Genomic DNA, 42,537 nt, shown 5'->3' with positions numbered 1-42,537 from the left:
CCTGGCTGAGGGGCTCGTGGATCTCGACGAACTCGCCGTGCGGCAGGCGCTAGATGATGCCGGTCTCCCGCCCACCGCACCGCGGTGCGGTGGGCGCGGCCATGCCCCTTCACCTTCCCTGCTCGGCGCGTCCCTCACGGGAACCGCCGTACGCCTCCCTGCGCAGCGCGTGCAGCCGGTCGCTCGGCCGCAGTCCCGGGGCACTGCGCCCGTACGGGTCGTACCCCGGCGAGTCGCCCGTCCACGGAAGGCGCGCCGACAGCGTCAGCACGGCCACGGGCCGCCACGGCTGCCCCCGCGCGGCGACGCACAGGTCGAAGACCACGTCCCCACGCCCCAGCTGTCCCCGCACGGCCCCGAGGCCCCCGCGCACCGAGCGGTGCGGCCCGCGTGGCACGGCCGCCAGCCAGCAGGTCCGCCGCCCGACCCGGTACGCCGTCAGCGTGCCGTACGGGCCGCGCAACGGATGCCGGCGCGGAAGCGGCACATGGCGCAGCAACCGCCCCGCGCCGCTGGTGGTGAGCAGCAGGTCCCAGGGCCGTCCGGGCCCCGAGGCGTCCTCCACCCGCAGGGCGAGACCGAAGCCGTCCGGGAGCCGCTCGGGCAGCCCGAGAGCCCGCGACCAGCGGGCCGTGACGCGGTACGTTCCCGGCTCGTCCAGCAGCGCGACGCCCCAGGCGCGGTGGGCCGAGCCGGTCACGGTCAGTACCCCGGAACAGTTCAGGCCGTCCGGGTGCAGCGCCGGCGCCCGGCGCCGCCGGGCCACGTACCGGCACACCGTCCGGACCAGCCCGGTGTCCATGAGCTTTCGCCGCATGCGTACGCCCTCTCAACGGCTGGAGGAGTCTTCCGGGGCAGGGGCCCGACATCGGCGTGGCGCCCCGGCCGGACGGCGGCGTGGCGCTGCTCGACCTTCTCGCCCAGCGTCAACACGCGACCGCCCGCCGCCCCGGCCGGCAGCCCCTGCCACAGTGCGCGCTCCCTCATGGAGCGCCGGGTACCCGGCAAGGCCCCGCGTATCCACCGCCGGCGCCCCGGCACTCGATCGGCGTACGCCGAACCCGCGCCAGGGCCCCTACGCGTACCTGCGGTCAGGCGGCGGACGCGAGCACGGCCACGTCGTACCGCTCCACCACCGCCGCGGGGGAAGCCTCCGCCTCGGCGTGGGCGGCGGCTTCCAGGCGTGCCAGGCCCTCCTGGAACTCCGCGGCGGTGAGCTGGGTGAACTTCGACTGCGGCCGGGCGACCATGCGGGCGTGGTACTCCCCGAGGGTCGCGGTGACCGGCCGGGCGAACGACGTGACGGTTCGGACCGTGAAACCGGCCCCGGCGAAGTCCTCCAGCACCTCGGCCTCCGAGGGGAACCGCCGCTCGTCCAGCTCGCGCAGGCGCGGCCAGTAGTCGTACACCAGGGCGTCCAGCCGCTCCCGGAACGTCGTCCGGATGACCACCGCCCCCTCGGGGCGCAGCACGCGGGCCAGTTCGCGGGCCGCCCGGCGCCGGTCGGGCACATGGTGGACGACCCGGGACAGCAGGGCGAGGTCGAACAGACCGGAGCCGGTGGGTACGGCTTCTGCGGTGCCCGCCAGGTAGTGGACCCCCGGGTGCGAGTTGAAGCGGCGCGCCTGCCGCAGCATGGCCTCGGAGGCGTCGACCCCGACCACGCGCGACGGCCGCAGCCACCGGGCCATCGCCGAGCAGAACATGCCGGTCCCCGCGCCGACCTCGACCACCGAGGGGGCGGGACGGCCCGCGAAGGAGCCGATCAGTTCCGTCCAGTCGCGGAGGGACTCCTCGGGCATCTCGTTGCCGGACTGGTAGGCGCCCGCCAGCCGCTCGTCGTCGTACACCCGGCCCCGGTTCACACGGCGTCCCGGAAGGCGTCGGCCAGTACGGCGGCCGCCTTGGCGACCAGCGGGTTGTCGGAGGGGGCATCCTTCTCCGGCTTGGTCGTCATGACGACCAGGACGACCGGCGGACGGCCGGGGGGCCAGGCGATGCCGGCGTCGTTGTTGGTGCCGTAGTCGCCGCCACCGGTCTTGTCGGCGAGCGTCCAGTCGGCGGGGAGCCCCTTGCGGAAGCGTTCGACGCTGGTGGTGTTGGCGAGCAGCCAGTCGGTGAGCAGGCGGCGGTCACCGGGGGCGAGGGCGTTGCCCAGGACGAGACGGGAGTACGTGCGCGCGATGGCGCGGGGCGTGGTGGTGTCCGTCTCCCGCCCCGGCTCCGCGGTGTTCAGCTCGGGCTCCCAGCGGTCGAGACGCGTGACGTCGTCGCCGAGGGAGCGGCAGAACCGGGTGATGGCGGTGGGGCCGCCCAGCTCCCGCAGGAGGAGGTTGGCGGCGGCGTTGTCGCTGTGGGTGATGGAGGCGGCGCACAGCTCGGCGATCGTCATCCCGTTGGCGAGGTTCCGGGGGTCCTTGGTGACCGGCGCGTGGACGGCGCGCACGACGTCCTCCACGGTGTAGTGGATGCGGCGGGCCAGGAACTCGCCGTGGCGGTCCAGGTCCCGCAGGACCGCCGCCGCGCCCACGGTCTTGAAGAGGGAGCACATCGGGAAGAGCTCGTCCGCCCGGTACGCGACCGTGCGACCCGTGGCGGTGTCGTACGCGTACGCGCCGAGCCTCGCGTCGTGCTCCCGCTCCAGGGCGCGCAACCGCCGGTCGGCTCCCCGGGGCGCCGCCGCGTGCGCGGCGGTGGGCAGGGATACGGCGGCCAGGGCGGCGACGGCCCCGGCGGCTCCGGCGGTCAGGACGGTCCGGCGGGTCGCACGGGCTTCGACGGGTCGCACAGTCGTGTGCCTTTCGTTCGTACGGTGGGACATCTGACAGGACGTCACTACCGCACCAACGGTTGCACGTCAGTGGTTGCGCGCCAGGGGTTGCGCCTCAGTGGTTGCGCGTCAGTTCCGCGCGCCGAAGACCTGCGTCCACCACGGTCCGCCGGAGCCGGAGTGGATGCCCATGCCGATCTCCTTGAAGGCGCAGTTCAGGATGTTGGCGCGGTGGCCGGGGCTGTTCATCCACGAGTCGACCACGCTCGCCGGGCTCTGCTGCCCCCGCGCTATGTTCTCGCCGTAGGTGCTCCACGCGTAGCCCGCCGCGGAGACCCGCTCCCCGGGGCCCGACCCGTCGGGGGAGGTGTGGTCGAAGTAGTCGCGGGCTGCCATGTCCTCCGAGTGGCGCTGGGCCGCCGTCGCGAGCCTGTCGTTCATGGTCACCGGCGCGCAGCCGCTCTTCGCGCGCTCCCGGTTCACCAACTCCGTGACCTGCTGCGCGAAACCGCCACTCGGCGGGCGGTTCGACGGCGAGGACGCGGCCGGCTTCCTGGACGGGGTGGCCCGGGGCGGCGTGGTGCTCGGCCGCGCGGACTCGCGGGGCGCGGTGGGGGAGGAGGACGCGCTCTTCGAGGGGGTCGGCGACGCCGTCGGCGTCGCGCTCGGAGACGGCGTGGCCTTCGGCGAGTTCGGGGCCTTCGCGGCGGTGGGCACGGCCGGTGCGGAGCCCTCCGGCGCCGCCGCCGTCCGTACGGTGCCGCCCTCCTCGGCGTCGCGGGCGCCCGGCCACAGCTGGACGACCCCCAGCGTCCCGCCGACCACGGCGACGCCCAGCACCACCGCGAGCGCGCGGCGCCTGCGCCGGGAACGCTGCCTGAGGTCCCGCCGGGAGACCCGGCCGCCCCGCCCGCGCCCGCTTCCCCGCCCCCGGTGCTGCTCCCGCGGCCCGCCGTACGCCACCGGCGCCATGGCACCGGCCGGCGTCACATCCGGTACGGCCGCGGCCGCGAGCGGCACCAGGCCGAGGCCCACGAGCAGTCCCTCGGCGGGGACCAGCCCCGACGAGTGGCCGGAGCAGGCCACGCACGCGCGGGCGTGCCGGGCCACCCGCTTGCGCCACAGCGCGGACGGCACGCCGTCCCAGGCGCGGACGAGGGCGTCGAGTTCCGGGCAGCGCGGCGCGGCCGACAGGGCGCGCACCACCAGCCGGGCCGTCTCCAGCTGTGCCTTCATGCGCTGGACGCGTACGGCGGTGTGCTCGGGTGACAGCTCCATCGCGGCAGCGACCTCGGAGCGGGTGAGTTCGCCCGCCGCCTCCAGCCACCACAGCGACAGCAACTCGCGGTCGTCGGTCTCCAGCCAGCGGGTGGCCTCGGCGACTTCGCGGCGCTGCCCCGACAGCCCGAGGCGCACGATCGTGAGGTCGACGAAGTCGGCGCCCGGGTCGGCGACGTCGTACGCGTCGTGCAGCGCGCCGGTGACCGGGGCGGAGTGGTGGTCGCGCCAGCGCCGGCGTATCTGGTTCATGGCGATCGCGACGAGCCACGACCGGAAGTTCGCGGGGTCGCGCAGCCCGCCCAGCCCCTCCAGGGCGCGGATCATGGTCTCCTGCACGACGTCGTCGACGTCGGCGTGGCCGTTCAGGGCCCGGCCGACGATGTTGTACACCAGGGGCATCCAGGCGGCGACGAGCGCGTCCTGAGCGCTCTGGTCCCCGTTGCGTGCGGCCTCGATCAAGGGCGCCATGCTCTGCTGGGTCACGATCCGTGTCCACTCTTTTCCGACGGCGGTGCGCGTTGTGTGCACCGCTTGGGAGACCGCCGAGGGTTGGGCAAATAACAGGAAACGGCAGAGTAGTCGGAAGTTTTTTCGCTTAGTGTTCGAGGGTGAGTCTTCATGTCGTCATAGGTTTCGGGCCCGCTGGGGCCGCCACCGCCCGGCTGCTGGCCGAACAGGGCCATGAGGTACGGGTGGTGACCAGGTCCGGCCGCCCGGCGGAGCCCGGGATCGAGCACCTCGCGTGGGACGCGGCGGACGGCGGACGACTGACCGAAGCGGCGCGGGGCGCGGCCGCGATCCACAACTGCGCCGGGCCGCCCTACCACCGCTGGGCGACCGAATGGCCGCCGCTCGCCGCCGCGGCCTGTGCGGCGGCCGAGGCCACCGGGGCCGTCCTCGTCATGCTGGGCAACCTCTACGGCTACGGCCCGGTGGACGGCCGCCCCCTGACGGAGGAGCTGCCGCTCGCGGCGACCGGCCCCAAGGGGCGGCTGCGCGCCGCGCTGTGGGAGGAGGCGCGGGCCCTGCACGAGCAGGGGCGCATCAGGGCGGTCGAGGTGCGGCCCTCGGACTTCTTCGGCCCCGGTGTCACCGACGGCGGCCACCTGGCCGCCCGCGTCATGCCGCGGCTGCTGCGCGGCAAGCCGGTCGCCGCCCTCGGCGACCCGGACGCCCCGCACAGCTGGAGCTACGTCCCCGATGTGGCCAGGGCCATGGTGGAGGTCGCGGGCGACGAGCGGGCCTGGGGGCGCGCCTGGCACGTCCCCACGCAGCCCGCCCTGTCCGTCCGGCAGATGGTCGACCGCCTCGCCGCCGAGGCGGGCACGGCACCGGTCGCGGTGCGCAGGCTGTCCCCGGCCCTGCTGGCGGTCGCGTCGGTCTTCTCCCCGCTGATCCGCGAAGTGAAGGAGATCCGCTACCAGTTCGACCGCCCGTTCGTGGCCGACGCGAGCGCGTACGAAGCCGCGTTCACGGTACGGGCCACCCCCCTCGACGAACAGGTCAAGGCGACGGTCGCCTGGTGGCGCGAGCGACTGGCCGCCACGGGATGACGGACGGAACCACGGGCGGCGCGGCGCACGACGACGGCCGAAGCGGAGGCCGCCCCCGCCGAAGCGGGCTGGTCACGCGGCCGTGACACCGATGCGCGGCTGCCCCGGCTGCTGCGGGCCGTAAAGGACCGCTTCGCCGCCGAAGGGCGCCCCGTCGAGCCGTTCCCGGCCGCCCGGGACGTCGTGCGCGCAGTCGGCGGCCTGCTCCTGGTCGTTCCCAGTACGCCGCCGGATGCCGTCGCGTTCGCCCCGCACGGGATCCACGGCGGTCGGCAGGACGCGGAGGGCCCGCCTCGGCGGCGACGGCCGCGATGAGTTGGGGTGGCGGGCGACCGCCGCCCGCGCACGAGTACGTCGCCTGACGGGACCCGGAGACGGCCCCCCCGCCCGAGTCAGCCGCGTGCGAGGTCCCTCTCGAAGCCGGACAGCAGCGCCTCCAGCGCGTACGCGAAGCGCGCCTCGCCCGCGTCCGCGCCCGCCTCCCGGGCCGCGCCGACCAGCAAGGGGTAGGCGTCCGCGTCCAAGGCGGCCAGACTGCCGGCCCCGTCGAGGCCGCCCGCCCGCGCGGCGGCGTGGCCGACGACGAAACTGGTCAGCGAATAGAGGATGTCCAGGGTCCTGGCCAGGGGGAAGCCGGCCTCGTGCAGCATCCTCACCACGGCCTCCAGCGTCCGCAGGTTGCGGGGCGTCATGGCGGGCCGGGACAGCAGCAGCGGCACGGCGTGCGGATGCGCGTCGAGCGCGGCCATCAGCGCCCGGGCGTAGGCCCGCAGGTCCTCCCGCCAGGTGGCGGCGCCGAACTCGGGGGGTACGGCCTCGGCGACGACCTGCTCGATCATCCCGTCCAGCAGAGCGCTCTTGTTCGGCACGTGGTGGTAGAGGGTCATCGCCTCCACGCCCAGCTCCGCCCCGAGCCGGCGCATCGACAGGGCCTTCATCCCCTCCCGGTCGACGAGCCGTACGGCCGCCTCCAGGACGGCCTGCCGCGTGAGCCCCGCGCGCTGCCCCCGGGCCCTGTTGGCCGCCATGGTGCTTCCCTCCTACGGGTTGACGATTCTTACGGCGTAAGTCTACCGTTCGCGACGAAGACTTACATCGTAAGAATGGCGGAGGAGAGAGGGCGATGACCACCACCGAGCCCGTCCAGGCGAGGAAACCGCCCCCCGAGGGGCAGGGTGTGGCGCGGCTGCTGCGCCCGTACGCGGGCGGATTCGCCGCCGTGATCGGCCTCCAGGTCGTCGGCGCGGTGGCCGGACTGGCGCCGCTGCTCGCGGTCGTCGAGCTGGGCCGCACCCTGCTCGCACCCGGCCCCGTCGACCACGGTCACGTCCGGTTCACCGTGGTCGCGGGCGCGGCCGGCCTCTTCGTCCGGCTGCTGTGCACCGGAGCGGCGGCGGGCATCGGGCATCTGCTCGACGGGCGGGTGCAGTTGGCGTTACGCCGGCAGCTGGCCGCGCGGCTCGGGCGGGTGCCGATCGGCTGGCTCGCCCGCCGCCGCAGCGGTGAGCTCGCCAAGCTGGTGGGCGAGGACGTCGGTGCCGTGCACCCCTTCATCGCCCACACGCCCGGGGAGCTGGTCACCGCCTTCGTCGTACCGCTGGTGTCGCTGGTCTACCTGTTCACCGTCGACTGGCGGTTGACCCTGATCACCCTGATCCCGGTGGTCACGGCGGTGGCACTGGTCCCGCTGATGATGACCCCGGCCCGGGTGAGGGAGCAGGCCGACTTCGACGCGGCGATGGCGCGGATCGCGGCCTCCGTCGTGGAGTTCGTCCAGGGCATCGCGGTCGTCAAGGCCTTCGGCGGGGGCGAGCGCGCCCACCGCGCATTCCGCGCCGCCGCCGACGACTTCGTCGCCGTCTTCCGCCGCTGGGTGCACGGAATCTCCCCGATCGCCGCGGGGATGCAGCTGGCGCTGTCGCCCCCGTTCGTCCTGCTGGTCGTGCTGACCGGCGGCGCGGTACTGATCGGCGGCGGGGGCATGGTCCCGGCCGATCTGCTGCCGTTCCTGCTGCTGGGACTCGGCCTGACCGCCCCGGTCGCTGCGCTCGGGCACGGCTTCGACGAGCTGCAGGCCGCCCGCCGCGCGGTCGGCCGGATCCGCGACGTCCTCGCGGTCCCGCCGCTGCCGGAGCCGGCGCACCCCGTGGCGCCGGACGGCCACCGGGTGGAGCTGCGCGGCGTCCACTTCGCGTACGAACCCGGCCGCGACGTCCTGCGCGGGGTCGACCTGGTGCTGGAGCCGGGGACGGTCACCGCGCTCGTCGGGCCGTCCGGGAGCGGCAAGTCCACCCTGGTCCAGCTGCTGCCGCGGTTCGTCGACCCGACGAGCGGCTCCGTCCGCCTGGGCGGCGTCGACCTGCGGGAGCTCGGCAGCCGGGAGCTGTACCGGAGGGTCTCCTTCGTGTTCCAGGACGTCCGCCTGCTGCGCGCCTCCGTCGCCGACAACATCGCGCTGGTGGTCCCCGACGCCGGACCGGAGGAGGTGAGGCGCGCCGCCCGGCTGGCGAACATCCACGACCGGATCCTCGAACTGCCCCGCGGATACGACACGGTGATCGGCGAGGACGCCCGGCTGTCGGGCGGCGAGGCCCAACGGGTCGCGCTCGCCCGCGCGCTGCTCGCCGACACCCCCGTCCTGGTGCTCGACGAGGCGACCTCCTTCGCCGACCCGCACACCGAGCAGGCCGTACGCCGCGCCCTGGAGTCCCTGCGCGGAGACCGTACGGTCCTGGTCATCGCCCACCGCCTGGAGACCGTCATCGGCGCCGACACCGTCGCCGTCCTGGAGGACGGGCTGATCGTCGAGCACGGCCGGCCGGCCGAACTGCTCGACGCGGGCGGGAGGTTCGCCGCGCTGTGGCGGTCCCGGCCCACGGCGGGCTCCTGGGGGGCGCACCCGACCGACGGCGCACCGCAGGGAGACGGACCACAAGGAGACGGACCACAAGGAGACGGACCACAAGGAGACGGACCACAAGGAGACGGACCGCGATGATCCGCACGCTGCTGCGCGTACTGGGCGACGAGTACGGCCGCCCGATGCGCCGTACCCTCGCCCTGATGACGACGACCGCGGTCGTCGAGGGCCTGTCCTACGCCCTGCTGGTGCCCGTGCTGCGGGCGCTGCTCGGGGGCACGCCCGCCGATGCCCGCCCCTGGCTGGGGGCGTTCGGGGCCGCGGTGGCCGCCTACGCGGTGCTGCGCTATCTCAGCGATCTGTCCGGGTTCCGCGTCGGCACCGCGCTGCTGCGCGGGGTGTACCACCGCCTCGGCGACCATCTGGCCCGGTTGCCGCTCGGCTGGTACGGCGCGGCCCGGGTCGGAGAGGTGTCCGTCCTGGCCGGCCAGGGTGTACTGCGGGCGATGAGCGTGATCGCGCACCTGCTGGCGCCGTTCGTCTCCGCCGCCGTGACGCCGCTGACGGTCGTCGCCGTGATCCTCGCCGTCGACTGGCGGCTGGGCCTGGCGGCGCTGGCCGCCGTCCCCCTCGTGGGGGGGATCCAGGCCCTGACCGGGCGTACGACGGCGGCCGAGGACAAGGAGCGCGCCGCACGCGACCGCGAGGCCACCGGCAGGGTCATCGAGTACCTCCAGGCCCAACCGGTGCTGCGGGCCGGGGGCCGGACCGCCGAACGCTTCCGGCTCCTGGACGACGCCCTGCGACAGGTCCAGCGCGCCTCCCGCCGCTCCACGCTCTCCGCGCTGCCCGGCGCGCTGGGGCTGACGCTCACCGTGCAGGCGGTGTTCACCGCCGTCCTGGTCCTCGGGGCGTACCTCGCGCTCGGCGGGGGCGTCAGGGCCGCGGAGCTGCTCGCGATCCTGGTACTGACCGCCCGCTGCGCCGATCCGCTGCTGTCGCTGGCGGACCTCGGCGGCAAGCTGCGGGCCGCACGCGGCGAACTGGACAGGCTCGACGCCGTGCTGCGCACCGAGCCGCTGCCGCAGGCCGCCCACCCGGTCCAACCGGTCGGCCACGGCCTGGAATTGCGGTCGGTCACCTTCCGGCGCGGCGGGCGCACGGTGTTCGACGGCCTGTCGCTGTCCGTCCCGGAAGGGCAGCGGCTGGCCGTGGTGGGTCCCTCGGGCGCGGGCAAGACGACCCTGCTGCACCTGCTCGCACGGTTCTACGACGTGGACGCGGGAGCGGTACGCGTCGGCGGGGCGGACGTACGCGAGATCGCCGCACCGGACCTGATGGCGCGGTTCGCCATCGTCTTCCAGGACGTCTACCTCTTCGACGGCACCATCGAGGACAACGTCCGCCTCGGCCGCCCCGACGCCACCGCGGCCGAGGTGCGGGCGGCGGCGACCGCCGCGCGACTCGACGAGGTGGTCGCACGCCTCCCCGACGGGTGGGCGACCCCCGTCGGGGAGGGCGGCGCGCGCCTGTCGGGCGGCGAGCGCCAGCGGGTCTCGATCGCCCGGGCGCTGCTGAAGGACGCGCCGATCGTGCTGCTGGACGAGGTCACCTCCGCCCTGGACCCGGTAAACGAGGCGGCCGTCCACGCCGGCATCGAGCGGTTGATGGCGGGGCGGACCGTGGTGATGGTGGCTCACCGGATGCGTACCGTGCGCCACGCCGACCGCATCGTCTTCCTCGACGCCGGCCGGATCGTCGAGGAGGGCACCCACGACGAACTGCTGCGCCAGGGTGGCCGCTACGCCGAGTTCTGGAACCTCTCGCCGGTTCCGGCGACCGGCGCGTGAGCCGCGGGGGCCCCGACGGGGTCCCGCGTACCGCCTCCTGCCGCCACATGTGATCCGCGTCCGCTGTTGTCACAGGCGCCGGGCCTGCGGTGCCCGGCGGCGCCTACTTCGCCGTGCTTCTGGGCCTGCTGGCCCTCACCCCCGGCCAACTGGCCCGCTCCCGTGCCCGTTCCGGCTGCGGCTGCGGCTCCGGCCGATCTCGCTGAGCCCCGTCCGGGGCCGCGAGCCCCTGGGCCGTCACCGCCGCCGCGGTGCTGAGACGACCTCCTCCGGTCGTGTGAGACGCTCTGCCGGAGGAGGCACTTCATGCTGGCGGATGTCATGCCCGAGCAACTGATCGCCACGTTCGGGATCACATGTGTCACTTACTTCCCGCGCTCGCGCGCCGGAAGGCTCCACGCCGCTACCGCGGATTTCCTGGCGAACGTCGGTCTGCCGTCCCTCGACGCGGACAACGCGTTCTCGTCGAGGGACGACCTCGACGATGCGGCGCGGCTGACCTGCACGCCCAGCCTGCGGGCCGCGCTGGAACATCCCCTCCACGCGGACGTCTCCTCGCTCGCGCAATCCCTGATCCTCCTGGAAGGGACGAAGAAGGAGTGCAAGGGGCTGCCCACAGACGAAGCCGGCTATCAGGCGCGTATGGATGCCGTCGACCGGCTCAAGAGGTGCATCGCCCACTACGACGAAACCCCTCTGGGTCCCGACAGCCCTTGGTCGGCTCTGCTCGACGAGATGGCTCTCGGCATGTGGGGGTGACCACACCACCGAGGGAAGAAAATGCGTCAAGTGATCCCCCTGGGAGTCTTCGGCCGGATCGCCGGCCAGTCGGCCTTCTCGCGGGTGGCGAAGGAGCTCGCGGAAGGCGGCGGAGCGATCCCGGAGGACGAGCGCGGGGCGATCGGCGCGTACCTGAGGAACGCTCCCGTGATCATCGCCCTCATGGGCTACACGGAGGACGTCCTGGAGGGGCGGTTCGCCGTCACCGGCGGCTCCGCCATCCTCAGCGACGGCACCTGGTTCTGGCGGCGCGACGCGGCGGAGTACGTCGAGACGTACGGCACAAGCCTCCCGGAGGACTTCCTCCGAGGCGGGCGCGCGACGCGGTGGAGCCCGGCCCGCCTGACGAGGGACGAGGTCCTGGACGTCGACGACTACTTCATGTGGCTGCGCTCGCGGCGCATGTGAGCGCGTGCCCGGGACCAACCCGTACCTGGAGCGGTTCGTGGTGCTCACCGGCGTTCCCTGGGACCGGCTCGTCGTCCCGGTCCCCGAGCGGGGTGGCAGTGGCTTCCTTGGCGAGAGGGGGGAGAGCGCGTGTCGATGGCGTCCGACACCCCGGTTGCCGATCAACGTGTCCCGAGATGTTGGTGAGGCCCGCGGCACTCCAGGCGGCGGCGGGGGTGTGTCGGCCCTGAGGGACATAATGCAGGCTGTGGACCTGAGACCGGAGTTGTCGCCCCCGCCCGTGAGTCGGCAGCGGCTGGACGAGGTGTGTTCGGAGATCGAGCGCATCGCTGACCTGCTGGCCTCCCGCCGGGAGGCGGCGGACGAGGCGATCGCGGCCTTCAACGCGATGACCGGGCACGATTACGAGGCTCTCGACTTCGCCGCATACCACGGCAGCAGGAGTCTGGAGGAGTTCGCGAGGGAGGCGGCGCGGCCGGCTCGCCCCGTGGTCGCGGACATCTCCCGGGACGAGCTCGTTGAGATTGTTCGCAGGCTTCTGATGGTCTCCCCGGAGAGCGACTTCTATCTGCGGCTCCTGGAGGCGAACGTGTCGCATCCCCGGGTAAGTGACCTCGTCTTCCACCCCTCGGACGCCCTTGAGGACGCGTCTGCGGAGCAGATCGTCGACGAGGCTCTGAAGTACCGACCGATCGCGCTCTGAGCTGCGGGGGAGGTCAACCGGCCGTGGCCTGCTGTTCGGCGTGGGCGCGGGCGCGGGTGTGGGCGATGGCGATGGCGAGGGCGGTAGGAGTCGGTTCAGGTCTCGATGATGGTGCCGCCGAAAATGAGGCGCTCGACGATGGCCGCGCTTTCGGGCTTTCACGGTATGCCTACCGGATGCCTGACGGCTCCCTGCCGGTCGCGAACAGGAGCGATGGTCGCCGATTCCGCCGCGCCTTCCCGGGGCCGCGAGGTGTCAGGCGTCGTAGGCGGGTGTGTACAGTCGGCTCGCCCCGGCGGCAGCCGGACGAGCGGGGCAGCCCCTTTTCCGACCGGGAGGTGAAGCCATGACGAGCGTGAGCAGCGGGCCGGAACTGTCAGAAGAGGCCACGGTGCCGTCGGCCTTGTCGGTGTCCGAACGTAAGCAGCGGATGCGGCGGCGCCTGGAGCGGCTGATCGGCATCGCCGCCACCGAGGGAAACGCTCTGGTGCCGCTGCGCAACGGGGATGAGATCTTCACGGCGATGCTGGACGGCATCCGCGGCGCCGAGCACACCGTGGACATGATGACGTTCGTGTACTGGCGCGGGGAGATAGCCCGTGAGTTCGCCCGGGCGCTGGCCGACCGGGCCCGCAACGGGGTACGGGTGCGACTGCTGCTGGACGGCTTCGGCAGCCGCCTCATCGAACAGGACCTGCTGGACCTGATGGAGGACGCCGGAGCCGAAGTGTCCTGGTTCCGCAAGCCCCTGTACCTCTCCCCGCTCAAACAGAACCACCGCTGCCACCGCAAGGTGCTGGTCGTCGACGAGCACACGGCGTTCACCGGCGGGGTGGGCATCGCCGAGGAGTGGTGCGGCGATGCCCGCAACGAGAACGAGTGGCGCGACACCCACGTCCAGGTACGCGGTCCCGCCGTGGACGGCATCGCCGCCGCCTTCGCCCAGAACTGGGCCGAATGTCACGACACCCTCTTCGACGACCGCGACCGCTTCACCAGCCACACGCCGCACGGCGACGCGGTGGTCCAGGTCGTGCGCGGTTCGGCGAGCTTGGGCTGGCAGGACATGCAGACCCTCATCCGGGTCATGCTCGAATCCGCCGAGCAGCGCTTCCGCCTGGCCACCGCCTACTTCGCACCCGATGCCTACTTCATCGACCTGCTGTGCGCAGCCGCCCGGCGCGGCGTCGAGGTGGAGATCCTGCTCCCCGGGCCTCACACCGACAAGCGGGTCTGCCGGCTGGCCGGCCAGCACCACTACGAGGACCTGCTCGACTGCGGAGTGAAGATCTACCAGTACCAGCCGACGATGATGCACGCCAAGATCATCACCGTCGACCAGGTCGCCGCGCTGGTGGGTTCCACCAACTTCAACCGCCGCTCCCTCGACCACGACGAAGAGGTCATGCTCGCCGTCCTCGACGAGGAGTTCACCGCCACCCTGGACCAGCACTTCGACGAGGACCTCCTGGCCAGCGAACGCATCGAGAAGGGCCGCTGGACACGCCGCTCCACCGTCCAACGGCTGCGCGAGGCCGCCGTCGCCCCCATCCGCCGGTTCCTGTAGGACGCGGACAGAGCCACCGGTGAGGGGTCCCGGCGCGGCCACAGCGGGACTGGGCGCACCGTACGTACATACGGACGCCGCGTCGGGGCAGACGACTCTCACCCGTCCGAAGGAGCCCCTCATGATCGTGGTCGCCGTCATCGCCGTTTGCGTGGTCCTGGCCGTGCTGGCCTTCTTCGTCCCGCGCATCTCCCGCCACCCCGAACGCGGCACTCAGCGTTCCCTCGGTGCCGGCGCTCGTGCCGGAGGGAAGGCGCCCGGCGTTTTGGGCCGGCTCCTGAGCAAGCCCTTCCACACCAGTTCGCGCGCCGTGGGCCGCAGCGGCTCAGCCGGCCGGCGGGCCCGCGGCCGCATGCCTTTCTGATCAGGTGCGGGTGCCTTGCGTGCCGCCGGTGCCCTAGGGGGTGTCTTGTCGATCAGGCCGGATCAGGGAGCGGGGTCTGGTGCCGTGGATCGCAAGGCGGAGGAGGGAGCCACTGCGGAGCATTGGCGACCGACGACAACGCGGCGTGGGGGCACCCCCAGGCGAAGCTCTGGGGGAGCGGTGCCAGGCGTCGCGAGCCCGGCAAGATCGACAAGACACCCCCTAGCCGCGCGGCAGACTCAGGAACTTCGCCGGAGCCGGCTCAAGGAACTTCGACATCGCGGCGGCGAGCCGCGCCTCCTCGGGCCCCCCGGGCTCGCCCGCCACGCTACGGAACGAGGCCCGCGGCGTCCGGATCCGCTGCCGAGACCAGTAGCCGCTCGAGGTCCCCCAGGGCCTCTCTTCCGGCGGTGGTTGGCATGTGGCAGGCGCCACCGTAACCCGCAACGGCACCAAGACGATCAAGGATTCCGCACAATGCCGAAAGGGATGCGGTCATGCGTCCCGATGGTTGCGGAACCACTGCGTCACTTCGTCGGCGTGGGTGTCCGGCGGGAAGACCGGGTAGAAGACGTGCTCGATGGTGGCACCGCGCAGTACGAGGGTCAGGCGCCGGTACAACGTCTGGCCGTTGGCCTCGAACGTCGGGAGCTTCAGTGCGTCCGCGAGCGTGAGTCGAGGGTCGGAGAGCATGGGGTAGGGCAGATGCAGGCGGTCCACGAGCGCCTGCTGGTAGTCGGCCCGGTCCGAGGACAGGGCAAGGACGCGATCGACGCCTTCGGTTCGCAGCGCATCCAGGTTGTCGCGGAAGTTGCACGCCTCCTGGCTGCATCCGCGGGCGCCCGGGATGTCGTTCCAGCCCTCCGGGATGTCGGCGGCCGGGTCTCCGGTCAGCGGGTAGAGGAACAGCACCCAGCGGCCCTCGGAGACCGCGTCCAGGCGTATGTCGCCGCCGTCCGTGCCGGTGAACGACAGAGCGGGGAGCGTAAGGCCCGGAAGGTGGGCGGCGGCGCCGTCGTCCACCGGGGCCGGCAGACCGGAGGGCAGGGGGTCGGCCTTGGGCAGCATCTTGTCGGGCTCCTTCGATGGCTTGGTGATGGTGGGGAAACCTCGCCGGGCCGCCGCGTCCCGGCGGCGGATCAGCTCTTCCCGGCTGTGGGCCAGCCGGGCGACGAGAAGGTCGAGCGCCTCGATCTTCTGCTGGTAGGCGGCCAGGGACTCCGCGCAGTGGTCGCCCTCCTCGTGGCCCGCGCGCAGGCAGGCGAGAAACGGCCTGGTCTCCATGGGAGTGAGGCCGAGCGCCCCAAGGCTGCGGATCTCCTCCGCCAGCCGGACGTCCTCCGCGGTGTAGTCGCGGTAGCCGTTGGCCGCACGGCCGGGGTGGAGCAGACCGCAGTCCTCGTAATAGCGCAGCGCCTTGATCGTCACGCCGGCGGCCGCGGCCGCCTCACCTGCACGCATGTGCACCTCCTCGTCGGAACAGAACGCTAAACCCGGCCCTTGGGGGACGGGTCAAGTGGCGAGGCGGACGAGCGGCAGGGGAGAGAACGGGGGGCAGTGGCCAGGCGCCGATACGCGAGGCCGAGGAGGAGCGCGCCGAGGCCCAGCCGTTCAACTACCCCCACCCGGAGCGGCGCTCGAACGTCCGCGCGACCCGGCGCACCACCCGGGAGGAGGCGGACGCCGACAGCGTCCCGGGCGTCCCCGGCGGCTACGGCACCAGCGGGGGCGGCCAGCCGAGCCGTACCAGCAGCGGCGCCGACGAGGCCGACCCCGACCAGCACTGACCCGACGAGCGGGGAGAGGAGCCGGGAGCAGGGTGCGCCAGCCGTCCAGTCGTCCCGATGGTGGGTAGCACGTACGGGGGTTCGGCGGCGCTGTCCGTCATCGGGTCAGACGCCCACGGGCCTTCCGGGCGGCGTGGCGCAGCAGCAGGCGGGGCGATCGGCGTACCAGCAAGCCCATCACCAGGCCGATGACGGCGCCCCCGGCGACATCGCTGGGGTAGTGCGCGCCGGAATGCACCCGCTCCACGGCCACGATGGCGGCCGGTACCGCGCAGACCGACGCCGCCCCGGGCCAGACGCCCGCAACCGCCACCGTGAAGCCCACGGCCGCCGCGGTGTGCCCGGAGGGGAAGGAGGAACTGTCCGGCCGATCCCGCACCTCATCGCGAGGCACGAGGTCCTCGGGCGGGCGGCGGCGTTCGTACAGCGGCTTGCACACGGCGTTGGAGACCAGCTCCGCCGCCCCCATGCCGATGATTCCCGCTGCCGCGGCCGTCCGGCCCCGGCCGCCACCGACGGCGGACATGACCGCTGCCGCGGCCCACCACAGCTTCGTATGCTCGGCCGCGGTTCGCGCTTTCGGCAGGACCCGGCGCGCCAAAGGCGACGTCCAGTGCGCCACACGGCGCGTGAGGCGCCGGTCCACTTCTTCCCACTCCGTCAGGTCGGCCATGATCGCCTGTTTCCCGCTCGGGGCGCGTGCACACCGGACGTGCACGGACATGTGACGGTGACCGCGCTGACGTGGAACGTTCCGCCGTCCCTTCCCGCTGTCCCTCGCCGCTGTCCGGGCCTCTCATACGGCCCTGCCTCGCCACCGCACACCCAGGGGGCGGCGGCGATGGCGCGCCGCGGTGTCGTGACCCGTTCGGTTTCCGCAACCGCCGGGCTTGTCCCCGTGCTCCTCACGACCGGAGGCGGGCACCGCGGCACACGAGCCGTGCTCCCTCGTACCACACACTCAAACGGGAGATCGCTCGTACGAGCGAGAGAGCGCTCAGGGCTCCTAAGCGACCGTGGGACGGTTTCCTCGGCCGTCCCACGGTGGTGAAAGGGGCGGGCTAGAAGGGCGGCTGCCAGTCACCCCAATGCGGCTCGTGGCCAGGCGGGGGCCAGGATCCCGGTTGACCCGCGCAGGGCCACAGGCGGCCCACCCATTCGCATTCGGGGATCGCGCCTTCCCAGTCGTCGGTGCACCGATCGGCCCAACTCCGGCCCACCATGATCGGCCGGGTCGCCACGCCACCGGCGCCCTGCTGCACCCGCACCACCAGGCCAAGCCCGTTTACTCCGGGGTTTCCCCGCGGACCATAGGAAACATCGGCCACCCCACACCTGTCAGCGTGCAAGAGGAACTCCTCCAGGTCGGCTGGAGTGCAAGCCGTCAACTCCCTCCCCCACAGCGTCACCTGCGGTCCGTGCACCGCGTCGACCGCAACGCAGAACAACCGGCCGTCGGTGAAGTAGGCGTACACGGCGGGCTCTTCACGACCCGTGCCGAACTCCACACCGAGGATCTCCTGCGATGAGGGGTCAGCCTGGAACCGACGCAGCTCGGTCATGCCCGGCAGCACCGCGGTGGCCTCGGACATGCCCATGCCGAAGCACAGTGGCCCGACGCTTTCCAGGGGCACGAGCTCCCAGCCCAACCGCGTCGGCCCTTTCACGGCACCCCGACGTTCTCCTGCCGTCATCTCTCCGCCCGTCTCCGTCCCACACCGAGCCGCGACGGACACCGGTGCTCACCGTCACCCGGCATTACACCCATCTCGAGATCCTTCACGGAAGGCCCGATGGGGCCCCTCTGCCGGTCACGGCATGAGCCCGGCTTGCGGTGGGAGGGCCGGGCCGACCGTGAGCGCCCGTGGGTCTGCCGCAGTACGGCAGACCCACGGGCGGTGCGGCCGGGTCTCAGCTGTGGGCCCACCGGTGGGAGTCGCCGCGGTGAACGGCAGGGCCGTATTCTCGAACGGGCGATGCAGGCTATGCAGATGCATCGCAGCCACCCGTCGGAGCCGGGCCCTGCCCCCTCCGGGTGCCAGGCACCCGGCGAACGATCAGGAGTTGACCAGTGATCAGTCTGGCCGCAGTGGGGGGAGTGGCCCTGGTCGAACTGGGCATGGCCCTGACTCCGGGACCGAACATGATCCACCTCGCCTCTCGCGCGATCACCCAAGGCCGCAGGGCGGGCCTTGTCAGCCTGAGTGGGACCGCCGTGGGATTCCTGTGCTACCTCCTGGCCGCGGCCGCGGGCCTGTCCGCGTTGTTCGCCGCAGTGCCGCTGGCGTTCACGGTGGTCAAGCTCGCCGGGGCCGCCTACCTGGCCTATATGGCCTGGGACATGCTCAAGCCCGGTGGCCGCTCGCCCTTCGCCCCGGCCGAGGACCTTCCTCCGGCCTCCGACGCCCGCCTGTTCTCGATGGGGCTCCTGACCAACCTGCTCAACCCCAAGATCGCTCTCCTGTACGCCGCTCTCCTGCCCCAGTTCATGGATCCGCAGGCGGGTCCGGCCTGGGCGCAACTGCTCCAGCTCGGCGGTGTGCAGATCGTCGTGGGGATCTCTGTGAACGCTCTGATCATGCTGGGCGCAGCACGGGTGTCGGGGTTCCTGGCCGCTCGGCCCCGCGTGATGACCGCCCAGCGGTTCGCGTCGGGCGGCTTGCTGGGATTCTTCGCGCTGCGCACCGCCCTGTCCCGTACGCCTGTCTCGGCCTGAGCTATGCCCGCGCTCCTGTACGACCGGTCCTGCTGGGATCGGCCGAACACGTTGCGGAGATCACCGACGCGGTCGTGAATGAGCTGGCTGTTCTCGTCCGGAGCGCCAGGGTGGAGGCTGAGCCGTTGTGGGGTCCAACTTCCCGGCCCCACAACGGATTTCACTCGGAAACGACCAGCAGGAAATGACGTCTCGCTCCCACTGCGCCTCTGCGAACCGCGAACGGTGGGGGCCACGGGTCCCTTCGCCAACGTGCCCGATGAGGGGACTGGCGGAGGATAGGAGGTTCGAACCCTTGATCCTGGCCAGGAGGTCTGATGGGCCATCTCTTGGCTACAGCCAGTCCTTCCGCTTGAAGATCACGTACAGGCTCGAACACACCACCGCCATCAGCAGGATCGCGAAAGGGTAGCCGTACACCCAGTGCAGCTCGGGCATGTGGTCGAAGTTCATGCCGTAGATGGTTCCCACGAGTGTGGGTGCAAAGAGGATGGCCGCCCATGACGAGATCTTTTTAATCTCCTCGTTCTGCTCGAAGCCCGCCTCCGCCAGTGCCCGCATCTCCGCGTTCTGCTGCTGCGTGACCAGTGTCGCGTTGACCGTGAGGATTTCGGTCAGGGCCTGGCGGAAGCCGTCCACGCGTTCGCTGGTGTGGGTGACGTGGTCGGCGACGTCGCGCAGGCGGCGCTGGAGTTCCTCGTCCGTGCCGTACTTGGCGAAGCCGGCCATCAGGGAGTTGAGCATGCCGACCAGGGGGCGGGTCGCGCGCTGGAACTCGACCATTTCGCGGGAGAGTTCGTAGATGCGGCGCGACACCTCGGGGTCGCCGCGGAAGACCTCGGTCTCGATTTCGTCGATGTCGTTCTGGACGCCCGCGACCACCGGGACGTACTCGTCGACGACCGCGTCGAGGATCGCGTACAGGACCGCCTCCGGGCCGAGGGCGAGGAGTTCGGGGGTCTCCTCCATGCGGCGGCGTACGGAGGAGAGGTCGGGGGCCGCGCCGTGGCGGACGGTGATCAGGAAGTCCGTGCCGATGAAGATGTGGAGCTCGCCGAAGTCGACCTCCTCCTGGGCGTCGAGGTAGCGCGCGGCGCGCAGGACGACGAACAGGGTGTCGCCGTACCGCTCCAGCTTCGGGCGCTGATGGGCTTCCATCGCGTCCTCGACGGCAAGTTCGTGGAGGTCGAACTCGGCGGCCAGTGACAGCAGTTCCGTCTCGGACGGGCGGTGCAGGCCGATCCAGGCCATGCCCTCCGGCTCCTCGCGCAGGCGGCGGAACGTCTCGGCGAGGGTGGTGAGGGAGGCGACCTTGCGGCCGTCGCGGTAGACGGAGGCCTGGACGATGCTGCCCTGCTTCCCGGGGGAGGCGGGCACGGGCGTGGTCGCTTCGGGCGCGGCCGGGGGAGGGCGGCGGCGCCAGTTGTTCTTCTTCGACGGCAGGGTCATCGGGATCTCACCTCCTTGCCTCGGGGCAGGATATATGCCCCGCTTTGTTCCGGCGCGGCGGCGTACTGTGCCCGTCATGACCACCACAACCAGCCCGAGACCAGGCCCGGGCCCCGTCCTCTCCGCCCGCGCCCTCAACCGCGCGACCCTCGCGCGGCAGCTCCTGCTCCGGCGTACCCCGATGTCCGCGAAGCACGCCGTCGAGCACCTCGTCGGACTCCAGGCCCAGAACACCAAGCCGCCCTACGTCGCGCTCGCCGCCCGCCTCGACGGCTTCCGGCCCGAGGAGCTCTCCGGGCTCCTGGAGTCCCGTGAGGCCGCCCGGATCGTCACCCTGCGTTCCACCATCCACCTGCACACCGCCGACGACGTGCTGCGTCTGCGCCCCCTGGTCCAGCCGGCGCGGGAACGGGAGGTGCAGCTGTTCCGCAAGGGCCTCGCCGGCGTCGACCTGGAGCGGCTGGCCGGCCTCGCGCGCACGCTCGTGGAGGAACGGCCCCGTACGCCGAAGGAGATCCGCGAGGCGCTGCTGGAGCGCTGGCCGGACGCCGACCCGCTCGCCCTGACCGTCGCCGCACGCTGCCTGCTGCCGCTCGTCCAGGTCACCCCGCGGGGCCTGTGGGGCCGCAGCGGCCAGGTCACCCTCACCACCGCCGAGGCGTGGCTCGGGCGCGCGACGGAGCCCTCCGCCACGGCCGACGCGACCGCGCTGCGCTACCTCGCGGCCTTCGGCCCCGCCTCCGTCAAGGACATGCAGACCTGGTCGGGGCTGACCCGGCTGCGCGAGGCGTTCGAGCGGCTGCGGCCCCGCCTGCTGACCTTCCGCGACGAGTCCGGGACCGAGCTCTTCGACCTGCCCGACGCGCCCCGCCCCGACCCGGACACCCCCGCCCCGCCGCGCCTCCTGCCCGAGTTCGACAACCTGCTGCTCTCGCACGCCGACCGCACCCGCGTCGTACCACGGGAGTACAAGGACCGCACCTGGAAGGGCAACCAGGCGTACCGCACCTTCCTCGTCGACGGCTTCCTCGCCGGGATCTGGCAGCTGGAGGAGGGCAAGGGCAGGGCGGCCACGGTCACCGTGCAGCCGTTCGGGACGCTGACGCGCGAGCAGCGCGCCGCCGTCGCGGAGGAGGCCGAGCGGACCCTCACCACGCTGTCGTACGCCGTGGACGTACGGTTCGGGGAGTTCGCTCCGTAGCCGATCGGGGGTAGTGAGACTCCGGCGACTTACTGCGGAGGAGGACACATGGTGAGGCGGGGCACTGCGACGGGCGCCACGGAGGAGTTCCGGGCCGCCCGGGACTTCCTGCTGCGGCACCGGGAGGACTACGAGACGGCGTACAAGGGGTTCGTCTGGCCGCGGCCGGAGCGGTTCAACTGGGCGCTGGACTGGTTCGACGTCATCGCCCGGGGCAACGACGCAACCGCGCTGCACATCGTCGAGGAGGACGGCACCGCGACGCGCCTGTCCTTCGCCGAGATGTCCGAGCGTTCCGACCGGGTCGCCAACTGGCTGCGCGGGCTCGGCGTACGGCCCGGGGACCGGGTCCTCGTCATGCTCGGCAACCAGGTCGAGCTGTGGGAGACCGCCCTCGCCGCGATGAAGCTGCGCGCCGTCGTCATCCCCGCGACACCCCTGCTCGGTCCGGCCGACCTGGCCGACCGCGTGGAGCGCGGGCGGGCGCGGCACGTCATCGTGCGCGCCGAGGACACCGCCAAGTTCCGGGACGTGCCGGGGAACTACACCCCCATCGCCGTCGGTGCGCGGGTCCCGCACTGGATCCCTTACGCGGACGCCTACGGGGCGTGCGTACCCTTCGTGCCGCACGGCGACACCTCGGCCGACGACCCCCTGGTGCTGTACTTCACGTCCGGTACGACGTCGCTGCCCAAACTCGTCGAGCACACCCATCTGTCGTACCCGGTAGGGCACTTGGCGACGATGTACTGGATCGGGCTCAAGCCGGGCGACGTGCACCTGAACATCTCCTCGCCCGGCTGGGCCAAGCACGCCTGGTCCAACCTCTTCGCGCCCTGGAACGCCGAGGCCACCGTCTTCATCCACAACTACACGCGCTTCGACGCCGCCCGCCTGATGGCGGAGATGGACCGCCACGGCGTCACCAGTTTCTGCGCGCCGCCCACCGTGTGGCGCATGCTCATCCAGGCCGACCTGTCCGCCCTGAACACGCCGCCCCGCGAGGTCGTCGCGGCCGGCGAGCCGCTCAACCCCGAGGTCATCGAGACCGTACGGCGCGAGTGGGGCGTGACGATCCGGGACGGCTTCGGGCAGACCGAGACCGCCGTGCAGGTCTCCAACAGCCCCGGCCAGCTGCTGAAGGCGGGCTCCATGGGCCGGCCGAGCCCCGGCTTCCGTGTCGAGCTGCTCGATCCGGCGACCGGGGAGCCGGGCGCGGCGGAGGGCGAGATCGCGCTGGACCTGTCGGCCCGGCCCGTGGGCCTGATGACCGGCTACCACGGCGACCCGGAGCGTACGGCCGAGGCCATGGCGGACGGCTTCTACCGCACCGGGGACATCGCCGCGCGCGACGAGGACGGCTACCTCACCTACATCGGCCGGGCCGATGACGTCTTCAAGGCGTCAAGATCAGGTGCAATATCTTTCCTAATGACCGTAGCGGCCTGACCTGCACAAACGCAAGATCGGGCCCCAGACGCGACGAAGCCCCCGCGCTCCGAGAGGGAGCCGGGGGCTTCGTCATGCCATCTCAGACCCTCACACCGGCTGGTATGCGACGCTCAGCCGCCACCACTCACCACCACCCGGAGTGATCCGCCGGCCGATGGCCTCCGAGGTGTAGGCGGGCATCTCGGGGAGGAACCACACTGCCAGCGTGCCGCCCGTCGCAAGGGTCAGGGCCGCCCAGCGGCGCACCCCCTCTTCGGCCGGGAGAGTCACATGATCGACCCCGTTCTCGGCGATGAACGAGACCGTCACCCGACCGTCCCGCTCGATCGTCCACCGAGCCTGTGACTCCTTCGCCAGCGCAATCTCGTCCCTCGGCGCGAAGCGGTGTCGACGGAGAAAATCGTCGACCTCCGGCCGCGCTTCCCGGCCCATGTGCACGAGTGCAAGCGCCGGCTGCAAACCACCGCCAGCTTCGGGCGCCCCAGTCGGAACAGCCGCCGCCGCCGGCACCCCGTTGAAGGACACCAGCGGCACCAGCCGCTGCGTGCGACGTCGATCGTTCATGGAGTCCCGCTCACTCGTCATAGGACGGTTCGATCTCGCCGTCGTCGCAGCAGATCGAGGTCTCGTCCTCAACCTCCTCGCCGCACGAGTTGCAGAAGAAGTAGACCGGCTCCCGCTCTTCCTCCGTCACCGCTGCTCCCGTGCCTCGATCGCCTCGTCCTCGGCCGTACGGAGCGACAGGACCAGTTGACCAGCCGGCGACGTCAGGTCCTCCGCCGCGCCGACCAGGCTGACCGCCACGCCGAACCTGTTCGCCCGAGCCACCAGCGCTTGAACGGGGTGAGACTGCCGACCGAACTCCGTGGTCTTGGTAGCGACGAGAACATCGAACTTTCGGAGAGAGATGTCGTTCATGACGTCGAGAAGTACGTCCATCTGCCCCATTCCCTCGTAGTGCGCCACGACCGTGTAGCCCCGCTCTGCGGCCCACGCCTCGCACTGCGCTCGACTGGCCAGCGCTGCGTCCGGGGTGTTCCCCTTGACGAAGATCGCGGCCCGCATCTGCTCACTCACTGGAATCCCCCTCAGCGTCCTTCTTGCGGACCCACTCGGCGTGGGCCTCGGCGACCCGCGCCTTCCACGACTGCCACGCCTCGTACGTCGGCAGCGTCTCCGGGATGCTCTCACCGATCAGCGTCCTGGCGAACTCACCCAGGACGATCTCCGGGACACCGCTGGTGTACCACCCGTAGTGCCGGCCGCCCCGGATGGTCGTCTGGGTCGGCGAACCGTCCTCCAGCACCTCCCGGATGAATCGGGGGTCCGGGGTGAAGCGCCAGTTGTGCTCCACCATGTACCGGATCGTGTCCATCTCGTCGTCGGTCAGCCGAAGACCCGGCTTGCGCTCGTTCATGCTCTCTCCTCTCAATGGCGGAGGAGCCTGTCAGAGTCCACTGGCAGGCTCCTCCGCTTGTTCGGGTTGATCAGCCCTCGGACTTCCTCAGATCCCGCAGTTCACGGCTGAGGTCGGCGCCGAGCTTCACGAACTCGGTCACGTCTTCCACTCGTGGTCGCCGGGCCTTCTTGCTCTTGCCGGATGGCTTGACCGGCGGTCGGTACACCTCGGCGTCCTGCGGGTTGCTGCCGGCGTACGACACGGTGTGCAGCACCTGCGTGAGGTACTTGCGCAGCCACGTCGCCAGCCGGGTGATGTCCCGCTCGCCCAGGTCGTCGCTGAAGTGGAAGCCGCTCACCGTCCGGGCGACTGCCTCAGAGACCGTCGTGGACTCGCCGTCGAGAGGCACCGTGCACCGCAGTGTCTGGAGCACCAGACCCTCCGGCGTCGAGATGTACCCGACGAACATCACGCCCAGGTCCTCGAACCGGTCGTCGCCCATCGAGCACAGGAGTTCCCCACGGCTCCAGCGCCCGAAGGTGTGGGCGACGAGGGGGATGCCGATCTGCTGCCGGTAGTACTGCGTGTCCTCGTCCGAGAAGTCTGGGGTGGTGAGGACGATCAGAGGGTTCCTGTAGCGGAGCCCTCTCACGGCAGCCTTCGGAAGCTCAGCCGGCGACTCCGACAGAGCGGCCAGGAGGTACTCGTCCATCGCGAGAACCACCTTGTCACTCCGCCACAGCTCATGAATCGCGGCGTCACGACCCATGGCCGCCATCTCGCGGCGGTCGGCCGGGTCCCACGGGATCAACCCCGTCGGCACCTCCTTGATGCCGGCCATCACGTACGGCACCAGCGCCCGCAAATTCGGGTACCGGCTCACACCTCCCTGGATGTGTGACTGCATGGCCTTGACCATCTCTCTGGCCAACTCCAGCGTCTTCCTGTCGGTGCGCTGTTCCATTCCCTCTCCTCTCAAACAGCAGAGGGCCCCGCCGGACCACCCGGCAGGACCCTCTCTCTGCTGCGTTGTGCTACTTGCCCGACTGCGCCTTCTCGAAGGCGTCGCGGACATCGGCCGGCACACGACCGCGGTTCTTCAGCTCGGGCCAGCCGTTCGACCTGGCCCACGCCCGGATCGTTGCCGAGTCGGCGCTGACCTCGGTGCGCTTCCCGGCAGCCGACTTACCGCGTCGGCCCGAGACCTTGCGCCCCGCCTCGACGTAGGGCTCCACGATGCTGCGGAGCTTGTTCGCGTTGGCGGTGGTGAGGTCGATTTCATACGACTTCCCGTCCAGCGCGAAGGTGACGGTCTCGTCCGCCTCCGTGCCGTCCAGGTCGTCGATCAGCAGAACCTGAACCTTCTGCGCCACTGTGTGCCTCTCCTCGCGTTTCCTTGCGAGGCAAACCACCTCGCACGGGGCTGCGTACTCCTGGCCCCTTCAGGCACTCCCCGACGGAGTGAGAGAGCGCGTGGTGACGCCGGGGAGGTCCTGAACGGATCAGGAGATGGCCGGGGCCTCCGGGAGGAGAGGTGTGGTGACCGGAGGCCCCTGGTGCCCTGGCCGGGAATCGAACCCGGCCTACGCCTCAGGGCTGCTCTGTCTTCAGAGCATCTTGGATGGTCGCAAGTTCCTTCTCCAGGTTCTTGCGGATCTCACCCATCTCTTGATCAAGCGCGTGGCGTCGGCGCAGGACTTCTGCCAGCTTCGCCGACAGCTCCTTCTCCTCCTCCGCCAGCCGGCTGTCCTGCGCCTTGAGCGCCTCCAGACGCTCCCGAGCGATGGTGGCCGCCGTGCGAGTCTCGTCGGACTTCTTGGTACGAGCCCTCCGGGCGACCTCTTCCTGGATCCGCCGGTACTCGTCGAATTCCGCAGTGACGACATACTTCGTGGTCACATCTCCCCGCTTCGTCATGACGATCTCGGGGAACGAGGCGTGTCGGTTCTTCCAACTGTTCACCGTCTGCACGCGCACGCCGGCACGCTTGGCCAGCTCGGAGAGGGAGGACAGCTCAGACTCCCGGCCCCGAAACTCGGGCCGGTGCCATTCGACCTGCTCTTCCACGGCGCTCCTCTCGCACACGACGGTAGACATAACCTACCTCCGTGCCGCGAGGGTGCTGACCAGCTCAGCGGCCCAGGAGTGCAGCACGTCGGCTGGCATCGAGGGGCGGTACTCGCGCACCAGCTCATCGATCCGGACCTCTCGCTGCATCCCGTCGGTCAGCTCGGCCTCCACGTCGGAGGACACCACGACGTCCGCTTGCAGCGACGTGACCCCGAGCGACACCGTCTGGCCGTCCTCGGCCAGCAACATCATGGCGTCCGCCAGCGGGCGCACGCCGTCCGCGCCGACCGCGACGATCCGGAGCTTGCTCAGTTCCTTCATGTTCTTCTCCTCTCACCAACTGACTGCCATCGTCAGGCCCCGGAAACCACTCCGGGACGACCTCCCTCCAGGAGGTTTCGGCTTTGTTGGTGGTGCGCCGGCTAGTCGACCGGCACCACGATGCCCTCCGCCTGCTCACCGAAGAGCGCGGCATTCACCAGGATCGGAGGGATCCACTTCGTCTTCTTGAATGCCCGACCCGGACCCCACAGGAAGGTGTGCGGGTGTCCCCGCCGCACGTGAGGGATCACGCTCTTCCCGGTTCGGACGCTCGCCTGGCGCAGTCGCTCCACCTTCTCGTGGAAGGAGCGGATCGCCGGACCGATGCGCCATCCGATCTTGATGACCTGTGCTGATCTCTCGGGCCGACCGCCCCCCTTCCGCTTGCGCGGAGGAGCCACCGTCGCCGTACGCTCGATGTCGGGCTTGTCGCAGCACAGGTACAGCAGGTGTGCGACCACGACCGTGGAAAGCCGACGGATGTAGTCGGCGAGGGCTTCGTCGCCCGGAGTTGCCTCCGATCCGACCACCGCCTCACGAACGACCGCTCCTCCATCGATCATCTTCCGCACCGTCGTATTGCCGGCCGCCGTAGGAGCGAACAGCTCGACGTGGGTCGGGTACGGACGGACGCCGCCTTTCTCGTCGTAGCAGTCGACGACCGCGACGATCAGGTACGGCGCACCTTCGTGCTCCGAGACCGCGGCAGAGCTGATGACCTGGTTGGGAGACGGGCGGGCGGCCACCAGGAAACCCCGGAGCGCCGCCTGCTCGCCCTGCTCGTTGGTCACCTCGATCGGCTCGCGGAAGACGAACATGGGGTTGGGGTGCGGGAGCTGCCGCAGCACTTCGCCGGGGAACTCCGCGTCCATGTCCATGTCCATCAGGCTGGCGGACAGATCGGGGTCGATGTCGTAGACGACCTTGGTCTGCCCCCAGAGCCGGGTTGCTCCGACGATGCACGCCGATGCGAGCATCGACGCGGCTTCGCCTTCGCTGGCCGGCCTCGGGAGGCTGTCGACATCCGCCTTCAGACCCATAACCATCCGGACCAGCGGCATCAGCCCGAGCCGTCGTAGATTCGACTCGTGGGCGTGAGCGATGCCGCTGACGAGCTTTGTGGCCACCGCGGATCCGGTCATCCAGTACGGCCGCTGTATGTCACTCGTGCTCATGCGCTCTCTCCTCTCAGTACTGACGGCTGCCGTCGTCAGGCCGTGGGCACCACCCCACGACGACGCCTCCCGGCGTTTCGGCTTGGTTGGAACGGTGGTCAGAGGTCGACACCGATGCAGTGCCAGGGACCTCCGTTGATCGAGCGGTACAGTTCGCGCGACTTGCACACCACGCCCTTGTGGAGCCAGGACCGGTGCACGACCTTGATCCGGATCCCCTTCACGCGAGCCGCCCGTACTGCTCGCGGACGTCACGCTCGTGTCCGGGGCAGAACTCCATGTCGTGCCCCTTCGGGTAGACGCAGTACTCCGACCATGGCAGCCCATAGGCGACCTGGTAGCCGCACTCGTCTTCCTTGACCTGGTCCTCGTCGCGGACGACCGGAGGCTTGAGGGGCTTTGCTTCGCCGGCGAGGAGGGCACGCCACGCCTTGTTCAGAGCGGTGGCGTCCTCCTCGGTGAGGTCGTAGAGCCCGTAGAACTCCAGCGCGTTGCCGGTCTCCAGGAAGTCGAGGTGGGACAGGGCGTACTCGTAGCCCTGGCCGTTGCCTTCCTCGGCGTAGACCTGACCGAGGACGCAGAAGTACCCGTGGTTGATGTCGAGCAGGTCGAGTTCGATGCGCTCCTGCCAGTCCTCCGGACCGACCTCACCCATCAGCTCGAAGCCGTTGGATGCCCGCTGCTCAGCGGACAGGGTCTCAACACCCATTGCTCTCTCCTCTCAAAGCTGACTCAGCGGCTGCCTTCGTCAGGCCCACGGCACCACCCGTGGACGACGCCTCCCGGCGTTTCGGCTGTTGGATCAGATCTCGTGCTTGAGCGGGGTGAGGGTGGACAGCAGCAGGGCCGCTGCGGACTTCACCGCGTCGCCCGTGTCCCAGAACTTCTGGAAGTACTCGTCGAGGATCTTGCGATCCACGGCTTCGGAGTCGGTCTCGTCGCCGTACTCGTCGCGGTGCTGGTCACGGAAGTCCATCCAGGCGCCGTCCACGGCCTCCCACTGGGTGACCGCGGCCAGGAGTGCCTTCAGGCGCTCTTCGGCCGTCTCGTTGAAGCCGAACAGCGGGCGGATGGTCACCAGCGGATGCTCGTCGATGTGGCCAGCCAGACGGGAGGACGGGTCCTCCTCCGGCTGCCACCGCTCGGTCAACTCGTACTCGACGTCACGAGCCACCTCGGACGCGAGGACGACCGGATTGGCATCGGCGTCCACGCACAAGTCGACGTAGCCGGCGAAGTGCACCCGTACAGTCCTCAGGTTGTCGCTCATGTGCTCTCTCCTCTCGAAGCTGACTTCAGCTTTGGCTGCCTTCGTCAGGCCCACGGCACCACCCGTGGACGACCTCCCTTCAGGAGGTTTCGGCTTGGTTGGATCAGGACTCGGTGAGCACCTTGGACGCGACCTTGGCCAGGTACCTCTCCTTGCTGGCGGCGAGGGCCTGCTGCTCCTTGACTTCGTTGGCCACTCCCGCCGTGAACGCATCCAGCAGGTAGCGGGTGAGTTCGGCGGAGCGCGGGATGTCCATCGCGTCAGGCAGGTACATCTCGCTGGTGGGCGGAAGGATCCCCAGGCGCGTGAACGCCTCGACCAGGGACCACTGCCAGCCCTCCGCCGTGGACGTCGGGCACAGGCCCAACTCCATGTCGCCTGCCATCACGAAGCACACCGAAAGGTCGTCGATCCGCATCGCCGCCTCGTCCCACTCGACGTCGAACACCTCCGAGATGCCGAAGTAGCTGTTCTCGGCGGGGTGCTTGTCGCGGCTGAAGCTGGTGTAGTGCTGTCGCCAGTCGTTCAGGACCACCTTGTGGGTGTAGAGGTCCCAGGGGTCCTCGAACTCGCCCACGAAGTGGACCCGTCGGCCGGCCAGACCCTGCAACTCCTCGACCGGAATCCGGCCGGGCTCGGGAACGTGAGACCACGCCCACGCGCCGCCGCCGAGGTCGTACAGACCGTCCTCGTCGGGATCGACGATCGTCGTGTACTGCGAGGGACTGTCGGTCGGACCCCACGCCCAGCCCACCATCAGCACGATGGCGACCCGTTCGCGGGACGCGTCCTCCCCGGCGAGCGCCGGGAAGTCCATGTCGACGACGTGCACGCTGTCCCAGCTCCTCCCGCACTCACGGGCCATCTGCTGGGTGTGCGCGGCTACCTCGCGAACCTGGTCCAGAGTGAACCGGGGCCGCAGGAAGCCGTTCCACTTGTCGTCCAGATCGGCCACCGCTTCGAAGAGCGGCGAGTCGTCGAGCCGGACGCGCACAGACTGCATAGACATAAACTCTCTCCTCTCAAAGCTGACTCAGCGGCTGCCGTCGTCAGGCCGCGGGCACCACCCCACGACGACCTCCCTTCAGGAGGTTTCGGCGATGTTGAACGAGGTCAGGAGACGATGCTCCCCAGACCCTTGATGAGCTTCTTGACGCGCTTCGCGGCGCGCGGGACGTCCTCCACGCCCCAGTCGCCCGCGAGGAGCTGCTCGCCCTCACGGTCGATGGACCAGGCCCAGGCAGGCCACGTGGTCACGTACAGGGTGTCCGTGTCGTTCAGCTTGACGATCGAGGCCCAGCAGTTGCCGCCCGTGTTGGTGGAGTCGGCGTTGATGCCGAGCAGACGTAGTTCGTTCGTCATGCGCTCGCACTCGTCCTGCTCGGACCACTCCTCGTCGAGCAGACCGGACTGGTGGTAGTTCTCCGTGGGGGAGGCCACCAGTTCCGGCAAGCCCTTGAATGCGGCGAGGACCTTGTAGTTCTCGTAGAGGTCGACGCGTGACGACTCCTCGCCCAGTCCCATGTCCACTCCCGGAAGCTCACGCTTGTAGCGCATGTGCTCGAAGAGGTCGCGGGGCGACCGCTGCCGGCCGCTGACAATGATCGGCTTGGCTTCGGCATCGCCGTTCTGCGTCACGACGATCGTCCAGAACGGGTTCAGACCCATGTGCTCTCTCCTCTCAAAGCTGACTCAGCGGCTGCCGTCGTCAGGCCGCAGGCACCACCCTGCGACGACCTCCCTTCAGGAGGTTTCGGCGTTGTTGGATCAGATGTACGTGGCGTAGTGGGCCAGGTCCTCGGCCATGGGGAACACGTCCATCTCGTAGTCCCCGACCAGGTGGTCATGGTCGGCCTGCTTCTTGTCCAGGACGCAGCCGTCCGCGTCCCGGTTGTCCTTGTCGGCCTCGTCGTACGCCTTGATCAGCTCGACGATCTCCTGGAGCTTCGCCCAGAACGTGGACTGGAGCCGGAGATCGAATCGGCCGTAGTCGAAGTCATCCCTGTAGACACCCTCGAATGAACGCTCGGCGTCCACGTAGCAGTCGACGTCCCACTCCCGGCGGATGTGGGTGGACAGAGCGATGGACCACGCCTGTTGCTGCGACTCGGCCCTCACCGCGTAGGAGACGGGGCCCCGGCCGTCATGGCGGCTGGAGCAGGCGATGGCGACCGTGAAGTCACGCTCCTCACGCTGCGTGTGATCCACGCACTGGTACAGCGGACGGCTGTCGAAGATGCTGGAGACAGGACGCTCACTCAGACGCTCGTCCCGCTCCTGGATCTTGCGAACGGCGGCCCACGCTGCCTGATTCGTCCGGAATCCCAGGAACTCGGACTGCTCGCCCTTGCCCTGGCCATCCGGCAGAGCCGCCCAGCCGCGGTTGGTCCTGGCAACGTACCCAGACCACTGCCCGCCCTCGGCGCGAACCCCATCGAGAATGTGCTCTCCGTTGCTCATTGCTCTCTCCTCTCAAAGCTGACTCAGCGGCTGCCGTCGTCAGGCCGCGGGCACCACCCCGCGACGACGCCTCCCGGCGTTTCGGCTTGTAATCAGTCGACCTTCCACGCAATGTCTGGGAACAACGAGCGGATCGTCTGGTCCGCGAAGACGCTCGCGGCCTCCCAAGACGCACTGGACGGGTCATTGGCCCAGATGTGCCACCCCTCGGAGCACGAAGCGTGCTTGCGAGCGAGGATCTGCAAAACGTCCTGGACAGTCAGGTTCTTGGGAAGTTCCTGATCGTTGTCGAGGGCGTGTGCGAACTCCTCAAACAGCGCCTGCGCAAGGCAGGCTCCGTCCACCTCAAAGGTGACGGACAGACGCGCGACAGTGCCGCGTCCGAGCGCATCCTCGACGACCTCATAGGTCGCCGGCTGCACCCTGTCCATGTCGTTGACGGACACGTTCTCTCCTCTCAAAGCTGACTCAGCGGCTGCCTTCGTCAGGCCCACGGCACCACCCGTAGACGACGCCTCCCGGCGTTTCGGCTTGTTGGATCACAGCTCGAAGTGGACCTTTTCGTCGCGGATGAACACGTACCCGACCGGCCAGCGACTGGACGCCCGGTGGAGTGCTCGACGCGCTCGCTTGGGGAGCCGCTTGTCGACTCTGAAGCTGCGCCCCGGAACCCCCCAGCGTCCCCGCTTGGACTGCCAGAACAACTGGCCCGCCGACTCAGCAGGAAGGAGCGCTAGGTGCTCCTTGTTCATCTCGACGAACTCACGGCACATCTGCATCCAGCGCTCGCGCGCCCTGTCGTCTGCGATGTCCGCGACGGTCACGTGCTCGACCGCCTCCCACTCGTCTCCGCCGACCCCGTTCTCATCCGGGTTCGACTCCCACCACAGCGCCTCGCCGAGTGCCCAGCGGGCGAACTCGTCGATGTAGGCGGACCAGGTGGACGCATCCTGGGACTGCTCATCCATGTGCTCTCTCCTCTCAGACTGAATCAAGCGGCTGCCTTCATCAGGCCCACGGCACCACCCGTGGACGACCTCCCTTCAGGAGGTTTCGGCATGTGGTTGATCGGATCAGGGGACGTGAATCTCCCCGAACAGGGACATCAGGCTGGCGATGTTCTGAGCGGCCTTCGCGGGGTCGCTCTTCGGCCACGTACCGCCGAACACAGGCTCCTGCTCGCTGTTCTGGATGTCCCAGTAGTAGCCGTTGTCGTAGCCGTCCGGAGCCGAGGACCACAGGAAGTAACCGGCGGCCATCTCGACCTGGGCGACCCAGCAGCCACCCCCGGTGTGGTACGCCTCGGCGGTGATGCCGTGCGCCTCCAGCTCCCGGATCAGCGCCTTGACGTCGTCCTCCCTGGGCTGGTCGGCGTCCACGACGTCCGGAGTGGAGTCGTGGTAGTTCGCCCAGCCGTGAGAGAACGTGAAGTGGTCCGTACGCCACTTCTCGCGGCTGGGAGCCGACGAGATGTAGTGCGGGAACGTCTCGAACAGCGTCGGGACGGACACTTCGGTCGGAGTCTTGGCGCTGTGGCGGCCGGACATCCAGATGGCTGCCATGTCCTTGGACAGGTACTCCTGCATCCCCTTGATCGCAGCGCGCCGGACTTCGTCCTCGTCGACCCCGTTGAGGCCGACGGTGACGTTCAGGACGCCAACGAAGGGAATCGCGAGTTCCTTGTCCTTCATGGACTCGTGCATGTGCTCTCTCCTCTCAAAGCTGACTCAGCGGCTGCCGTCGTCAGGCCGCGGGCACCACCCCGCGACGACGCCTCCCGGCGTTTCGGCAATAAGGCATGACGGATCCGCCGGCCGGTATGCATGGCAAGCCGGCGAGGTCGTCAGTACTCCCCGTTCTCGTAGCAGTCCCCGTGGAGCGGCATGCGCTCGTAGCACGGGTGACCGAAGTCCTCACCGCAGTTGGAGAAGACTCCGTGCTGCTCCTGAAGCTCCTCCGTGATGTACTCCGGAGCGGACTCCTTGAAAGGGTTCTGGTCGGACAGATCCGCAGGACAGGTCCACACCGTGTCCTCTTCGGTCAGCTTGACGAACTGGCCGCAAGCGGGGCAGGGAGCGTCGTAGAACGCGTCTTTCCGCTCGACGAGCTTTCCGCCGTCCCACACGTCGATGGCACCGATCCAGGTGACGCCGATTCGGGCGCCCAGGATCTTCTCCTCGATGAGGGCAGCGATATCTGCGTCGTCACACTCCACGGCACCGATGTGGCCGTTGTCAGCGGACCGGACCTGGAGGGTCACACCCATAGAGCTCTCTCCTCTCAAAGCTGACTCAGCGGCTGCCTTCGTCAGGCCGTGGGCACCACCCCACGACGACCTCCTCTCAGGAGGTTTCGGCATTGAAGATCAGGACTTGGGAACCTTGGTCAGGAACTCCCAGTCCACGGGGTCGTCCTTGTTCTCCTCCGGCACGTCCATCTCGACTCCGGTGGGACACAGCTCGGATCCCCAGTACGTGGGACCGATCGCCTTGATCACCCCTCGGAAGGACCGCTCCTCGCCGTTCGAACCGCGAGTCGCGCAAACCACCTCGTCGCCCACGGACAGCCTTTTGCCGCTGTACGTGAATGAGGGGACCTGACCGATGTACGACTCGTCTTCCGTGAAGTACATGGCCTCCTTCTCGGCGGCCCTGACCGCGATCGGACCCCACCGGCACTCCAGCCACGCTTGCATCGCAGCGATGGCCGCACCGATGAGCTTCGGGTCGTAGAAGTAGCCGCCCATGGCGTCGCGCTGGACGTAGGAGTCGACCAACCCAAGACCCTCGGCAAACTTCACCAGAGCCTCGCCCCGTTCATACAGGGACGGAGGGGTGGACTCGACAGCCTTACGCCAGTCGTCCCAGTGGGGGTTCGGGATGCCGACCACGTTCGGGTCGACCAGCCAGTAACCCTCACAGCCGATCACGACGCTGGAGCCGACCAGCACATGTCCATCCGGATCGGACGGGGCGACGTGAGTGTCGCACTCCGTGCAGACGGACGTCAGGTACGACTCGATGAGCGCGAGGGGCGCCTGACGAATCGCGCTCAGGTACGCCTCGACACTGCCGTCCATAACTCTCTCCTCTCAAAGCTGACTCAGCGGCTGCCGTCGTCAGGCCGCGGGCACCACCCCGCGACGACGCCTCCCGGCGTTTCGGCAATTGGGCACGGCGAGGCCGGCCGGCAAAGGGCATACCTCAGCCGGCGAGCCTGCGACCGCGGATCAGAGCAGGTCCAGAAGCGGGTTCTCCGAGATCTCGTAGAGGATCAACTCGCCCATGTCCCAGACGAAGGCGTACCCGTCCGGAGCGTGCTCCTGGAGGTACTCCGTCGCCTGGTCGGACAGTTCTCCCTGCCCGTGGATCGCGTCCCAGTGCTCCTCCTTCTCGGCGAACGAGAAGGAGGCGCCGGACTCCCGGTACGCGTCCATCGCTTCCCGGTAGTCCTCAGGCACGACGAACCCGTACTCCTCAGCCCGGAGGACGACACGGTAGGCGTTGTGCCAGCCCATGCGTCCGTCGAGCCAGGTTCCGGCCATGTCCGGAGTGATCTCCGGAGCCATGACGTCGCTCATGTGCTCTCTCCTCTCAGACCGACAATGGCTGCCATCGTCAGGCCCCGGACACCACTCCGGGACGACCTCCTTTCGGAGGTTTCGGCATGTTGGATCAGATGTTGATGGGCACGGCGTCGCGCTCCGGCTCCCAGTGCCCCATGGCCGACGAGATCAGATGGTCGACGTCCACCCCGGCGGAGTGCGCCAGGTGCAGCAGGTCGGTCATGAAGTCGGTCAGGACCTCGTACGCGAGGTCGCCCGTCTCCACGTCACGCATGTCGTCGTTCGCCAGGGCGGCACCGTTGTACCGCTGGCCGTACTCGCGGACCGCCGGGAAGACACGCTTCCCCTTCTCGGTCGACAGTGAATCCGTGTAGATACCGTCGGAGGCGATGTATCCGCTGCTCGTCATAGCTCTCTCCTCTCATGGACTGACTCAGCAATTGGCTGCCATCGTCAGGCCCCAGGAACCACCCTGGGACGACCTCCTTTCGGGAGGTTTCGGCGATTGGACTACTTCCCGTGCTCCTTGCGCAGGCGGCGGTACTCCCGCGCGGGCACCTTGATCTTGTCGGTGGCCAGCAGCGAGTCGGGGTCGAACCCGGCCTCGCGCAACGCCTGCCGACCGGCGTACCCCTCGTCCACGAAGCGGACGGGGATGCCGAGCGACGAGTGGACCAGCCAGCCACGGCGGGGGTTCCCGTTGATGTCGTTGTCCGCAGCGATGTAGACCGCGAACTGGGCCGCCTGCTGGACTTCCTGCGTGGCCATAGCTCTAGCTCTCTCCTCTCAAGGAACTGACTCAAGCGGCTGCCGTCATCAGGCCGTGGGCACCACCCCACGACGACGCCTCCCGGCGTTTCGGCACTTGGGTACGACGGATCCGTCGGCATGAGGGCACGCCTAGCCGGCGGCCCTCATGACCGAGACCGTTCAATCAGGTACGGACGAGCGCTCGCAGATCGGCGGGCAGGCTCTCGTACAGGGGCGCCGCCTCCTGATCGAACTTCTCACCCTGGACCTTGTGCTCCTCCGCCTCCTTGAGCAGGCGCGCGTACTTGCTCATCTCGCTGTCGCGCTTGCTCGCCTTGAGGAGGTAGACACTGAAGTCGTCCCACCCTTGGTGCTCCTTGGCGAACACGTCGAGGGCATCGGCCACGGCCTGACGCATCAGGTCGTAGGTCTTGGTCCTGTACTCCACCTGTGCACGTCGGTCGTTGCGGAACCCACCCCGATACGGGGACTCCTCCGAGTGCCACAGGTCCAGGTTCGTGCCGCTCGCGTAGTCGGCCTTGGACAGGTCACGGAAGTACACCGTCTGGTGCACCGCGTAGGCACGCCCCCGGATCGTCCAGTGATCAACGTGTCCGGGGTCTGCCTCGAACGTTGGGTCGGAGGCGATGCGCACCCGTGGACGCAGTTCGGTGACGTTGCCCCGCTCCCAGTCGTGGAAGCTGTCTTCCTTGGCCGAGGACACCGCGACCAACAATTTGCCGTATCGGGTGTCCACGGTGACGGGGTTGGTCTCCGGGTTCATTACTCTCTCCTCTCAAAACTGACTCAGCTTTGGCTGCCTTCGTCAGGCCGCGGACACCACTCCGCGACGACGCCTCCCGGCGTTTCGGCATGTTGGATCAGAACTGCCACGCGTCGACACGCAGGCCGGCGCAGCAGTTGGGGCAGACGGGGTTCGCGACCAGGTCGTCGAACGACACCTCTTCGGCGTCGTCGATCTCCTCGCCGCTACGGTCGATGCGCTTGACGTGCTGTCCGCCGGATTCGATGTCGAAGACGACGTCCTCGCACTCAGTGCAGTACGCCGTGGCCTTGTCATCGTCCAGCAGGTAAGCGGGCTCGTGGCAGGACACGTGGAACACGGTCGGACGTGAGAACGCCCGGTAGCCGTTTTCCTGGTGCCACAGGGCGACGTACGTCTCGTCCTCGTACCGGAAGAACTGGCCCTTGACTCCGTTGGGCATGAACGACTCATAGCCGTCCGTGTCGATGCCGGAGATGTAGGGGGACCCGAAGTACTTGTCCGTGAGGGACTGCGCCCAGAGTTCCAACGACTCCCCGTCCGCAGAGGACGGGTCGCCGTAGACCGGATACTCCTGACGGTTGTCCATGACCCACTGGACGAACTTCTGGTCCAGCTCTCGGTGGTAGTCCACGCGCTTGGCGTAGAACTTCACCCCGTCGAGAACGATCGTGTCGCTGCCCTTGTTGAAGCGCGCGTCGACATGCGGCTCCATAGCCGGCGGGTTCGTGAACAGTTTGTTCAGGGCCGCCTCCGTGGAGTCGTACAGAAAGTCGGACGCAACCATCTCAAGGGTCTGCGCAGACATAGCTCTCTCCTCTCGTGGCAGGACACCACTCCTGCGACCCCGACCCACTGGGTCGGACGCTCCCGGCCTAACGCCTATTTAGAGTCGCCGGGACGACTATTCGGACTTACTTACCGAGCCATGACAGGTCATAGAGGACCCGAAGGGTGGGTTGATTCACATTGCGGTATAGGCCGGGGAGGTCCAGGCGGACCCAGTACTTGTCCTCCAGAATCCGCAGAATCTCACGCAGCCGCTCTTCCTGGTCACGGGCGTAGTCGTCGTCCTTGATGTCCAGATAGGAGATCCACAGAACTTGGACTTCGCCCTCCTCCAGCCCGTTGACGGGTCGGATCTCATATCCAGACCGGTGTTCCTTGCGGACCACCTGTGGGATACCGGCGTGATACAGGTGCACCTTCACTGTGTGGCCGAATCCCAGCTTCCCGTCGGGAAACTCGTGGACTCTGGCCGCAATGATCGGCATATCGCTCTCTCCTCTCGACAGGGAACCACCCCTGCGACCCCGTACGGAATTCCGTACGGACGCACTCGGCCTAACGCCTGTTTAAAGTCGCCGAGTCGACTGTTAGGCGGCCATACGAAGGCCCGCCCAAAACTGCTTCCACGCACGCTGAATCACGTGGTGGATGTGCGCATCCTCCTCGTCCGTGAACCCGTAGAGGTGGGCGGACGGTTCGATACGCTCTCCCGAGTAGTGGTCACGGAGGTACGACCCCTCGTGGTGATAGAACCAGTCGGCACCCTCGTCGTAGGCGCAGTCGGCGTCACGAATGGCGTCGATTGCGAGCTTGACGGGGTTGTCCCACGGACCCGTTACGCTCTTCGGCGTGCAGTCCACCACCTCATAGGTCTGAAGCGGACCGGGACCGAAGGTGCCGTTCGGAAGGCGCGGCGCACCATAGTCGCCGTCGATGATCATGTCCGTCGTGAAGTACGTTCGGTAGACCACCACGAACTTGCACGGACGGCCGTCGGTGCGGGAGTGCGGAGCACGAAGACTGACGTTCCGCCGCTTGCAGTTAGGGCACTGCTTCCACGCACCGGACCGACGTGACATTCTGCGCTCGGACCAGTTCATCGGGCTGATGCTCATAACTCTCTCCTCTCAGAACTGAATCAAGCGGCTGCCTTCATCAGGCCTCGGACACCACTCCGAGACGACTCCCGACAGGGAGTTTCGGCATTCGAATTTGTGCATGACAGGGCCGCCGGCATACGGGTATAACTCAGCCGGCTAGCCCTGCCCGCCTAGCTAGATCGCCTTACCCATCATGATGTCGTTCCACTTCTTCCGGCGCGTTACAGAGGACTTCCAGATTTGTGAGGAACGAGTGACACCATTCGTGGTGCAGGTGATCCAGTACACCTGTCCGTCCGGGTTCGTCGCGGAATGCTGCCGATAGACGGAGCCCCCGAGAACGAACCGCTTGTCCTCTCCGGCGAGAAAAGCCGGGGACGACACCATGACGGTCGTGTATTCGTCTTGCATTGCTCTCTACCTCTCAAGATAGACAGGGCACCACCCCTGCCTCGCAGCACTGCTGCGACCCCGTGCAGAATTCTGCACGGACGCTCCCGGCCTAACGCCTGTTTATGGTCGCCGGGACGACCTCAGCCACAGTCCATGAACAGCACGCCGTAAGGCGTCTCGATGAACTCGGACATGCAGCCGTGGGTGACGTCGTCCAGCACATCGGACCACCGAAGCGTCCCGTCGGATTGCAGGTACTTCGTTACGTCCACGGACAGGTTCCCGATTCGGGCTGCATGGATGAGCGCATCCGTCCGGTCCTTTCCGATGCCCCTGAAACGGTCCTCGTTACCGAGCACCCATGAGGCGTCGTCATCCCAGTCGTACGGATCCTGCACCACGGCTTTCTTGCCTGCCCACATAAGTGCGTTGGACAGAACCACATCAGCCATTGCCCTCTACCTCTCATGGGTGACCAACGGACACCACATCCGTTGGCTCTCGGCTACAGCAGGGGATTCGGCTAATGAGACCTAGCACCCTGCTGCGCCGTAGTGCATGAGATTGTCCGTCGGTAAAACGGACCAAACTAAGAGAGGGTAGGGGCACCGCAGAATCTCGGTGCCCCCGATCGCGCACGGATAAATCCGGCGCGATATGAGAGAGAGTGACGCTACGGGTAACGGTGGCGGTACCTCTTACTGCTCTTGCCACCACACTTCTACGCACTGCCCGCACACGTGCTGTGAAAGCCACAGGCGAACAGATACGCGCATAAGACCCCGGACTATAATCCTTCGGCGACAGTAGGCAGACTTCACCCCTGTGGCATGCGCGCCCTATCGGCACGTTGACCGATAGTGGGGAATCCTCATTCCCCTTGCAGAAACGTCGTTACCGTTCCCGTGCGTCAAGCTAGCGAGCGACGAATAAGGACATGAGTGCGCACGTTTGGTTTCACGACACGTCCCCGAGCAACCCATCGCTTAATGGCACCTATGACTCATGCGTAAAGACGGTACATAGGTAGATGGACCCTAGACGTGGCGTGCCTATGGCACTGCCACTCACTCGCTTATCTCGCCTGCCCTTCCGGGCGGCTCGCTAGCGCTCCACTTTTGAGTTCTCAAACAACGGCCGCTTCCTTTGTACTCACCGCCCGTTTTGCGGGTGGCTTTCCTCCGTGCGGTTTTCTTCGGTGTCTGCTCTCGGGACCTCCGTTTCCGGCGGTCCGTCCTGCTGACAAAGAAGACTCTAGGGGGTGCGTAGCGGTAAGCACAAGTTCAATCTGCTTACCGATCCGCGCACGTGGTTCCCGTAGCACTCGACACCCCCTGTGACCTGCAATGGGTGACCGGCCGTGACGTAAAACTACTTTCCGTTACCAAGGATCGCCGGCGACTGCCTTGCGGCTTATGGGTAGCTATGTCCGTTTCTCGCGATGCTTGGCGGCGTGCGCACGTGATCCCTGGCAGCTCTCGGCGGCCCTGAAAATCGGGGGTGCGTAGTGGTCGGCATGCTCCCTAGGGCATGCACCACTTAGGGCATGCGTGCGGCTCTCAGCGGCTCTCTGTGCTCGCTACGGCTCTCGGGTGCCTACGGCTCTCGCCATGGCTGCACAACGGCTCTCAGCGGCTTTCGGTGCCGTTCGCGCGCTGCGGCTCTCGGTGCGGCTCTCAGAGGCTGTCGCAATGCCCTACGGCTCTCGGTGCCTTACGGCCGTTCCCGTGCCGTACAGCGGCTCTCAGCGGCTCTCGCGATGCCCTACGGCTCTCGCGTGCTCTCGGCAGGAAAAGCGGGGGGAGGGGGAGAGTGCTCGGTGTCTCTCCATACACACAGTGAGTAGGTGGCTACGTTGTGCCATGCTGCGCCGTGCGCACGCTCGGTAGCCAAGAAAGGTACTTTCGCTACTTTCTGATATGTCAACTCTGCGTGACTGCTGACATAGGTAAGCCTAAGTAGCTGACGGTCTATTGGTATAGTGTGTGCGTCGACCGGCTGCAAGGCTGCTACCTGCACATATGCACGATGAGTAACTCTCTGCGTATCTGATGGTCCGTTTGTCAGGCGGTGGCCCCATGAGTGTGCAACCCTCGGTTGACAGTAGCCGTGCACAGCGCGTAACTGTCGACTTTATGCAGGAAAAGATGTCGCACAGGGGTTGACTTTCGCGGTGCTGATGACCTTTTAGATGACCCGGCGAGGAATCCGCAGGTGGGGGCGTACCCAAATGGGAATTTGGGAGTAACCCATAAGGCGTGAAGACCGGCCTAGCCGACATGGGGTGCGAAACGGGCGTGTGCATGCGCATGGAGAGTTATGCGGTGCGAGGCATAATATGCATGCACGGGAATTCGGGCATAAAGGGCACCCCCACCCTTAAGTGGTCGAAGCCGGTTACTACCCCCTGATCACTCGTATAGCCACCAGGCCGACCAAATCTGACAGTAGCCGTGCGTCACTGGGGTGGGTTTCGCGATTTCGTAGACGGAGAGCTCCGAAAGCAGGCGAGACGAACACGCTGAGCAGCTTTCTAGCATGCGAGCCGGCATCGCTGTGGAGTCGGGCAGCACAGAGCGTCACTGTGGCGTCCGTCACAGTGCGAACGAGCGAAATTGGGGCGACGCGTCAACGGCGAAGGGCTGTTTGCTCCGTCATGACCTTGAGGAGGTTGGCCATGCTGGCGAGTTGCGTCGAGCTGTATCGAGCGGCCTCGGGGCTCTCGAACGGACCAAGGGACCAGAAGCCGGCGACCGGTCCATGTGCCTGAATGACCTGCTGTACAGCGGCGCTCGAAGGCGGGGCAGCATCGTCTGTCGTGACCAGGTCGGTGTGCAGGCCGGCGCCTGCGGTTGTCAGGGAGACCACCATCCAGTGCTTTGCCATACGGCGGAACGTAGCAGCGTTGATGAGAGAGAGGGCCCCGAGCGTCACGGACTCGGAGTTGATCCCGCACGCCAAGTCGACGTGCGGGTGACGGTTCGATCACGGTTGACCTGGGTGAGTAAGTCGGGTTGAGGCGCGGCCATCCGGGCTCGACGTACGTTCCGCGCATGAGCGATGAGTTGCAGAGGGAGCAGGACCGCGCGCTGGTCGAACTGGCCGCGGAGAAGCTGCTGAAGTCGTCGGCCGGCGCTGTTCAGGAGAAGGGGCGCGACCACTACGTCCAGTCGCAGACGCGGGGGAGCGGTACTCCCGTCGTGGTCGACGATGCTGAGCGGCCGAGCTGCGTGATCGAGGTGTTCGCGCCGCGCTATGAGTTCGTCCTGGAGCATCTGGCGTTGGTCGGCTCGCCGCGGGTCGGCCTGACGGTGGCTGCGTGGCTTACGACTGTGGCGCGACGCTGGGAGGAGGCTTCGAGCGATGAGCGGCGTTGGGCGGTCGAGGTTGCGGCGGAGTTGCTGAGGCTCAAGAAGCGGGATCTGGGCTTCGGCCGGCATCAGTGGGTGCCGATCCGGGCCGCCGCGGGCGAGGCTGCGTGAGGACCTGGCCGTCGAGCTGGGCGTGTGATGCGTCGGTCGGCTACGAGAGTGGTGTGGCTGCGGGTGCTTCCGTGCGCTGTGACCGCGCTGGCCAGCCGGTCGGGCATGTGGTCGTCGTTCGGTTCGAGCGGGATGTGGTCGGCAGCCCCTATTACGAGGTGGCCAACGTGCTCGCGACGGCGATGCGTGCGTTCAGTGCCGGCGCGCGGGCGCCGCTTATCTACGGCGACCTGGACGG

General features: G+C 68.6%; 51 protein-coding genes, 17 other RNA genes and 1 pseudogene (1 of these 69 running past the window's edge). 14 read left to right on the top strand and 55 right to left on the bottom strand.

Annotation, left to right across the window (positions count from 1 at the left end; genetic code table 11):
- Positions 1–109: 109 nt before the first annotated feature.
- From AB0A69_RS08360 to AB0A69_RS08345, 4 genes are all read right to left on the bottom strand, one after another.
- The gene (locus tag AB0A69_RS08360; RefSeq protein ID WP_361416752.1) at positions 110–817 is read right to left on the bottom strand and encodes a phosphodiesterase; all 708 of its coding nucleotides are present in this window, start codon (positions 815–817) and stop codon (positions 110–112) included.
- A 274-nt stretch (positions 818–1,091) separates the two neighbouring features.
- Positions 1,092–1,865, bottom strand: coding sequence for a class I SAM-dependent methyltransferase (locus AB0A69_RS08355; RefSeq protein ID WP_361416749.1), 774 nt, complete (start codon positions 1,863–1,865; stop codon positions 1,092–1,094).
- Positions 1,862–2,788, bottom strand: coding sequence for a class A beta-lactamase (bla, locus tag AB0A69_RS08350; protein WP_361416746.1), 927 nt, complete (start codon positions 2,786–2,788; stop codon positions 1,862–1,864). Before bla ends, AB0A69_RS08355 begins: the two co-directional genes overlap by 4 nt.
- A gap of 111 nt (positions 2,789–2,899) precedes the next feature.
- Complete coding sequence (locus tag AB0A69_RS08345; RefSeq protein WP_361416885.1) at positions 2,900–4,519, bottom strand: sigma-70 family RNA polymerase sigma factor; 1,620 nt, start codon at positions 4,517–4,519, stop codon at positions 2,900–2,902.
- 140 nt (positions 4,520–4,659) lie between these two features.
- Between AB0A69_RS08345 and AB0A69_RS08340 the strand changes: the two genes are divergently transcribed.
- Together AB0A69_RS08340 and AB0A69_RS08335 are read left to right on the top strand one after the other, a co-directional pair.
- Positions 4,660–5,604 carry an NAD-dependent epimerase/dehydratase family protein gene (locus AB0A69_RS08340; protein WP_361416743.1) on the top strand — a complete coding sequence of 315 codons (945 nt, stop codon included), beginning with the start codon at positions 4,660–4,662 and terminating at the stop codon, positions 5,602–5,604.
- A gap of 99 nt (positions 5,605–5,703) precedes the next feature.
- Positions 5,704–5,919 carry a hypothetical protein gene (locus AB0A69_RS08335; protein ID WP_361416882.1) on the top strand — a complete coding sequence of 72 codons (216 nt, stop codon included), beginning with the start codon at positions 5,704–5,706 and terminating at the stop codon, positions 5,917–5,919.
- 77 nt (positions 5,920–5,996) lie between these two features.
- On the opposite strand, the gene AB0A69_RS08330 is transcribed toward AB0A69_RS08335, so the two are convergent.
- Complete coding sequence (locus AB0A69_RS08330; protein WP_361416740.1) at positions 5,997–6,632, bottom strand: TetR/AcrR family transcriptional regulator C-terminal domain-containing protein; 636 nt, start codon at positions 6,630–6,632, stop codon at positions 5,997–5,999.
- A gap of 95 nt (positions 6,633–6,727) precedes the next feature.
- Between AB0A69_RS08330 and AB0A69_RS08325 the strand changes: the two genes are divergently transcribed.
- The 7 genes from AB0A69_RS08325 (at position 6,728) to AB0A69_RS08295 (ending at position 14,136) form a co-directional block, all read left to right on the top strand.
- Positions 6,728–8,602, top strand: a complete 1,875-nt coding sequence (locus tag AB0A69_RS08325; RefSeq protein ID WP_361416737.1) for an ABC transporter ATP-binding protein — start codon at positions 6,728–6,730, stop codon at positions 8,600–8,602.
- Positions 8,599–10,314, top strand: coding sequence for an ABC transporter ATP-binding protein (locus AB0A69_RS08320; RefSeq protein WP_361416734.1), 1,716 nt, complete (start codon positions 8,599–8,601; stop codon positions 10,312–10,314). The genes AB0A69_RS08325 and AB0A69_RS08320 overlap by 4 nt, the downstream gene beginning before the upstream one ends.
- 306 nt (positions 10,315–10,620) lie before the next feature.
- The gene (locus AB0A69_RS08315; protein WP_361416731.1) at positions 10,621–11,073 is read left to right on the top strand and encodes a hypothetical protein; all 453 of its coding nucleotides are present in this window, start codon (positions 10,621–10,623) and stop codon (positions 11,071–11,073) included.
- Positions 11,074–11,103: 30 nt separating this feature from the next.
- Positions 11,104–11,502, top strand: coding sequence for a hypothetical protein (locus AB0A69_RS08310; protein WP_361416728.1), 399 nt, complete (start codon positions 11,104–11,106; stop codon positions 11,500–11,502).
- Between the two features lie 4 nt (positions 11,503–11,506).
- Positions 11,507–12,205 carry a hypothetical protein gene (locus AB0A69_RS08305; protein ID WP_361416725.1) on the top strand — a complete coding sequence of 233 codons (699 nt, stop codon included), beginning with the start codon at positions 11,507–11,509 and terminating at the stop codon, positions 12,203–12,205.
- Between the two features lie 430 nt (positions 12,206–12,635).
- Entirely contained in the window at positions 12,636–13,772 is a 1,137-nt protein-coding gene (locus AB0A69_RS08300) for a phospholipase D-like domain-containing protein (RefSeq protein ID WP_361416879.1), read from the top strand.
- Between the two features lie 121 nt (positions 13,773–13,893).
- Positions 13,894–14,136, top strand: a complete 243-nt coding sequence (locus AB0A69_RS08295; protein WP_361416723.1) for a DUF6411 family protein — start codon at positions 13,894–13,896, stop codon at positions 14,134–14,136.
- 495 nt (positions 14,137–14,631) lie between these two features.
- On the opposite strand, the gene AB0A69_RS08290 is transcribed toward AB0A69_RS08295, so the two are convergent.
- The 3 genes from AB0A69_RS08290 to AB0A69_RS08280 form a co-directional block, all read right to left on the bottom strand.
- Positions 14,632–15,597 (bottom strand): MerR family transcriptional regulator, encoded by a 966-nt coding sequence (locus AB0A69_RS08290; protein WP_361416720.1) that lies wholly within the window; start codon positions 15,595–15,597, stop codon positions 14,632–14,634.
- 423 nt (positions 15,598–16,020) lie between these two features.
- Positions 16,021–16,596, bottom strand: coding sequence for a phosphatase PAP2 family protein (locus AB0A69_RS08285; RefSeq protein WP_361416717.1), 576 nt, complete (start codon positions 16,594–16,596; stop codon positions 16,021–16,023).
- Positions 16,597–16,984: 388 nt separating this feature from the next.
- A complete protein-coding gene (locus AB0A69_RS08280; RefSeq protein WP_361416715.1) occupies positions 16,985–17,521 on the bottom strand; it encodes a hypothetical protein in 537 nt (178 codons plus the stop codon).
- A 473-nt stretch (positions 17,522–17,994) separates the two neighbouring features.
- On the opposite strand from AB0A69_RS08280, the gene AB0A69_RS08275 reads away from it, so the two are divergent.
- Positions 17,995–18,639, top strand: a complete 645-nt coding sequence (locus AB0A69_RS08275; RefSeq protein ID WP_361416712.1) for a LysE family translocator — start codon at positions 17,995–17,997, stop codon at positions 18,637–18,639.
- Between the two features lie 333 nt (positions 18,640–18,972).
- Here the strand turns inward: AB0A69_RS08275 and AB0A69_RS08270 are convergent, their stop codons facing one another.
- The gene (locus tag AB0A69_RS08270; protein WP_361416709.1) at positions 18,973–20,088 is read right to left on the bottom strand and encodes a magnesium and cobalt transport protein CorA; all 1,116 of its coding nucleotides are present in this window, start codon (positions 20,086–20,088) and stop codon (positions 18,973–18,975) included.
- Positions 20,089–20,164: 76 nt separating this feature from the next.
- Here AB0A69_RS08270 and AB0A69_RS08265 point away from each other — a divergent pair, with 76 nt between their 5' ends.
- Together AB0A69_RS08265 and AB0A69_RS08260 are read left to right on the top strand one after the other, a co-directional pair.
- Entirely contained in the window at positions 20,165–21,289 is a 1,125-nt protein-coding gene (locus tag AB0A69_RS08265) for a winged helix DNA-binding domain-containing protein (RefSeq protein ID WP_361416706.1), read from the top strand.
- 48 nt (positions 21,290–21,337) lie between these two features.
- A pseudogene (locus AB0A69_RS08260) lies at positions 21,338–22,696 on the top strand (AMP-binding protein); the annotation flags it as partial.
- 132 nt (positions 22,697–22,828) lie between these two features.
- Here the strand turns inward: AB0A69_RS08260 and AB0A69_RS08255 are convergent.
- The 46 genes from AB0A69_RS08255 to AB0A69_RS08030 form a co-directional block, all read right to left on the bottom strand.
- A complete protein-coding gene (locus AB0A69_RS08255; RefSeq protein WP_361416703.1) occupies positions 22,829–23,305 on the bottom strand; it encodes a hypothetical protein in 477 nt (158 codons plus the stop codon).
- A gap of 126 nt (positions 23,306–23,431) precedes the next feature.
- Positions 23,432–23,818 carry a recombinase family protein gene (locus AB0A69_RS08250; protein ID WP_361416700.1) on the bottom strand — a complete coding sequence of 129 codons (387 nt, stop codon included), beginning with the start codon at positions 23,816–23,818 and terminating at the stop codon, positions 23,432–23,434.
- The gene (locus tag AB0A69_RS08245; protein ID WP_361416698.1) at positions 23,811–24,158 is read right to left on the bottom strand and encodes a hypothetical protein; all 348 of its coding nucleotides are present in this window, start codon (positions 24,156–24,158) and stop codon (positions 23,811–23,813) included. The genes AB0A69_RS08250 and AB0A69_RS08245 overlap by 8 nt, the downstream gene beginning before the upstream one ends.
- Positions 24,159–24,228: 70 nt before the next feature.
- Positions 24,229–25,104 carry a hypothetical protein gene (locus AB0A69_RS08240; protein ID WP_361416695.1) on the bottom strand — a complete coding sequence of 292 codons (876 nt, stop codon included), beginning with the start codon at positions 25,102–25,104 and terminating at the stop codon, positions 24,229–24,231.
- Between the two features lie 70 nt (positions 25,105–25,174).
- Complete coding sequence (locus AB0A69_RS08235) at positions 25,175–25,513, bottom strand: Lsr2 family protein (RefSeq protein WP_361416692.1); 339 nt, start codon at positions 25,511–25,513, stop codon at positions 25,175–25,177.
- Positions 25,514–25,730: 217 nt separating this feature from the next.
- A complete protein-coding gene (locus AB0A69_RS08230; protein WP_361416689.1) occupies positions 25,731–26,207 on the bottom strand; it encodes a hypothetical protein in 477 nt (158 codons plus the stop codon).
- 33 nt (positions 26,208–26,240) lie between these two features.
- Complete coding sequence (locus AB0A69_RS08225) at positions 26,241–26,531, bottom strand: hypothetical protein (RefSeq protein ID WP_361416686.1); 291 nt, start codon at positions 26,529–26,531, stop codon at positions 26,241–26,243.
- Positions 26,532–26,548: 17 nt separating this feature from the next.
- Positions 26,549–26,614, bottom strand: an RNA gene (locus AB0A69_RS08220) — hammerhead ribozyme type II.
- Between the two features lie 18 nt (positions 26,615–26,632).
- A complete protein-coding gene (locus tag AB0A69_RS08215; RefSeq protein ID WP_361416683.1) occupies positions 26,633–27,673 on the bottom strand; it encodes a hypothetical protein in 1,041 nt (346 codons plus the stop codon).
- Between the two features lie 53 nt (positions 27,674–27,726).
- Positions 27,727–27,789, bottom strand: an RNA gene (locus AB0A69_RS08210) — hammerhead ribozyme type II.
- Positions 27,790–27,804: 15 nt separating this feature from the next.
- On the bottom strand, positions 27,805–27,930 hold the full coding sequence (locus AB0A69_RS08205; RefSeq protein WP_361416680.1) for a hypothetical protein: 126 nt from the start codon (positions 27,928–27,930) through the stop codon (positions 27,805–27,807).
- The gene (locus AB0A69_RS08200; RefSeq protein WP_361416677.1) at positions 27,927–28,415 is read right to left on the bottom strand and encodes a hypothetical protein; all 489 of its coding nucleotides are present in this window, start codon (positions 28,413–28,415) and stop codon (positions 27,927–27,929) included. The genes AB0A69_RS08205 and AB0A69_RS08200 overlap by 4 nt, the downstream gene beginning before the upstream one ends.
- Positions 28,416–28,439: 24 nt before the next feature.
- An RNA gene (locus tag AB0A69_RS08195) (hammerhead ribozyme type II) lies at positions 28,440–28,502 on the bottom strand.
- Between the two features lie 6 nt (positions 28,503–28,508).
- Complete coding sequence (locus AB0A69_RS08190) at positions 28,509–28,976, bottom strand: hypothetical protein (RefSeq protein WP_361416674.1); 468 nt, start codon at positions 28,974–28,976, stop codon at positions 28,509–28,511.
- Between the two features lie 29 nt (positions 28,977–29,005).
- Positions 29,006–29,071, bottom strand: an RNA gene (locus tag AB0A69_RS08185) — hammerhead ribozyme type II.
- Between the two features lie 8 nt (positions 29,072–29,079).
- The gene (locus tag AB0A69_RS08180; RefSeq protein WP_361416671.1) at positions 29,080–29,985 is read right to left on the bottom strand and encodes a hypothetical protein; all 906 of its coding nucleotides are present in this window, start codon (positions 29,983–29,985) and stop codon (positions 29,080–29,082) included.
- Between the two features lie 25 nt (positions 29,986–30,010).
- An RNA gene (locus AB0A69_RS08175) (hammerhead ribozyme type II) lies at positions 30,011–30,076 on the bottom strand.
- A gap of 13 nt (positions 30,077–30,089) precedes the next feature.
- The gene (locus AB0A69_RS08170) at positions 30,090–30,644 is read right to left on the bottom strand and encodes a hypothetical protein (RefSeq protein ID WP_361416668.1); all 555 of its coding nucleotides are present in this window, start codon (positions 30,642–30,644) and stop codon (positions 30,090–30,092) included.
- A gap of 25 nt (positions 30,645–30,669) precedes the next feature.
- Positions 30,670–30,735: hammerhead ribozyme type II (locus AB0A69_RS08165), an RNA gene on the bottom strand.
- Between the two features lie 8 nt (positions 30,736–30,743).
- Complete coding sequence (locus AB0A69_RS08160; RefSeq protein WP_361416665.1) at positions 30,744–31,436, bottom strand: hypothetical protein; 693 nt, start codon at positions 31,434–31,436, stop codon at positions 30,744–30,746.
- A gap of 24 nt (positions 31,437–31,460) precedes the next feature.
- An RNA gene (locus tag AB0A69_RS08155) (hammerhead ribozyme type II) lies at positions 31,461–31,523 on the bottom strand.
- A 5-nt stretch (positions 31,524–31,528) separates the two neighbouring features.
- On the bottom strand, positions 31,529–31,882 hold the full coding sequence (locus AB0A69_RS08150; RefSeq protein ID WP_361416662.1) for a hypothetical protein: 354 nt from the start codon (positions 31,880–31,882) through the stop codon (positions 31,529–31,531).
- A 23-nt stretch (positions 31,883–31,905) separates the two neighbouring features.
- Positions 31,906–31,968, bottom strand: an RNA gene (locus AB0A69_RS08145) — hammerhead ribozyme type II.
- 7 nt (positions 31,969–31,975) lie between these two features.
- Positions 31,976–32,404, bottom strand: coding sequence for a hypothetical protein (locus AB0A69_RS08140; RefSeq protein ID WP_361416660.1), 429 nt, complete (start codon positions 32,402–32,404; stop codon positions 31,976–31,978).
- Between the two features lie 25 nt (positions 32,405–32,429).
- Positions 32,430–32,495: hammerhead ribozyme type II (locus AB0A69_RS08135), an RNA gene on the bottom strand.
- A 14-nt stretch (positions 32,496–32,509) separates the two neighbouring features.
- On the bottom strand, positions 32,510–33,139 hold the full coding sequence (locus AB0A69_RS08130; protein WP_361416657.1) for a hypothetical protein: 630 nt from the start codon (positions 33,137–33,139) through the stop codon (positions 32,510–32,512).
- Between the two features lie 25 nt (positions 33,140–33,164).
- Positions 33,165–33,227: hammerhead ribozyme type II (locus AB0A69_RS08125), an RNA gene on the bottom strand.
- A gap of 52 nt (positions 33,228–33,279) precedes the next feature.
- Positions 33,280–33,696, bottom strand: coding sequence for a hypothetical protein (locus AB0A69_RS08120; RefSeq protein ID WP_361416654.1), 417 nt, complete (start codon positions 33,694–33,696; stop codon positions 33,280–33,282).
- 32 nt (positions 33,697–33,728) lie between these two features.
- An RNA gene (locus AB0A69_RS08115) (hammerhead ribozyme type II) lies at positions 33,729–33,794 on the bottom strand.
- A 7-nt stretch (positions 33,795–33,801) separates the two neighbouring features.
- Positions 33,802–34,515 carry a hypothetical protein gene (locus tag AB0A69_RS08110; protein ID WP_361416651.1) on the bottom strand — a complete coding sequence of 238 codons (714 nt, stop codon included), beginning with the start codon at positions 34,513–34,515 and terminating at the stop codon, positions 33,802–33,804.
- A gap of 24 nt (positions 34,516–34,539) precedes the next feature.
- An RNA gene (locus AB0A69_RS08105) (hammerhead ribozyme type II) lies at positions 34,540–34,602 on the bottom strand.
- A gap of 63 nt (positions 34,603–34,665) precedes the next feature.
- Positions 34,666–35,016, bottom strand: coding sequence for a hypothetical protein (locus AB0A69_RS08100; protein ID WP_361416648.1), 351 nt, complete (start codon positions 35,014–35,016; stop codon positions 34,666–34,668).
- 22 nt (positions 35,017–35,038) lie between these two features.
- An RNA gene (locus AB0A69_RS08095) (hammerhead ribozyme type II) lies at positions 35,039–35,103 on the bottom strand.
- A 7-nt stretch (positions 35,104–35,110) separates the two neighbouring features.
- Positions 35,111–35,410: a hypothetical protein gene (locus tag AB0A69_RS08090; protein WP_361416645.1), complete on the bottom strand. Its 300-nt coding sequence runs from the start codon at positions 35,408–35,410 to the stop codon at positions 35,111–35,113.
- Positions 35,411–35,439: 29 nt separating this feature from the next.
- An RNA gene (locus tag AB0A69_RS08085) (hammerhead ribozyme type II) lies at positions 35,440–35,505 on the bottom strand.
- A gap of 6 nt (positions 35,506–35,511) precedes the next feature.
- Entirely contained in the window at positions 35,512–35,769 is a 258-nt protein-coding gene (locus AB0A69_RS08080) for a hypothetical protein (protein WP_361416642.1), read from the bottom strand.
- A gap of 33 nt (positions 35,770–35,802) precedes the next feature.
- Positions 35,803–35,865: hammerhead ribozyme type II (locus tag AB0A69_RS08075), an RNA gene on the bottom strand.
- A gap of 70 nt (positions 35,866–35,935) precedes the next feature.
- A complete protein-coding gene (locus tag AB0A69_RS08070) occupies positions 35,936–36,535 on the bottom strand; it encodes a hypothetical protein (protein ID WP_361416639.1) in 600 nt (199 codons plus the stop codon).
- A 27-nt stretch (positions 36,536–36,562) separates the two neighbouring features.
- Positions 36,563–36,625: hammerhead ribozyme type II (locus AB0A69_RS08065), an RNA gene on the bottom strand.
- Positions 36,626–36,632: 7 nt separating this feature from the next.
- Positions 36,633–37,343 (bottom strand): hypothetical protein, encoded by a 711-nt coding sequence (locus AB0A69_RS08060; protein ID WP_361416636.1) that lies wholly within the window; start codon positions 37,341–37,343, stop codon positions 36,633–36,635.
- Positions 37,344–37,449: 106 nt separating this feature from the next.
- Positions 37,450–37,809, bottom strand: coding sequence for a hypothetical protein (locus tag AB0A69_RS08055; protein WP_361416633.1), 360 nt, complete (start codon positions 37,807–37,809; stop codon positions 37,450–37,452).
- A 102-nt stretch (positions 37,810–37,911) separates the two neighbouring features.
- Entirely contained in the window at positions 37,912–38,439 is a 528-nt protein-coding gene (locus tag AB0A69_RS08050; RefSeq protein WP_361416630.1) for a hypothetical protein, read from the bottom strand.
- 25 nt (positions 38,440–38,464) lie between these two features.
- Positions 38,465–38,529: hammerhead ribozyme type II (locus AB0A69_RS08045), an RNA gene on the bottom strand.
- 69 nt (positions 38,530–38,598) lie between these two features.
- Positions 38,599–38,835, bottom strand: coding sequence for a hypothetical protein (locus AB0A69_RS08040; RefSeq protein WP_361416627.1), 237 nt, complete (start codon positions 38,833–38,835; stop codon positions 38,599–38,601).
- A gap of 122 nt (positions 38,836–38,957) precedes the next feature.
- Complete coding sequence (locus tag AB0A69_RS08035; RefSeq protein ID WP_361416624.1) at positions 38,958–39,269, bottom strand: hypothetical protein; 312 nt, start codon at positions 39,267–39,269, stop codon at positions 38,958–38,960.
- A gap of 2,176 nt (positions 39,270–41,445) precedes the next feature.
- Positions 41,446–41,703 (bottom strand): hypothetical protein, encoded by a 258-nt coding sequence (locus AB0A69_RS08030; RefSeq protein ID WP_361416621.1) that lies wholly within the window; start codon positions 41,701–41,703, stop codon positions 41,446–41,448.
- 167 nt (positions 41,704–41,870) lie between these two features.
- Here AB0A69_RS08030 and AB0A69_RS08025 point away from each other — a divergent pair, with 167 nt between their 5' ends.
- Positions 41,871–42,299, top strand: coding sequence for a hypothetical protein (locus AB0A69_RS08025; RefSeq protein WP_361416618.1), 429 nt, complete (start codon positions 41,871–41,873; stop codon positions 42,297–42,299).
- A gap of 53 nt (positions 42,300–42,352) precedes the next feature.
- A protein-coding gene (locus AB0A69_RS08020) for a hypothetical protein (protein ID WP_361416615.1) crosses the window boundary here: on the top strand, positions 42,353–42,537 show its start. 289 nt of this gene lie beyond the right edge of the window; the window shows 185 of its 474 coding nt (coding positions 1–185); the start codon lies at positions 42,353–42,355; its stop codon lies beyond the right edge, outside the window.

It is taken from the genome of Streptomyces sp. NPDC045431 (assembly GCF_040646655.1).
In the GTDB taxonomy this organism is placed as follows: Bacteria; Actinomycetota; Actinomycetes; order Streptomycetales; family Streptomycetaceae; genus Streptomyces.
The sequence above is the reverse complement of the archived record's forward strand: the minus strand, read 5'-3'. Positions and strand labels throughout refer to the sequence as shown.

Bases quoted from the DNA above. Each gene is read 5' to 3' on its own strand.
- AB0A69_RS08360 (WP_361416752.1), bottom strand. From the start codon at position 817: ATGCGGCGAAAGCTCATGGACACCGGGCTGGTCCGGACGGTGTGCCGG.
- AB0A69_RS08345 (WP_361416885.1), bottom strand. From the start codon at position 4,519: ATGGCGCCCTTGATCGAGGCCGCACGCAACGGGGACCAGAGCGCTCAG.
- AB0A69_RS08330 (WP_361416740.1), bottom strand. From the start codon at position 6,632: ATGGCGGCCAACAGGGCCCGGGGGCAGCGCGCGGGGCTCACGCGGCAG.
- AB0A69_RS08325 (WP_361416737.1), top strand. From the start codon at position 6,728: ATGACCACCACCGAGCCCGTCCAGGCGAGGAAACCGCCCCCCGAGGGG.
- AB0A69_RS08320 (WP_361416734.1), top strand. From the start codon at position 8,599: ATGATCCGCACGCTGCTGCGCGTACTGGGCGACGAGTACGGCCGCCCG.
- AB0A69_RS08315 (WP_361416731.1), top strand. From the start codon at position 10,621: ATGCTGGCGGATGTCATGCCCGAGCAACTGATCGCCACGTTCGGGATC.
- AB0A69_RS08300 (WP_361416879.1), top strand. From the start codon at position 12,636: ATGCGGCGGCGCCTGGAGCGGCTGATCGGCATCGCCGCCACCGAGGGA.
- AB0A69_RS08295 (WP_361416723.1), top strand. From the start codon at position 13,894: ATGATCGTGGTCGCCGTCATCGCCGTTTGCGTGGTCCTGGCCGTGCTG.
- AB0A69_RS08290 (WP_361416720.1), bottom strand. From the start codon at position 15,597: ATGCGTGCAGGTGAGGCGGCCGCGGCCGCCGGCGTGACGATCAAGGCG.
- AB0A69_RS08285 (WP_361416717.1), bottom strand. From the start codon at position 16,596: ATGGCCGACCTGACGGAGTGGGAAGAAGTGGACCGGCGCCTCACGCGC.
- AB0A69_RS08280 (WP_361416715.1), bottom strand. From the start codon at position 17,521: ATGGGCATGTCCGAGGCCACCGCGGTGCTGCCGGGCATGACCGAGCTG.
- AB0A69_RS08270 (WP_361416709.1), bottom strand. From the start codon at position 20,088: ATGACCCTGCCGTCGAAGAAGAACAACTGGCGCCGCCGCCCTCCCCCG.
- AB0A69_RS08265 (WP_361416706.1), top strand. From the start codon at position 20,165: ATGACCACCACAACCAGCCCGAGACCAGGCCCGGGCCCCGTCCTCTCC.
- AB0A69_RS08255 (WP_361416703.1), bottom strand. From the start codon at position 23,305: ATGAACGATCGACGTCGCACGCAGCGGCTGGTGCCGCTGGTGTCCTTC.
- AB0A69_RS08245 (WP_361416698.1), bottom strand. From the start codon at position 24,158: ATGAACGAGCGCAAGCCGGGTCTTCGGCTGACCGACGACGAGATGGAC.
- AB0A69_RS08240 (WP_361416695.1), bottom strand. From the start codon at position 25,104: ATGGAACAGCGCACCGACAGGAAGACGCTGGAGTTGGCCAGAGAGATG.
- AB0A69_RS08225 (WP_361416686.1), bottom strand. From the start codon at position 26,531: ATGAAGGAACTGAGCAAGCTCCGGATCGTCGCGGTCGGCGCGGACGGC.
- AB0A69_RS08215 (WP_361416683.1), bottom strand. From the start codon at position 27,673: ATGACCGGATCCGCGGTGGCCACAAAGCTCGTCAGCGGCATCGCTCAC.
- AB0A69_RS08200 (WP_361416677.1), bottom strand. From the start codon at position 28,415: ATGGGTGTTGAGACCCTGTCCGCTGAGCAGCGGGCATCCAACGGCTTC.
- AB0A69_RS08190 (WP_361416674.1), bottom strand. From the start codon at position 28,976: ATGAGCGACAACCTGAGGACTGTACGGGTGCACTTCGCCGGCTACGTC.
- AB0A69_RS08180 (WP_361416671.1), bottom strand. From the start codon at position 29,985: ATGTCTATGCAGTCTGTGCGCGTCCGGCTCGACGACTCGCCGCTCTTC.
- AB0A69_RS08170 (WP_361416668.1), bottom strand. From the start codon at position 30,644: ATGGGTCTGAACCCGTTCTGGACGATCGTCGTGACGCAGAACGGCGAT.
- AB0A69_RS08160 (WP_361416665.1), bottom strand. From the start codon at position 31,436: ATGAGCAACGGAGAGCACATTCTCGATGGGGTTCGCGCCGAGGGCGGG.
- AB0A69_RS08140 (WP_361416660.1), bottom strand. From the start codon at position 32,404: ATGGATGAGCAGTCCCAGGATGCGTCCACCTGGTCCGCCTACATCGAC.
- AB0A69_RS08130 (WP_361416657.1), bottom strand. From the start codon at position 33,139: ATGCACGAGTCCATGAAGGACAAGGAACTCGCGATTCCCTTCGTTGGC.
- AB0A69_RS08110 (WP_361416651.1), bottom strand. From the start codon at position 34,515: ATGGACGGCAGTGTCGAGGCGTACCTGAGCGCGATTCGTCAGGCGCCC.
- AB0A69_RS08100 (WP_361416648.1), bottom strand. From the start codon at position 35,016: ATGAGCGACGTCATGGCTCCGGAGATCACTCCGGACATGGCCGGAACC.
- AB0A69_RS08090 (WP_361416645.1), bottom strand. From the start codon at position 35,410: ATGACGAGCAGCGGATACATCGCCTCCGACGGTATCTACACGGATTCA.
- AB0A69_RS08080 (WP_361416642.1), bottom strand. From the start codon at position 35,769: ATGGCCACGCAGGAAGTCCAGCAGGCGGCCCAGTTCGCGGTCTACATC.
- AB0A69_RS08070 (WP_361416639.1), bottom strand. From the start codon at position 36,535: ATGAACCCGGAGACCAACCCCGTCACCGTGGACACCCGATACGGCAAA.
- AB0A69_RS08060 (WP_361416636.1), bottom strand. From the start codon at position 37,343: ATGTCTGCGCAGACCCTTGAGATGGTTGCGTCCGACTTTCTGTACGAC.
- AB0A69_RS08055 (WP_361416633.1), bottom strand. From the start codon at position 37,809: ATGCCGATCATTGCGGCCAGAGTCCACGAGTTTCCCGACGGGAAGCTG.
- AB0A69_RS08050 (WP_361416630.1), bottom strand. From the start codon at position 38,439: ATGAGCATCAGCCCGATGAACTGGTCCGAGCGCAGAATGTCACGTCGG.
- AB0A69_RS08040 (WP_361416627.1), bottom strand. From the start codon at position 38,835: ATGCAAGACGAATACACGACCGTCATGGTGTCGTCCCCGGCTTTTCTC.
- AB0A69_RS08035 (WP_361416624.1), bottom strand. From the start codon at position 39,269: ATGGCTGATGTGGTTCTGTCCAACGCACTTATGTGGGCAGGCAAGAAA.
- AB0A69_RS08030 (WP_361416621.1), bottom strand. From the start codon at position 41,703: ATGGCAAAGCACTGGATGGTGGTCTCCCTGACAACCGCAGGCGCCGGC.
- AB0A69_RS08025 (WP_361416618.1), top strand. From the start codon at position 41,871: ATGAGCGATGAGTTGCAGAGGGAGCAGGACCGCGCGCTGGTCGAACTG.